43 protein-coding genes (2 of these 43 running past the window's edge) are annotated in these 57,671 nt (G+C 72.9%); 29 read left to right on the forward strand and 14 right to left on the reverse strand.

Annotated elements, in window-relative coordinates:
* A protein-coding gene (locus ABEA24_RS43570) for an Orn/Lys/Arg family decarboxylase (RefSeq protein WP_345439819.1) crosses the window boundary here: on the forward strand, nucleotides 1-1,383 show its 3' portion. It extends 876 nt beyond the left edge of the window; only the last 1,383 of its 2,259 coding nucleotides appear in the window; its start codon lies beyond the left edge, outside the window; the stop codon is at nucleotides 1,381-1,383.
* Nucleotides 1,384-1,669: 286 nt separating this feature from the next.
* Nucleotides 1,670-3,829 (forward strand): SpoIIE family protein phosphatase, encoded by a 2,160-nt coding sequence (locus tag ABEA24_RS43575; protein ID WP_345439821.1) that lies wholly within the window; start codon nucleotides 1,670-1,672, stop codon nucleotides 3,827-3,829.
* Here the strand turns inward: ABEA24_RS43575 and ABEA24_RS43580 are convergent.
* Nucleotides 3,807-5,381 carry a protein kinase domain-containing protein gene (locus ABEA24_RS43580; RefSeq protein ID WP_345439823.1) on the reverse strand — a complete coding sequence of 525 codons (1,575 nt, stop codon included), beginning with the start codon at nucleotides 5,379-5,381 and terminating at the stop codon, nucleotides 3,807-3,809. The two genes, ABEA24_RS43575 and ABEA24_RS43580, sit on opposite strands and share 23 nt — an antisense overlap.
* A 206-nt stretch (nucleotides 5,382-5,587) precedes the next feature.
* On the opposite strand from ABEA24_RS43580, the gene ABEA24_RS43585 reads away from it, so the two are divergent.
* From ABEA24_RS43585 to ABEA24_RS43615, 7 genes are all read left to right on the forward strand, one after another.
* Nucleotides 5,588-6,496 carry an aminoglycoside phosphotransferase family protein gene (locus ABEA24_RS43585; RefSeq protein ID WP_345439824.1) on the forward strand — a complete coding sequence of 303 codons (909 nt, stop codon included), beginning with the start codon at nucleotides 5,588-5,590 and terminating at the stop codon, nucleotides 6,494-6,496.
* A gap of 239 nt (nucleotides 6,497-6,735) precedes the next feature.
* Nucleotides 6,736-7,023, forward strand: a complete 288-nt coding sequence (locus ABEA24_RS43590) for a hypothetical protein (RefSeq protein ID WP_345439826.1) — start codon at nucleotides 6,736-6,738, stop codon at nucleotides 7,021-7,023.
* Nucleotides 7,024-7,104: 81 nt separating this feature from the next.
* A complete protein-coding gene (locus ABEA24_RS43595) occupies nucleotides 7,105-7,983 on the forward strand; it encodes a hypothetical protein (RefSeq protein ID WP_345439828.1) in 879 nt (292 codons plus the stop codon).
* A 146-nt stretch (nucleotides 7,984-8,129) separates the two neighbouring features.
* Nucleotides 8,130-10,469 (forward strand): choice-of-anchor Q domain-containing protein, encoded by a 2,340-nt coding sequence (locus tag ABEA24_RS43600; RefSeq protein WP_345439830.1) that lies wholly within the window; start codon nucleotides 8,130-8,132, stop codon nucleotides 10,467-10,469.
* 198 nt (nucleotides 10,470-10,667) lie between these two features.
* Nucleotides 10,668-11,516: an alpha/beta hydrolase family protein gene (locus ABEA24_RS43605; RefSeq protein WP_345439832.1), complete on the forward strand. Its 849-nt coding sequence runs from the start codon at nucleotides 10,668-10,670 to the stop codon at nucleotides 11,514-11,516.
* Between the two features lie 162 nt (nucleotides 11,517-11,678).
* Complete coding sequence (locus ABEA24_RS43610) at nucleotides 11,679-12,044, forward strand: helix-turn-helix transcriptional regulator (RefSeq protein ID WP_345439834.1); 366 nt, start codon at nucleotides 11,679-11,681, stop codon at nucleotides 12,042-12,044.
* Nucleotides 12,041-12,499 (forward strand): response regulator, encoded by a 459-nt coding sequence (locus ABEA24_RS43615; RefSeq protein WP_345439836.1) that lies wholly within the window; start codon nucleotides 12,041-12,043, stop codon nucleotides 12,497-12,499. Before ABEA24_RS43610 ends, ABEA24_RS43615 begins: the two co-directional genes overlap by 4 nt.
* Nucleotides 12,500-12,566: 67 nt before the next feature.
* On the opposite strand, the gene ABEA24_RS43620 is transcribed toward ABEA24_RS43615, so the two are convergent.
* Nucleotides 12,567-13,700 carry an FAD-dependent oxidoreductase gene (locus tag ABEA24_RS43620; RefSeq protein ID WP_345439838.1) on the reverse strand — a complete coding sequence of 378 codons (1,134 nt, stop codon included), beginning with the start codon at nucleotides 13,698-13,700 and terminating at the stop codon, nucleotides 12,567-12,569.
* A gap of 298 nt (nucleotides 13,701-13,998) precedes the next feature.
* On the opposite strand from ABEA24_RS43620, the gene ABEA24_RS43625 reads away from it, so the two are divergent.
* Both ABEA24_RS43625 and ABEA24_RS43630 read left to right on the forward strand, forming a co-directional pair.
* Nucleotides 13,999-14,130 (forward strand): hypothetical protein, encoded by a 132-nt coding sequence (locus ABEA24_RS43625; protein WP_345439840.1) that lies wholly within the window; start codon nucleotides 13,999-14,001, stop codon nucleotides 14,128-14,130.
* A gap of 40 nt (nucleotides 14,131-14,170) precedes the next feature.
* The gene (locus tag ABEA24_RS43630; RefSeq protein ID WP_345439842.1) at nucleotides 14,171-14,689 is read left to right on the forward strand and encodes an arsenate reductase family protein; all 519 of its coding nucleotides are present in this window, start codon (nucleotides 14,171-14,173) and stop codon (nucleotides 14,687-14,689) included.
* A gap of 49 nt (nucleotides 14,690-14,738) precedes the next feature.
* Here ABEA24_RS43630 and ABEA24_RS43635 read toward each other — a convergent pair whose 3' ends face one another.
* Entirely contained in the window at nucleotides 14,739-15,461 is a 723-nt protein-coding gene (locus tag ABEA24_RS43635; protein ID WP_345439844.1) for a CHAP domain-containing protein, read from the reverse strand.
* Nucleotides 15,462-15,614: 153 nt separating this feature from the next.
* A complete protein-coding gene (locus ABEA24_RS43640) occupies nucleotides 15,615-16,937 on the reverse strand; it encodes a serine hydroxymethyltransferase (protein WP_345439846.1) in 1,323 nt (440 codons plus the stop codon).
* A gap of 278 nt (nucleotides 16,938-17,215) precedes the next feature.
* Between ABEA24_RS43640 and ABEA24_RS43645 the strand changes: the two genes are divergently transcribed.
* A complete protein-coding gene (locus ABEA24_RS43645; protein WP_345439848.1) occupies nucleotides 17,216-18,421 on the forward strand; it encodes a PucR family transcriptional regulator in 1,206 nt (401 codons plus the stop codon).
* A 375-nt stretch (nucleotides 18,422-18,796) separates the two neighbouring features.
* Here the strand turns inward: ABEA24_RS43645 and ABEA24_RS43650 are convergent, their stop codons facing one another.
* Nucleotides 18,797-19,783 carry an AraC family transcriptional regulator gene (locus ABEA24_RS43650; protein WP_345439850.1) on the reverse strand — a complete coding sequence of 329 codons (987 nt, stop codon included), beginning with the start codon at nucleotides 19,781-19,783 and terminating at the stop codon, nucleotides 18,797-18,799.
* A gap of 80 nt (nucleotides 19,784-19,863) precedes the next feature.
* Here ABEA24_RS43650 and ABEA24_RS43655 point away from each other — a divergent pair, with 80 nt between their 5' ends.
* The 5 genes from ABEA24_RS43655 to ABEA24_RS43675 all read left to right on the forward strand — a co-directional run bounded on the left by ABEA24_RS43655 (nucleotide 19,864) and on the right by ABEA24_RS43675 (nucleotide 25,381).
* Nucleotides 19,864-20,712 carry a Rossmann-fold NAD(P)-binding domain-containing protein gene (locus ABEA24_RS43655; protein ID WP_345439852.1) on the forward strand — a complete coding sequence of 283 codons (849 nt, stop codon included), beginning with the start codon at nucleotides 19,864-19,866 and terminating at the stop codon, nucleotides 20,710-20,712.
* Nucleotides 20,709-21,356: an anthrone oxygenase family protein gene (locus ABEA24_RS43660; protein ID WP_345439854.1), complete on the forward strand. Its 648-nt coding sequence runs from the start codon at nucleotides 20,709-20,711 to the stop codon at nucleotides 21,354-21,356. Before ABEA24_RS43655 ends, ABEA24_RS43660 begins: the two co-directional genes overlap by 4 nt.
* A 312-nt stretch (nucleotides 21,357-21,668) precedes the next feature.
* Nucleotides 21,669-22,376: an RraA family protein gene (locus tag ABEA24_RS43665; RefSeq protein WP_345439856.1), complete on the forward strand. Its 708-nt coding sequence runs from the start codon at nucleotides 21,669-21,671 to the stop codon at nucleotides 22,374-22,376.
* 387 nt (nucleotides 22,377-22,763) lie between these two features.
* Complete coding sequence (locus ABEA24_RS43670; protein WP_345439858.1) at nucleotides 22,764-24,233, forward strand: hypothetical protein; 1,470 nt, start codon at nucleotides 22,764-22,766, stop codon at nucleotides 24,231-24,233.
* Nucleotides 24,230-25,381 (forward strand): ARPP-2 domain-containing protein, encoded by a 1,152-nt coding sequence (locus ABEA24_RS43675; RefSeq protein ID WP_345439860.1) that lies wholly within the window; start codon nucleotides 24,230-24,232, stop codon nucleotides 25,379-25,381. The genes ABEA24_RS43670 and ABEA24_RS43675 overlap by 4 nt, the downstream gene beginning before the upstream one ends.
* 9 nt (nucleotides 25,382-25,390) lie before the next feature.
* Here the strand turns inward: ABEA24_RS43675 and ABEA24_RS43680 are convergent, their stop codons facing one another.
* Genes ABEA24_RS43680 through ABEA24_RS43690 form a run of 3 tightly spaced genes read right to left on the reverse strand, consistent with a single transcriptional unit; the run spans nucleotide 25,391 to nucleotide 29,278 of the window.
* Nucleotides 25,391-27,340, reverse strand: a complete 1,950-nt coding sequence (locus ABEA24_RS43680; RefSeq protein ID WP_345439862.1) for a potassium transporter Kup — start codon at nucleotides 27,338-27,340, stop codon at nucleotides 25,391-25,393.
* A gap of 57 nt (nucleotides 27,341-27,397) precedes the next feature.
* A complete protein-coding gene (locus tag ABEA24_RS43685; protein ID WP_345439864.1) occupies nucleotides 27,398-28,855 on the reverse strand; it encodes an FGGY-family carbohydrate kinase in 1,458 nt (485 codons plus the stop codon).
* 57 nt (nucleotides 28,856-28,912) lie between these two features.
* Entirely contained in the window at nucleotides 28,913-29,278 is a 366-nt protein-coding gene (locus ABEA24_RS43690) for an HAD family hydrolase (protein WP_345439866.1), read from the reverse strand.
* 183 nt (nucleotides 29,279-29,461) lie between these two features.
* On the opposite strand from ABEA24_RS43690, the gene ABEA24_RS43695 reads away from it, so the two are divergent.
* Nucleotides 29,462-36,187 carry a tetratricopeptide repeat protein gene (locus tag ABEA24_RS43695; RefSeq protein ID WP_345439868.1) on the forward strand — a complete coding sequence of 2,242 codons (6,726 nt, stop codon included), beginning with the start codon at nucleotides 29,462-29,464 and terminating at the stop codon, nucleotides 36,185-36,187.
* Between the two features lie 235 nt (nucleotides 36,188-36,422).
* Here ABEA24_RS43695 and ABEA24_RS43700 read toward each other — a convergent pair whose 3' ends face one another.
* Nucleotides 36,423-37,364 (reverse strand): SDR family NAD(P)-dependent oxidoreductase, encoded by a 942-nt coding sequence (locus ABEA24_RS43700; protein ID WP_345439870.1) that lies wholly within the window; start codon nucleotides 37,362-37,364, stop codon nucleotides 36,423-36,425.
* Between the two features lie 160 nt (nucleotides 37,365-37,524).
* On the opposite strand from ABEA24_RS43700, the gene ABEA24_RS43705 reads away from it, so the two are divergent.
* On the forward strand, nucleotides 37,525-38,103 hold the full coding sequence (locus tag ABEA24_RS43705; RefSeq protein ID WP_345439872.1) for a TetR/AcrR family transcriptional regulator: 579 nt from the start codon (nucleotides 37,525-37,527) through the stop codon (nucleotides 38,101-38,103).
* Between the two features lie 216 nt (nucleotides 38,104-38,319).
* Here ABEA24_RS43705 and ABEA24_RS43710 read toward each other — a convergent pair whose 3' ends face one another.
* On the reverse strand, nucleotides 38,320-38,982 hold the full coding sequence (locus tag ABEA24_RS43710; protein ID WP_345439874.1) for a class I SAM-dependent methyltransferase: 663 nt from the start codon (nucleotides 38,980-38,982) through the stop codon (nucleotides 38,320-38,322).
* Nucleotides 38,983-39,254: 272 nt separating this feature from the next.
* On the opposite strand from ABEA24_RS43710, the gene ABEA24_RS43715 reads away from it, so the two are divergent.
* Both ABEA24_RS43715 and ABEA24_RS43720 read left to right on the forward strand, forming a co-directional pair.
* A complete protein-coding gene (locus ABEA24_RS43715; RefSeq protein ID WP_345439876.1) occupies nucleotides 39,255-40,058 on the forward strand; it encodes a hypothetical protein in 804 nt (267 codons plus the stop codon).
* Between the two features lie 401 nt (nucleotides 40,059-40,459).
* The gene (locus ABEA24_RS43720; RefSeq protein WP_345439878.1) at nucleotides 40,460-41,017 is read left to right on the forward strand and encodes a hypothetical protein; all 558 of its coding nucleotides are present in this window, start codon (nucleotides 40,460-40,462) and stop codon (nucleotides 41,015-41,017) included.
* Between the two features lie 612 nt (nucleotides 41,018-41,629).
* On the opposite strand, the gene ABEA24_RS43725 is transcribed toward ABEA24_RS43720, so the two are convergent.
* Nucleotides 41,630-42,268, reverse strand: a complete 639-nt coding sequence (locus ABEA24_RS43725; RefSeq protein ID WP_345439880.1) for a TetR/AcrR family transcriptional regulator — start codon at nucleotides 42,266-42,268, stop codon at nucleotides 41,630-41,632.
* Nucleotides 42,269-42,337: 69 nt separating this feature from the next.
* Here ABEA24_RS43725 and paaZ point away from each other — a divergent pair, with 69 nt between their 5' ends.
* Genes paaZ through paaE form a run of 6 tightly spaced genes read left to right on the forward strand, consistent with a single transcriptional unit; the run spans nucleotide 42,338 to nucleotide 48,045 of the window.
* On the forward strand, nucleotides 42,338-44,374 hold the full coding sequence (paaZ, locus tag ABEA24_RS43730) for a phenylacetic acid degradation bifunctional protein PaaZ (RefSeq protein ID WP_345439882.1): 2,037 nt from the start codon (nucleotides 42,338-42,340) through the stop codon (nucleotides 44,372-44,374).
* Complete coding sequence (gene paaA / locus ABEA24_RS43735; RefSeq protein ID WP_345439884.1) at nucleotides 44,371-45,309, forward strand: 1,2-phenylacetyl-CoA epoxidase subunit PaaA; 939 nt, start codon at nucleotides 44,371-44,373, stop codon at nucleotides 45,307-45,309. Before paaZ ends, paaA begins: the two co-directional genes overlap by 4 nt.
* Entirely contained in the window at nucleotides 45,306-45,581 is a 276-nt protein-coding gene (paaB, locus tag ABEA24_RS43740; protein WP_345439886.1) for a 1,2-phenylacetyl-CoA epoxidase subunit PaaB, read from the forward strand. Before paaA ends, paaB begins: the two co-directional genes overlap by 4 nt.
* Nucleotides 45,582-45,588: 7 nt before the next feature.
* On the forward strand, nucleotides 45,589-46,458 hold the full coding sequence (gene paaC, locus ABEA24_RS43745; RefSeq protein ID WP_345439888.1) for a 1,2-phenylacetyl-CoA epoxidase subunit PaaC: 870 nt from the start codon (nucleotides 45,589-45,591) through the stop codon (nucleotides 46,456-46,458).
* Nucleotides 46,452-46,955, forward strand: coding sequence for a 1,2-phenylacetyl-CoA epoxidase subunit PaaD (paaD, locus tag ABEA24_RS43750; RefSeq protein ID WP_345439890.1), 504 nt, complete (start codon nucleotides 46,452-46,454; stop codon nucleotides 46,953-46,955). The genes paaC and paaD overlap by 7 nt, the downstream gene beginning before the upstream one ends.
* Before the next feature lies 1 nt (nucleotide 46,956).
* On the forward strand, nucleotides 46,957-48,045 hold the full coding sequence (gene paaE / locus ABEA24_RS43755; RefSeq protein WP_345439891.1) for a 1,2-phenylacetyl-CoA epoxidase subunit PaaE: 1,089 nt from the start codon (nucleotides 46,957-46,959) through the stop codon (nucleotides 48,043-48,045).
* Here paaE and ABEA24_RS43760 read toward each other — a convergent pair.
* From ABEA24_RS43760 to ABEA24_RS43770, 3 genes are all read right to left on the reverse strand, one after another.
* Complete coding sequence (locus tag ABEA24_RS43760) at nucleotides 48,033-49,046, reverse strand: cation diffusion facilitator family transporter (protein ID WP_345439892.1); 1,014 nt, start codon at nucleotides 49,044-49,046, stop codon at nucleotides 48,033-48,035. The genes paaE and ABEA24_RS43760 overlap by 13 nt on opposite strands.
* Before the next feature lie 13 nt (nucleotides 49,047-49,059).
* Entirely contained in the window at nucleotides 49,060-50,175 is a 1,116-nt protein-coding gene (locus ABEA24_RS43765) for a PP2C family protein-serine/threonine phosphatase (protein ID WP_345439893.1), read from the reverse strand.
* Between the two features lie 89 nt (nucleotides 50,176-50,264).
* A complete protein-coding gene (locus tag ABEA24_RS43770; RefSeq protein WP_345439894.1) occupies nucleotides 50,265-51,542 on the reverse strand; it encodes an FAD-dependent oxidoreductase in 1,278 nt (425 codons plus the stop codon).
* A gap of 808 nt (nucleotides 51,543-52,350) precedes the next feature.
* Between ABEA24_RS43770 and ABEA24_RS43775 the strand changes: the two genes are divergently transcribed.
* Complete coding sequence (locus ABEA24_RS43775; protein WP_345439895.1) at nucleotides 52,351-54,981, forward strand: LuxR C-terminal-related transcriptional regulator; 2,631 nt, start codon at nucleotides 52,351-52,353, stop codon at nucleotides 54,979-54,981.
* Nucleotides 54,982-55,095: 114 nt separating this feature from the next.
* On the forward strand, nucleotides 55,096-57,671 hold the 5' portion of the coding sequence (locus ABEA24_RS43780; RefSeq protein ID WP_345439896.1) for a LuxR C-terminal-related transcriptional regulator. The gene runs 52 nt beyond the window's last position; the window shows 2,576 of its 2,628 coding nt (coding positions 1-2,576); the start codon lies at nucleotides 55,096-55,098; its stop codon lies off the right edge, out of view.

Consider the following 57,671-nt stretch of genomic DNA (forward strand, 5'->3'; position numbering starts at 1 on the left):
CGGCTGGCGGGCCATCCGATGACGGCGAGGGCGGCCGGCCCCGAGGCCACCTACGCGGTGATCACCAACTCGACGTACGACGGCCTGTGCTACGACGCGGTCCGGGTCGCGGAGCTGCTGGGCGCGTCGGTCCCGCGCGTGCACTTCGACGAGGCCTGGTTCGCCTACGCCCGGTTCAACCCGCTCTACGAGCACCGCTACGGCATGGCCGTCGACGAAGGGTCCCTGCCCGGCCCGGTACGCCCGACGGTGTTCGCCACGCAGTCCACGCACAAGCTGCTCGCGGCGCTGTCCCAGTCGTCGATGCTGCACGTACGCCCGTCGCCACGCGCGCCGCTGGACTACGACCGGCTCAACGAGACGTACCTGATGCACGCCAGCACGTCGCCGCTCTACCCGATGATCGCCTCCCTGGACGTCGCGGCGGCGATGATGGACGGGCCGTCGGGCTCCTTCCTGACCGGCGAGGCGATCATCGAGGCGATCCGCTTCCGGCAGGCGATGGTGCGGCTGGCCCACCGGATCCGGGAGGACGGCACCCGCCCGGACTGGTTCTTCGGCGTGTGGCAGCCTCCCCAGGTCACCGACCCGCGCACCGGCGCCACGGTGCCGTTCGAGGACGCCGCCCCGGAGCTGCTGGCCACCGAGCCCGGCTGCTGGACGCTGCGGCCCGGCGCCGCCTGGCACGGGTTCGACGGCCTGGACGACGGGCACTGCATGCTCGATCCGATCAAGGTGACGATCACCTGCCCCGGCGCCGAGGCGACCGGTGGCACCACGGAGTGGGGGATCCCCGCCCGGATCGTGGCCGCCTACCTGGAGCGGCGCGGCATCGTCGTGGAGAAGACCGGCGACCACACTCTGCTCGTGCTGTTCTCCATCGGCATCACCAAGGGCAAGTGGGGCACGCTGATCGACGCCCTCATCGACTTCAAGAACGCCTACGACGGCGGCCTCCCCCTCGCCGAGGTCCTGCCCGGGTTCGGCCCGGCCGGGGTGACGCTGCGGGCGCTCTGCGACCAGGCCCACGGCCGGCTCCGGGGTTCCAAGCTCGGCGTGCTGCTCGACCAGGTCTTCACCGACCTGCCCGAGCCCATCCTGACCCCGGCCGACTGCTACCAGGCCCTGATCCGGTCGAGGACCGAGCGGGTCCCGCTGAGCGAGCTGGCGGGCCGGACCTCCGCCGCGACCGTCGTGGTCACCCCGCCCGGCATCCCGATGCTGATGCCGGGCGAGTCCACCGGCCCTGACGACGGGCCGCTGATGGAGTACCTGCGCGCCCTGGAGGACTTCGACCGCGCCTTCCCCTTCATGACCACCGACATCCACGGCGCCCACCGCGACGACACCGGCCGCTACTGGATCGAGTGCGTCATCCCCTGAACGCCCCTGCGCCGACACCCCGCCGACGGGGCGTATTGTCCGGATATGGGCATTTGCCGTCGGCGGGGAGCCCGGCGACCGAACGCCCTTCACAGGGGCCGCCGGTACTGCTCCTCCGCGCGCCGACGCCCCGCCGAGCTCACGGACCTCCAAGCCCCACCGGCCACGCGGCAGGCCAGTCCGGTCGGGGCGATCCGGCCGACGATCGATGTGCCGGGCGGCGCCGGCGAGGACCTCTGCGGCCATGACGCCCGGCGGCGCACGGCGGGACCGCGAGGAGAGTTCAGTGGCCGCGCACGATGAACGGCCGGACGGCCTCGACCTCCTGGACAGGGAACTCGCCGCGACCGTCCTCCGTACGGGCGCCTCGGCGGGGAGAATCTACCTGCTCGACGAGGACGAGCCGGTGCTGAGGCTCGCGGTGGTGTGCGGCATACCACCCGAGCTCGTCACGCCATGGCTGCGCGTGCCGCTGTCCTGGCCGAGCCCGGCCGCGGACGCGCTGCGGGAGGAACGCCTGGTGTGGGTGGGCCGGCAAGAGGACATGGCGCGCGTGTATCCACGTGTCGCGGCCATGTGGCCCTACCATCTCGCGCTCGCGGCGGCGCCGCTGATCGGCGCGCGCCGCCCCTGGGGGGCGCTGATGCTCACGTGGCCCCCCAGCCACCCGGCGACCGCCAGTCGCCGCGAACGAAGCCACATCACCTCTCGCGCCCGGCGCATCGCCCGGCTGCTGGACGAGGCCGCCCGCCCCGCCGACATCCCCGGCCGGCCGCGCATCGTCCCGGTGCACGGCCGGCCGGCTGCGCGCTCGACGCGATTCGGCCTCGCGGCCGTCGGCTTCGCCGAACGCCTGCCCGAAGGCTGCGTCGCCCTGGACCTCGAGGGACGTATCACCTTCGTCACCACCACCGCCACCGAGCTCCTCGGTCTCAGCGCCCAACAGCTGCTCGGCACCCGGCCCTGGCAGTCGATGCCCTGGTTGGACGACCCGGTCAACGAAGACCACTACCGCACGGCGGTGATGAGCCGCGAGCCGGTCTCGTACGCCGTCCTGCGGCCGCCGGACCAATGGCTGGAGCTCCAGCTCTACCCTGACGTCAGTGGCATCAGCGTCCGCGTGACCCCGATCGACACGGGCGAGAAACGCCGGCCCACGCACTCGTCTCCTCCCGCCGACACGGTCGCCACGGCCGCTCGCCCCGTCCGCGTCGGACGGCTGTACCAGCTGGTGCACCTGGCGGCGGCGCTGACCGAGACGGTCGGCGTACGGGACGTCGTCGACCTGGTGGCCGCCCAGATCCTGCCCGCCTTCGGCGCCGATGGCATGGTGATATCCGCCACCGAGGCCGGACGGCTGAAGATCCTCGGTCACTGCGGTTACGACCCGGAGGTGATCGAGCGCTTGGACGGCCTGCCGCTGGACACCGACGTCTCTCCCGTCAGTCAGGTCCTCACCAACGGTGTGCCCCACTTCTTCGCCGATCCCGATGAGATGTCCGCCGCGTATCCCGAGCTTCCCTCGCTCAGCGGTAAGCAGGCGTGGGCGTTCCTTCCCCTGATCGTCTCCGGGCGGCCCGTCGGCGGCTGCACCCTCACCTACGACCGTCCGCATCACTTCACCGCCGACGAACGCGCCGTCCTCACCTCCCTTGCGGATCTGGTCGCCCAGGCGCTGGACCGCGCCCGCCTCTACGACGCGAAGCTGGACCTCGCCCACGGGCTGCAGCAGGCCCTCCTGCCCCACGCCCTCCCGGCCATGTCCGGACTCAACGTCGCCGCCCGATACCTTCCCGCCTCCCACGGCATGGACATCGGCGGCGACTTCTACGACCTGGTCCGTCTCAGCGACACCACCGCCGCCGCGGTCATCGGCGGCGTGCAGGGCCACAACGTCACCGCCGCGGCCCTCATGGGCCAGGTGCGCACCGCCGTCCACGCCCACGCCACCGCCGGGGCGTCCCCCGGCCAGGTGCTGGCCCGCACGAACCGCATCCTCGCCGACTTCCAGACCGACCTGTTCGTGTCCTGCCTGTACGCCGAGCTGGACCTCGCCGAGCACCGGATCGCCTTCGCCAACGCGGGACACCCGTCCCCGCTCATGGCCGCCCCCGGGTCCCGGGCGAGCGCCCGCATCCTCGACATAGAACCCGGTCCGCTGCTCGGCATCGGGATCGACGCCCCGTACCCGGTCACGACCCTGCCCCTGCCGCCCGGAGCGATCCTCGCCTTCTACACCGACGGCCTCGTGGAGATCCCCGGCGTCGACATGACGCAGAGCACCGCCGACCTCACGCGCCACCTCGCGGACGCGGCGAACCTCCCGCTGGACGAGCTCATCGACGAGATTCTCCACCGGACCCGCCCCGTCGCCGCGCGCACCGACGACATCGCCCTGCTCCTCCTGCAGGCCGGGCGCTGCCTCAGTGCGGCTGGAAGCTGCTGAAGATCGGGTCGAGGTAACGCTGGGCGTCCGGCCACTGGTCCGCCGGCATCCGGAAGTAGATGGCGAGGGCGTGGCCGTCGGCGCGGAAGAAACGGTCCTTGACGCGCTCGGTCCCGGTCGAGCGGTCGTAGGCGAAATCGAGGTCCGCCGCCGGGACACCACGGTAGGTGACGGGGGTGACCGTGGCCTCGCGGTAGCCGGGGAAGGTCCCGGCCAGGTGGTCGCCCACGCTCTGCGCCTGGCTCTGCGGGTCGCCGTCCCAGGACGTCGTGCTGATCTGCAGCAGGTAGCGGGTCGTGGCGTCCTGGTAGAAGAAGTTGTCCCCGTCGCTGCGCCGAGACCAGTCGGACGGCACCGACACCGAGAATCCGCTCTCGCTCCGCGTCGCCCAGTCGTGGGGGAAGGCCGCCGCCGGGGAGACGGAGGCCGACCGGCCGGTGTCCGGCGAAGAGCCCGACTTCTGGCCGGAGTTCGGACTGGAGCCCTGCCCAAAGTCCGGACCGGCGGCCTGCGAGGGCTCTCCCGAGCCGCCGGACCGGTTCGCGGCCGTGGAGGTGGTCGCGGCCGGAATGTTCGTACCCGAACGCCGCCCCAGCAGCCACACCGCGCCGAACGCCGCGACGACGAGGGCTCCGGCGAGCGCGCTCGCGAGCACCATCGCGGCGGGCCGCCGGGAGGGCGCCGGCGGCGGCTCAGGCGGCGGAGGCGGCGCGGCGACCGGGATCGTCCAGGCGACGACGTCGGGCTGGGTGCCCTCCGCCGCGGCGGCGAGCAGGCGCTCCGCCTCGGCCGCGGTCATCCGGTCCGCCGGTTCCCGGCGGAGCAGGCCGGCGAGGACCGACGTGAGAGGCCCGGCGTTCCGGGGCGGCGGGGCCTCCTCCGCCATGATCGCCGCGATGGTCGACACGGGCCCGGACCGTTCGAACGGCGACCGGCCCTCGACGGCGGCGTAGAGCGTGGCGCCCAGCGACCACAGGTCGGCGGCGGGCCCGGCATGCGCGCCGCGGGCCCGCTCGGGGGCGATGTAGGCCGGTGAGCCGATCAGCACGCCGGTGCCGGTGAGCGTCGCGTCGCCCTCGAGCGCCGCGATGCCGAAGTCGGTGATGACGGCCCGGTCGCCGTCGGCCACCAGGACGTTGCTGGGCTTGATGTCGCGATGCACGATTCCCGCGGCGTGCGCCGCCCGCAGCGCCGCGACCATCTGCCGCCCGAGCCCGGCGACCCGCTGGGGCTGCAGCGGCCCCTCGGCGTCGATCACGCTCTGCAGGGACGGAGCGGCGACCAGCTCCATGACGATCCACGGACGGCCCTGGTCCTCGATCACGTCGTGCACGGTGACGACGTTCGGGTGGCTGAGCCGTGCGGCCGACCGTGCCTCCCGGATCGTCCGCGCGTGGCGCTCCTGACGCTCGGTCTCGCTCAACTCCGGAGGGAACTGCACCTCCTTGACCGCCACATCACGGCCGAGGAGTTCGTCGTGCGCGTGCCAGACCGTTCCCATGCCGCCCTGACCGAGCTTGTTGAGCAGTTCGTACCTGTTGCCAACGCGCATGGCCCGATCGTCCCTCCGTACGGAAGAGTTCGCCAGATGTGAGACGGGTGCAAAGGGTGGCCGGTTCACCGCTCCCCGTGCACAAGTGGCGAAAATCCGCCCGTACGGCCGTCCGTGCCTGGGCTGCTCACCGGATCGCGGCACGGACCTCCGCCGGACGCGAAAACCCTTTGCGCGGCGCCGGGGGCGCCCCTGACACTCGTCGGGTGATCGACGGCCGATATCGGGACGGGCGCGCGGGGATCGACGCGGCGCTGGTGAGGCGCCTGGTCGCGGCGCAGTTCCCGCAGTGGAGCGGGCTTCCCGTGACACCGGTCGAGGTCGACGGGTGGGACAACCGCACGTACCGCCTCGGGGACGAGATGACGGTCCGCCTGCCGACCGAAGCGGGCTACGCGCCCGCGGTCGACAAGGAACATCGGTGGCTGCCGGTCCTCGCGCCCTCCCTGCCGGTGCCGGTCCCGACGCCGCTGGCGAAAGGCGCTCCCGGCGAGGGCTACCGCTTCAACTGGTCGATCCGCCGCTGGATCGACGGCCGGACCGCGGCCCCCGAGCGCATCGCCGATCTGCGCGAATTCGCGACCGACGTCGCCGGTTTCATCCGCGCCCTCCAGCGCGCCGACGCCACCGGCGGACCAGCGGCCGGCGCCCACTCCTTTTACCGAGGCGCGTCACTCGCCCACTATGACGATGAGACCCGCCGCTGCCTCGCCGCGCTCAACGGCCGCGTCGACACCGACCAGGCCAGGGCCGTGTGGGAGACCGCCCTCGAGGCGCGATGGGCCGGGCCGCCGGTGTGGTTCCACGGCGACATCGCCGCCGGCAACCTTCTCGTCGATGACGGCGGCCGGCTGTCCGCCGTCATCGACTTCGGCACCTCCGGCGTCGGCGACCCCGCCTGCGACCTGGTGATCGCCTGGGGGTTGTTCTCCGGCCGCAGCCGGCGGGCGTTCCGCACCGCCGTCGACCAGAGTCCCGCCACGTGGGCGCGGGCCCGCGGCTGGGCGCTGTGGAAGGCCCTCCTCTGCCTTGCCGACGGCATCGACGCTGAACGGACGGCGAACCATCGCCGCGTGGTCGACGAGGTCCTGGCCGACCACGCCCTCTTCGCCTGATCCCGACGCGGCGCGGTCCGGCGCCCGCGCAGGGTCCCGGCCGGGAGCGCGCGCACCAGTCGACAGCGATCTTCACCGCGCTCCGCTGAGCTGGGAGAACACTCCGCCGAACAACCCATCAAACCAACAATCTAAAGATCAATCCGGAACGCTGTTCCGGCCATCCTCCTCGACCCGACCATGTGGCTGTCCACCCCATCCGGCGGAGCGGTGTCCCCACTCCCGGAGAGGAGAAGCCCATGGCCGTTCCCATCCCGTACCCGGCCGTACGCTCACGATCGCCGCGCCGAACGCGCCGTACGACCGTCCCCGGCGCCCGCTTCGGACGCGTCAGCCGACCGCGCCGGGAGAGACGCCCTGACGCGGTCCCCGCGACCAAGGACCCGGCCAGGACCGCGGTCCTCCGGACGCTCGTCGCAGTGATCGCCTCCGCGATCGTCACGACCACGGTCATCGCCACCGGCGCCGTCTGGATGCCCTCGGCCCGAGCAGGCCACGTCCAGACCACCGGCCCGGCGCGCCGATAGCGCGCCACTCCCCCACGAAACCGACGCCCGATCCCTCACCCGTGGCCGGCATCGAACCGGCCGGTCGACCAAGGAGTTCCCATGTCCGAACAGTCTCGCCCGTCCCTCTGGAAGCAGGCGCCCCTGGCGGTGCTCGCCGTACTCGGCCTCGCCACCGGCGTCACGATCACGTCCGGCCCCGCCCACGCCGACACCGGGGTGACGGGGACCATCGCCCAAGGGCCCGTACCCACCTACGTCTCCACCAAGACGATCTACTCAGGACCGAGCAAGGCGTACCCGACCGCGGGGACCGCGCAGGCCGGCAAGTCGTACGCGGTGCTGTGCACGACCGCTCCCGGCGCGAGGAAGCCCGGCACGCAGGGTCCGGTGGCGTACTCGGACGCCCCCGAAGCCTGGGACCGGATCGCCGACCCGGCCAGTCCGGACCAGCCGGTCGGTTACCTTCTCGACTCCGACCTCGCTCTGACCAGCGGCGGGACCAAGACGGACTGGACCAGCCTCACCGCCTGCCCCGCCCCGCCTCCGCTCCCGGAGGGTGACCCCCAGCACCCGGTCCTGCGAGCGAAGACACCCGGCTCGGACGTTCCGCGGAACATCTGCAAGCGCGGGATCCTCGAGCCGGGCCTGAACACCATCGCGTTCGACTCCGAACAGACCATCGACATCGAGTTCTCCACGGCGAGCCTGGGCGTCACGGGGATCGACGTGACGGACACCAAGACCGGATACGAGAACTCGGGGAACGCGCTCCCGCAGATCCTCAGCACCAAGAACGGGCCGACCTCCTGGCACTTCACGGAGACCGCGAACGGCACCGGGGTGACGACCCACATCTTCAGCGTGACCGTCGGCGGTGCCGTCGGGGGCAAGAACCAGCCGGTCACCGACGGCAAGACCGACGGCGACACGGTCGAGGGCGACGTCGCCTGGGTCGCCCGATCCATCGCCTGCGGCTGATCTGCCCATCGGCCTGAACCCCACCCGGCGCGCCTCCGCGCCGGGTGGGCCCGTCCCAGGACCGCTCACCGGTCCAGAACCGACTCCCACTCGGCCGTTCCACGACGGCGGCCGGCCCACCGCCAGGCCCCATCAGGAGGCACCTCATGCCCGGACCGTCCCCCGGCGCGCCGCGCCGGCTCGGCGCCCGACTCACCCTCGCGCTCATGCTGCTGCTCGCCGCCGCCTTCACGGTGGCGGACCTCTCCGTCGCGCCGCCCGCCGCCCCGTCCACGGCTCCCGATCCGCTCTTCGGCGTGAACATGTCGTTCTTCGGCCCGAACGACGCGATGGTCGGCCGGCCGGCCACCCGAGAACTGTTCCGCTCCTGGGGCGTCCCGATCGTACGGGTGCCGCTGCGCGACCACTTCGAGGGCAGTACGGCCCCGGTCGGCGATGACCTGCTGCTCTCCGCCATGCACGCCGTACGCGACATCGGCGCGACACCGATGCTGATCATCCGTGGTCCCGGCTCCGGCCTGGCCGTCGACGACGTGAAGAAGACCGACCTGCACCTGCTCGACCTCATCCACCAGGTCTTCGGCGACGGCACCGCCTACCTGGAGTTCGGCAACGAACCGGACCTCCCGGGGACCGACGTGCCCGTCGCCGACTACACGGCGGCCTGGAACACGGTGGTGCCCGCCCTGAAGAGCCGCTACCCGAAGGCGGCCTATCGCTACGTCGGACCCGCGTCCTGGCGGGTCGACCACGACTATGTGAAGTACATCGGCGCCTTCGTCGCCGGGGCCACACCCGAGCCGGACTTCCTGTCCTGGCACGAGTACGTCTGCGGCGCGGCCACCGACTCGCGCTGGAAGGACACCTGCGACGGGCACCTCGACAACTGGCAGACCCATGTCACCGACGTCGAGATGACCGTCCAGGGAAAGATCGGCAAGCAGTTGCCGTACTTCATCTCGGAGTGGAACGCCGATTCCAGCGCGACGAGCCCCGTCTACAAGGACGGAAACACCGGCTACCTCGCCGCGTGGACGACCAAGGCGATCGACCACCTGCGCGCGCTGCGACCCGCGCCGTCCGGGGCGATGATCTACACCGCCACCGACCACGGAAACTTCGGCCTGGTCACCGGCGCCGATCAGGTCACCGCCCAGGGCCGGGCGTTCCAGCAGGCCATGGCGGGCTCGTCCGCGGTGACGCCACCGAAGGACACGTCATCGTCGCCGGAGAACACCCCGTCACCTGACGGCAATTCGTCACCGGGTTCCGCATCACCGCAGTCACCGGGCCCCGACTCGCCCCAGCCACCACAGTCACCGGGGCCCGACTCACCGCGGTCACCGGCCTCTGAGCCGCCGCAGGGCACCCCGACACCGTCCGGTACGGGTCCGTCGTCCGGGACGCCGGACGCGCCGCAGGCGACCGGGAACCAGTACTACGTCGCCACCGACGGCGATGACACGAGAGGAGACGGCACGCATGCCCATCCGTGGAAGACGATCCAGCACACCGCGCAGCGCCTGACGGTGGGGAGCAAAGGTGCCACCGTGCACGTCGCCGACGGCACCTACGCCGAGGCGGTGAGCAACACGAAGAGCGGGCGCGCCGGCGGCTACCTGACGTTCGAGGCAGAACACCCGGGCAGGGCGCACATCGCACCGAAGAACTCCGACGTCCCCTTCGAGAACCGGGGTGACTACGTACGTATCGTCGGATTCGACATCAGCGGGTCCGGAGGAGCCTGGAGCGGCATCCTCATCTGGGGCCGCCACAACGTCATCCAGGGCGATCACGTGCACGACGTGCTGACGCACATCGCGCCGAAGGACTGCGACGGCAGTCCCGGCGGGCAGGGTATCGGCGACGACGCGTCGGCCTCCGACAACGCCTTCCTCGGCAACCGGGTCGACCACATCGGCCCCTATCCGACCGAATGCGAGTACATCCACGGCATCTATCCGTCCGGCGGCGGGGACCTCATCCAGAACAACATCGTGTTCCGAACGTCGGGGAGCGGCATCCGGTTCAACCACAACGCGAAGGGCGCCACGATCGCTAACAACCTGTCGTTCGCCAACGCCGACCACGGGATCTACATCACGGGCGGCGACTCGACCGCCGACCACTTCGTGATCGACAACAACATCGTGCGGGACAACGCGATGTACGGGATCAACGTCCGCGATGACGCGAACGGCGCGCACAACCAGTACCGGAACAATCTGTTCTACAAAAACGGCAAGGGGAAGTACGGGCTGAACAACAGCGGGGAGTTCACGCCGCCGAACGCATCGGGAACGCTCAGCGCCGATCCACGGCTGGTGAACTACGCGGCGGACGGTACGGGCGACTATCACCTGACGGCGGCCAGCCCGTGCGTCGACGCCGGCACCTCCACCGGCGCGCCGGCCGACGACCTGGACGGCGTGACCCGCCCCAAGGGCCGCGCCGTCGACATCGGGCCGTACGAGTTCACCCGCTGACGCCGCCGTACGCGATACCCGCGGCCGGCAGGAGCACGCTCCGCCGGGGCGGTGGCCGCCGAAGGCGACTTCGGCGGCCACCGCCCTGCCGTACCGCACGGGATACCGGCTCGACCGCCGGGATGATCGTACCGATCGGTTCGATCTCCTGCTAATCTCCCGCCGTAACGATCCGTTCAACTGTTCGGGAGCGTCGCCGTGCCCCTCTTCGACCCCCTCGCGACCGATCCGGCGCCTGAGGTGGCGCCCGCCGCGAGCACTCCGGCGGTGACCTTCGACAGCGCGGGCGCCGCTCTGCTCGGCGTGCTCCACCTCCCCGCCGGCCCCGGACCGCACCCGGTCGTCGTGCTGCTGCACGGCTTTCCCGGCAACGAGCGCAACTTCGACCTCGCGCAGGCGCTGCGCCGGGCGGGGTACGCGTCGCTGGTCTTCCACTATCGCGGCTCATGGGGGGTCGATGGTTCCTGGTCGTGGGGCCACGTGCTGGAGGACGCCGCGCGGGTCGTGACCGCGGTACGGGAGCCGGAGTTCGCGACCACTCACCGGCTGGACGCGACACGGACGGCGGTGGTCGGGCACAGCCTCGGCGGCTTCGCCGCGCTGATGACCGCCGCGGCCGATCCGTCGATCACCGCCGTCGCCTCGGTGGCCGGATTCGACCTCGGACGGGTGGCCGCCGGGTTCCGGGCCGACCCCGCGCTGCGCACCTCGTACGTCGAGATCTTCGGCGGCGAGCTCGCGCCGCTGCGCGGCACCAGCGGCGAGGCGCTCGTCGCCGAGATGGAGGCGGCGGGTGAGGCGTGGAGCCTGGCCGCGCTGGCTCCGCGGCTCGCGGAGCGCCCGGTGCTGCTCATCGGCACCGGGCGCGACCCGGTCACCCCGGCGCCCGTACACCACGAGCCGGTCGTCGACGCGTACCTGGTCCACCCGGTTCGGCGTCTCGAACATCACGTGTTCCCCACGGACCACGCCCTGTCCGACCACCGCGTGCGGCTCGCGCGTACGCTGCTGGACTTCCTCGGCCGCCACCTGCCCCCGGCCCGGTGACGGGACGGTCCCCCGGCCTTCCCGGGCGGTGCCCTGGCCCGGCACACCCCCTGAGCCCGCGGCCGTACGCTACCGTCGTCGAGGTACAGGAAAAAATATTCGGTAAAACAACATCCGGAGTCGTCGGCTCAGCCGCGCCGCATCTCCGAGGGAGAAGGACCCGTGGGCCAAGCCGGCAGCAGCCCCGGCGACAAGACCTGGACGTTCCTGACCAACCACGCCCGCGTGCTGGTCGAGATCACCCGTAACCCGCGTTCGCGGCTCCGCGACATCGCCGCCACCGTGCGCATCACCGAACGCGCCGCCCAGACGATCGTCACCGACCTCGAAGAGGCCGGCTACATCACCCGCACCCGGGTCGGGCGCCGCAACCACTACAGCGTCGACCCGACTCGCCCGTTCCGGCACCCGGCCGACGCCGACCACCGCATCGAGGGACTCCTCACCGTGTTCGCCCGCCACGACGACGACCACACACCGGACGCGCCGGAGGCGCCCGGCACCGACGAGCGGGGAACGACGGAATGACGACTCCGCGGCGTCCGACCGCGATCCTGATCGTCGAGGACGATCCGGGTGATCAGATGCTGATCCGGGAGGCGTTCGCCGAGCCCGGCCTCGACTCGCCCCCGAAGCTGGCGGTGGTCGGCGACGGGGAGGAGGCCCTCGACTTCCTCCACCGGAGGGGCCCGTACACCGCCGCGTTCCGCCCCGACCTCGTGCTGCTGGACCTGAACCTGCCCAAGTACGACGGGCGCGCCGTTCTCAAGCAGATCAAGAATGACGCGGATCTGTGTTCGATCCCGGTGGTGATCTTCACGACCTCCGCCAACGCGGACGACGTCACCGGCACCTATCTGCTGCACGCCAACGCCTACGTCACGAAGCCCGTCGACTTCGACGACTTCACGACCGCCGTACGGGAGATCAACGGCTTCTTCACGAGGACCGCGCGCCTGCCCCGCCGTCCGGCGACCGTCTGATCGGCCTCGCCGATCCCGGGAACGGCCCCGGCTGCCCCTCGGAGCGGCCGGTTCGGTCGGTCCGGGGTCAGCCGGCGGCGGCGAACATGTCGACCAGGCTCTGCGGCGCGTCCTCGCGGAAACAGCGGACGAGACCGGCGGCGGACTCGGCGGCGGCGGTCGCACCGCGCGGGAACATCGCCTGCTCGTAGGCGGCGAGCGCGGCCTCGGTGTCGCCGGGGTTCGCGGCGATGGCCGCGCCGAGTCCGGCGGCGTCGGTCAGGGCGATGTTGGCACCCTCCCCGGCGAAGGGCGACATCAGGTGGGCGGCGTCGCCGAGCAGGGTGACGCCCGGGACGCGGTCCCAGCGGTGGCCGACCGGCAGGGCGTGGATCCCGCGCGGGACGAGCGGCCCGTCGGCGTCGGCGACCAGGGCCCGCAGGCGCGCGTCCCAGCCGGCGAAGTGCTCCAGCACGGCGGCCTTCGCGGAGCCGGTGTCGGCGAAGTCGATCCCGGCCGCCCAGTCCTCGGGCGTCGAGAGCGCGACGTTGACGTGGAGGCTGCCGTCGGGCTCGCGGTGGGCGAGGAAGCCCTTGCCCTCGCCGAGCGCGAAGAACATGCCGCCGCCAAGGAGGGCGGCGCCGCCGGGGTGACGGGTGTCGGCGTCCAACAGCGTGGCCTCGACGATGGTCACGCCGGTGTACTCCGGGACGGCGCCGGAGAGCAGCGGGCGGATCCTGGACCAGGCTCCGTCGGCGCCGATGAGCAGGTCGGTGGTGAGGGCGGAGCCGTCGGCGAGGATCACCTCGTGGCGCCCGTCGCCCAGCGAGCGGGCGCCGGTGACCCCGGAGCCCCAGCGGACGGTGCCCGGAGGCAGTGAGCCGAGCAGGAGGTCGCGGAGCCGGCCGCGCTCGACCTCGGGGCGGCCGCCCTCGCCGTCGTCCTCCTCCTTGAACCGGACGACCGCGTGCCTGTCGAGAACGCGAACGGTCTCTCCGCCGGGATGGATGATCGCGCGGAACTCGTCATGGAGGCCGGCGGCCCGCAGGGCGACCTGGCCGGAGTCCTCGTGGATGTCGAGCATGCCGCCCTGGGTGCGGACCTCTGGCGAGGCCTCGCGTTCGTACACCGCGGCCGGGATGCCGTTGACGTGCAGGACGCGGGCGAGGGCGAGGCCGCCGAGGCCCGCGCCGACGATGGCGATGGGGTCATGAGTGCTCATGCCTTCAATCTAACGAACATGTTCGCTACGAACAAGTTCGTCACGAACCCGTTCGACGCACGGCCGGGATCGGCCCGGACGCCGAGGTCGACGAAGGCGCGGCGGCTCAGCGACACCCCTGGCCTGGAGCGCGGATCACCCGCCTCGCCGCTCGCCGGCCGCAAGCTTTGCCCATCTGACGCGATATCTACTCAAAACAGAAAAACATCTCTTTCAGGGCGGGCAGGGCATTTGGTGCATACGGATCGGCACAGAGGGGGCGTGCCGGATGCTGATCACGGCATTGGTAACACCTGTGATGATCCCTATCGCCGCGCTGGTGCTGGTGCTGGCCCTCGCCAAGCTGGAGCGGGTGCTCCTCGACGGCGGTGACCGGCCGATGCCCGCCGGCGACGAACAGGGCGGGTCCGTGGAGGGCGCCCCGTCCTGACACGACCGATCGCCGAGCGGACGGGAACCGACCGCTCGGCGTGGCGTCCTCCGACGGCTCGCCGACCGCTTCGTGGACGTCGTCCGGGTCGTACGGCGTCACGCCGCCGCCCGCCGAGCGTCACGTCGTGCTCGCGCACGAGCTGTTCGACGTCCTCGTCCTGCTGACCGCCCTCGGGGTCGACGCGCGGGAGAATGAGCGCGTGGAGATCTGGATCAACCCTCGCTGTTCGAAATGCCGGTCCGCCCTGTCCCTGCTGGACGAAGAGGGCGCCGAGTACACCGTGCGGCGGTACCTGGACGACCCGCCCTCGCGGCAGGAGCTCGAGGAGGTCCTCGGGCGTCTCGGCCTCGAGCCCTGGGACATCGCCCGTACCGGCGAGGCCGTCGCCCGGGAGCTGGGCATGGCGTCCTGGGAGCGGGAGCCCGCGGCCCGCGACCGGTGGCTCGACGCCCTGGCCGAGCACCCGATCCTGATCCAGCGGCCGATCATCACGGCCGACGACGGTACCGCCGTGGTCGGCCGCTCCCCCGAGGCGGTCAGGTCCGTCCTGGAGTGAGCGGAACCGGGGTCCGTGCGCCCACCCGCACGGACCCCGGTCGACCGGCTCAGAAGTGGATGTAGTTGCCGACGCTGCTCGCGCTGATCGTGCGCGTGTCGTAGTTGTGGGCGCTGAGGTAGTTGTACTCCTCGACCAGGATCGTGCCGTCGCTGTTCACGCGGGCGACGTACGCGACGTGGCCGTAGGTCCCGGTGTTCCATTGGGCGACGGCGCCGACCTTGGCGGTGTGGTCGACCTTCACCCCGGCGGACGCCGCGGCGTTGTCCCAGTTGATGGCGTTGCCCCAGTGCACGCCCCGGTAGGAGTTGGTGAAGTCGACGCCGAGGCGCTGGCGGACCCGCCAGGCCGCGAACGAGACGCATTCCCGCTTGTAGAAGAGCCAGGGATCCGCTTCGCTCGACGAGTCGGACTTGTACGGGTAATCGTCGGTGACGGTCTGGACGCACGGGGGTGCGACGGTGCCGTCCGAACCGGTGTAGATGTAGGCGTCCGCGACATAGCCCACCGGACTGCTGATCTTGTCCCAGATGCCGCTGGTGCCGTACGTGCCGGTGACCGTCGTCCCGCGCGTCTGGCAGGTGATCGTGACGCTCGCTCCGTCCGCGACGGTCCCCACCGAGCTGTAGCCGGTGCCGGCGCCGGAGCGCACGGTCAGGGCCGTACCACTGGTGTTGACCGTTCCGGTCGCCGCGTTCGCCGTCGAGACGCCGAGCACGATCGCCACCGCGCTCGCCCCGATCGTCAGGCCGCTTCGTCTGATCCAGGCCACATCAGACCCCTTTCTGGCGGAGGATCCGAACCCGACGGTAAGTGAATAACTAACAAGCCAGTAGCGGGGAATGTGACAAAGCAACGAGGCAGGGTTGGTAAACCGAATGCTCGCTGTAAACGTTTGCGTCCCGTCCGTACGGCGCCGGCGCGGTCACCCGGCGGTGAAGTGAACGCCGGAGAACCCGGTCCGCCACTCGGTGACCTCGGCGGCGACGGTCTCCGGCTCGGTGTCCGGGTCGAGGCCGCGCGCGATGAACGAGGCCAGCACCGGCATGTCGGCCTCGGTCATCCCGAGCCGCACGATCTCCGGGGTGCCGACGCGGAGGCCGCCCACATCGCCGTCGACCGCGGGCGTCGGAAGGCCGATGCCGCAGGCGAGGAGGTTCGCCCGGCGAAGGCGGCGCGCTGCCCGCTGCCCGCCGTCGGGCGTGCGGATCGCGAACTGGTGCGACCGGGTCGCGCCGCGCTCGGCGGCGAAGAGCGGGACGCCCAGCGCCGTGAGCTCCGCGGCCAGCCGGCGCGCGGTCGCGACCATGGTCTCGGCGTACGCCCGCCCGGCGACCTTCCAGTCGAGCATGGTCACGGCCAGCGCGGCGGTGCGCCCCGCGTCGAAGTTGGCGGTCAGGCCGGGGTAGGCGATCGCGTCGATGCGTTCGGTCAACTCGGCGTCGTCGGTGACGATGAGCCCGCCCGCGGGGCCGCCCAGGCTCTTGTAGGTGCTCATGGTGATCAGGTGCGCCCCTTCGGCGAGGGGCTGCGGCCACACCCGCCCGGCGATCATGCCGCACAGGTGGGCGGCGTCGAAGAGCACGCGCGCGCCGACCGAGTCCGCGATCTCCCGGATGGCGGCGATCGGGTGGTGGAACAGGTTGAGACTGCCACCGATGGTGATCAAGGCCGGACGCGTCTCCTCGGCCAGTGCGCGCAGGGCGCCGACGTCGACCGTGTAGCCGTCCGCCGCGACGGGCGCCGGCACCGTGGTGAGCCCGTACAGCCCGGCGGCGCCCGGGCCGTGGTGGGTGACGTGCCCGCCGATGCTCGGCGGCGGCGCGATGATCGTGTCGCCGGGCCGGCAGGTCGCCATGAACGCGTACAGGTTGGCCAGCGCACCCGACCCGACCCGGACCTCGGCGTAGCGGGCCCCGAAGACCTCCGCCGCGAGCTCGGCGGCGACGACCTCGATCTGTTCGATCGCCTCCAGCCCCGTCTCGTACTTGTCCCCCGGGTAGCCCAGCGATGGCCGGGAGCCGAGCCCGGCCGACAGCAGCGCCTCGGCCCGCGGGTTCATGACGTTGGTCGCCGGGTTGAGGTTGATCGACTCGACGTCGTGGATGCGGTGGTTCTCGGCGACGAGCCGCTCGATCTCAGCCAGCACGGCGGGAGCCGACCGGTCGGCGACCGACTCCGACACCGCCCGGACCCGCTCTTCGCTCGGTGCCGGAACCCAGGGACGAAACGCGAGGGAACGAGCCATCGGGCGATCTCCTGACCGTACGAGGTGGCCGCCGGCGTTCGCCGGCCGTACGCCGCGACGGTAGATCGCGATCGCCGCCCGGCGCATCGGACGCACGCCCTGACCTGCGCCCCGCCGTTCCTACACTTGTCGGAACGCCGAGGCTCCGCCCGTACGGGGTCGTGACGGCCGGCCGTCACCGCGGCGGGGGCCGCCGTCCGTTCGGTGACGCTGTCGGCCATCGCCACGCAGGTGGGCAGGGCGCCGTGAGCCGCGGCACGTCGTGACGGGAGGTGGCGGTGGAGCCGAACGGTGGAGTCCAGGCGGAGCTCGACGCGCTCGCCGCCCGCATCGGGCACGGCGTGTCCGTCGACGACCCCGAGGGCCGGCTCGTCGCCTACAGCGCGCAGGACACCGGCGCCGACGCCGCGCGCGTCGCGTCGATCCTGTCCCGGCAGGTCGCTCCGGCGATCCAGGACTGGCAGAACCGGCACGGCATCGCCGAGGCCACCGGGCCGGTCCGGGTCCCCGCCAACCCGGACCTGGGCATGGCGCCGCGCGTCTGCGTACCGATCCGCAAGGATCACCGGTGCCTCGGCTACCTCTGGGTGCTGGAGCCCGACCATCCGCTGGACGACGCCGCGATCACCGCGGCCCTGCGCTGCGCTCACGACCTCGCCGACGTCCTCGCGCGGCGGCCCGGTCCCCCGCCCGACTGGGACGTGGACGGCCTGGTCCGGCGTCTCCTCGGCGAGGACGGCGGCACCGACGTCCGCGACCGGCTGGCCGCCGCGGTCCCGGCGCTCGTGGGCGCCACGATCCAGGTCTGCGCCGCCGTGCCGTACCGGCCGGGCCAGGAGCGGGTCGCGGCGCTCACCTCCGCCGACTTCCAGCGCCTCACCGCGTCGATGTCCCCGGCGCTCCGCCGGTACCCCGCGTACGTCGGCTCCTTCGTCGGCGCGACCCACGCGGTGGCGCTGTTCCGCCACCCCGGTGGTGCGGACCCGGGCGGCGGGGCGCTGCGCGCGGTCGGCGAGGTGACCGACGACGCGACCGCGCCGACCGGGATGCGGTTCGCCGTGGGCGCCGGCGAGCCCGCGCCGTACGCCGCCGGAACGGCCCGCACCGCGTACGCGCAGGCGCTCGCGGCGGCCGAACTCGCCGTACTGGATCCCGCGCTCCCGAAGCCGCTGTCCTGGTCCGGGCTCGGCCCCTACCGCTCCCTGCTGCACGCCTCACCGCCGCCCGCCGACGACGTGCTCGCCCCGCTCGACCGAGCGGGAGGCTCGGGCGACATGCTGACGCGGACCCTGGAGACCTACCTCGACCTGGGCGGCGACGCGCAGCGTACGGCCGCCCGGCTGCGGCTGCACCGCACGAGCCTGTACTACCGGCTGAACCGCGCCGCCGACCTGCTCGCCGCCGACCTCGCCGACGGCCTCGTCCGCTTGGAGCTGCACCTGGCTCTGAAGAGCCGCCGCCTCGCCCGCCGCACTCTCACCTGACCACCGGGCCCTCACCTGACCGCCGCGCCGCCGCACCTTCTCTGACCACCGCGCCTTCGCCTGACTGCCGGGCTCCCAGCTGACCGCCTCGCGCACCGACCGGCTCACCCGGCCGCCGCTCACGTCGTCGCGTCGCCGGCCGCTTCCTCAGGCCGGCGTGCGTTCGCCGAGCGCCTCGCCGCGGACGGCCGCCCGGTCAGGCCGCCGCACCCTCACCTGGCTGCCGCGCCTTCGCCTGACCGCCGGGCTCCCAGCTGACCGCCTCGCGCACCGACCGGCTCACCCGGCCGCGACTCACGTCGTCGCATCGCCGGCCGCCTCCTCGGGTCGGCGTGCGTTCGCCGCAGCGCGGCCGCCGGGCCGGGGCGGCGCCGGTCAGGCGAGGCGGCGTTGCCACGGGGTGGTGGCCGCGAGCGGCTGCGGGGTGCGGGCGATCTCGGCGCGGTGTTCGCGGGGGCTGACGCCCCGGACCCGCTTGAACGCGGTGCTGAGCGCGAACGAGCTGCCGTAGCCGACCCGCTCGGCGACCTGGCCGATGGTGAGCTCCGGGTCGCGCAACAGGTCGGCGGCGAGCGCGAGACGCCAGGCGGTGAGGTAGGCCATCGGCGGCTCGCCGACCAGCTCGGTGAACCGGCGCGCCAGGGCCGCGCGGGAGACGTTGGTCTCGGCGGCCAGCTTGGCGACGGTCCACGGGCGCTCCGGGGCGTCGTGCAGGAGACGCAGGGCGGCACCGACGACCGGGTCGCTCTGCGCGCGGTACCAGGGCGGCGGGTCGGCCTCGGGCCGGGAGAACCAGGTGCGCAGGGCCGCGATCAGCAGCAGGTCGAGGACCCGGTCGAGGACTGCGTCCTGACCCGGTTCGTCCTTGACGACCTCCGCCGCCAGCAGGGGGACGAGCGGGCTGTCCCAGGCGTCGTACCGGAGCACGACGAGCGGGGGCAGCGCGTCCAGCAGCGGGCGGCAGATCTCGCTGAGCACCTGGTAGGTGCCGGTGATCAGGATCGTCGCGCCGTCGTCGGCGTTGCCCCAGGTGCGGATGCCCAGGTCCGTCAGGTCCAACAGCTCTCCGCCGTCGGGGGCGGTGCAGCGCTGGCCGGGGTGGATGACCGCCTGCGGCGCCGTGGCCGGGTCGTCGGCGAAGGTGTACGGGTCGGGTCCGCGCAGGATCGCGACGTCGCCGGGGTGCAGCTCCGTGGCCGCGCCGCCCTCGGGGATCACCCACGCCGTGCCGCGGACCACGGCCACGAGGGTCAGCGGCGCCTCGTCCTGAATGCGCAGCGACCAGGGCGGTATGAGCGACGAACGGAGCAGGAACGCCCCCTGCGCGCGGGGGCCGTTGAGCAGACCGGCGACGACGTCCACGCCCCGACTGTAGACGATTGAACATGAATTAAATAGCTTCAGCCATGTTCGGTCTCACTCTCGCGTTTTTGAATTGAGCCATGACACAGATCACGCGAGATGGCAAGACGATCCTGGTCCTGGGTGGCACGGGCAAGACGGGCCGCCGGGTCGCCGAGCGGCTCAAGGCGCGCGGACTGCCCGTACGCGTCGGTTCCCGCTCGGGCTCACCTCCGTTCGACTGGACCGACCCGGGCACCTGGGCGCCCGCCCTCGACGGCGCCGCGGCGGCATACCTCGCCTACCAGCCGGACCTGGCCGTGCCGGGCGCGGTCGACGCGATCCGCGGGCTCACCGAGACCGCGCTGGCCGGTGGGACACGGCGGCTCGTGCTGCTGTCTGGCCGGGGCGAGGAGGAGGCACGGGCCTGCGAGAAGGTCCTGGCCGACGCGGGCGCCGAGTGGACGGTCCTGCGATGCGCCTGGTTCGCCCAGAACTTCAGCGAGGGCGCGCTGACGGACCCGGTCCGGGAGGGAGAGGTCGTGCTCCCGCCCGGCGACGTGGGCGAGCCGTTCGTCGACGTCGACGACATCGCGGACGTCGCGTTCGCGGCGCTCACCGAGGACGGGCACACCGGTGAGCTCTACGAGCTGACCGGCCCACGGCTGCTGACGTTCGCCGACGCCGTGGCCGGGATCGCCGAGGCGACCGGGCGCGACATCCGGTACGCCTCGGTCGCCCCCGACGCCTTCGCGGCCGGCCTGCGGGCCCAAGGCGTGCCGGCCGAGGCCGTCGACCTCCTGACCTACCTGTTCACCACGCTGTTCGACGGCCGCAACGCCCACCTGGGCGACGGCGTCCAGCGCGCCCTGGGCCGCCCGCCCGCGGACTTCCGCGACTTCGCCCGCCGTACCGCCGCCACCGGCATCTGGAACGGAGCCGAGCAATGAGAATCCTGCAGACCACCCTGCTGTTGGCGGGGACCGTCACGACCGGGCTCATGGCCGGGCTGTTCGCCGCCTTCGCGTACGCGGTCATGCCCGCCCTGCATCGCGGCGGTGACCGCACTTTCGTCGAGACGATGCAGAACATCAACCGGGTCATCCTGAACGGCTGGTTCATGTCCTGCTTCCTCGGCTCGCTGGTGTTCCTCATCGGCGCGGCCGTGCTGGCCTGGCGCGGTCACGGGCGGCCGGCGCTGCCCTGGATCGTCGCCGCCCTGGTCCTCTACCTGGTGATGTTCTTCGTCACGAGCGGGATCAACGTCCCCCTCAACAACCAGCTCGACAAGGCCGGGGATCCGCGCCACATCGCCGACCTGGCCGCCGTGCGCCATCAGTTCGAGGGCCGCTGGGTCGCCTGGAACATCGTGCGCGCGGTCAGCAACCTCGCCGCGTTCGCCTGCCTCGCCTGGGCTCTGGTCCTGTACGGCGCGCACCGCGACGACCCGCGCCCCGCCGGCCGTCCCACGGGATCGGCGGCTCCGATGCACCACCGGACCGCCCCCTACGCCGCCCGGCCGGGCGGCGGCCCGTACGACGCCGGACCGCCGCCCGCTCCGTACGGCCCCGGGCCAGGACTCGCCCCACGTTGACGGCGTCATCGCCGAGGCCCGCCTGTGAGACCGAGCGGATCCGTGACACCGAGCGGGCCCAGGCCGATCGGATCCGCGCGGGCGTCTCGCTGCGCGAGCAGGTGGGCTTCCCCGCCTACCTCGCCGCGCGCCGTCGGGCGCGTACTGGGGACGCGCCCGACGGTTCCGGCGTACGGCGGCGCGGGCCTGTGCGGCCTGGTCGTGCGGGTCCTCGTGCACCGACGGCGAAGCCAGCCCGTGAGACGCTGTGTCGCGGCACGCGGGCGGGTCCGTGCCCGCCGCGCGGTCCGTACGAGCAGGGAGGAACCACGGATGGACCAGCAGGATCTCCGGAAGCGGTTCGTGACGCTGACCACCGCGCATCTGGCGGACGCGTGCATCCGCGCCGGCCTCCCCGTGCGCTGCGCCCCGGCGTCGATGAGCGCCGTCGAACCCGGCGACCGCCTGCTGGGGCGTGCCTGTCCCGCCCGTCATCTCGGCAGCGTCGACATCTTCCTCGAGGCGTTCGAGGCGGCGGAGCCGGGTGACGTGCTGGTGGTCGACAACGGCGGGCGTCTCGACGAGGCGTGCGTCGGCGACCTGGTGGTCCTGGAGGCCGAGGCGGCGGGCCTGACGGGCATCGTGATCTGGGGCCTGCACCGCGACACCGCCGACATCCGGGCGATCGGGCTGCCGGTGTTCAGCCTGGGCGCGATCTCGACCGGTCCGCTCAGCCTCCGCGACCGGCCCGCCGGCGCCCTGGAGTCCGCGACGGTGGGCGACCACGTCGTGAGCCGCGCGGACCTGGTCCTGGGCGACGACGACGGGGTGCTGTTCGTGCCGGCCGCCGAGGCCGAGAACCTCTTCACGATCGCCGAGCGGATCCGCGACACCGAGCGGGCCCAGGCCGATCGGATCCGCGCGGGCGTCTCGCTGCGCGAGCAGGTGGGCTTCGCCGCCTACCTGGCCGCGCGCCACGAGAACCCGTCACTGACCTTCCGCGAGCATCTGCGCTCCGTGGGCGGCGCCATCGAAGAGTGACGGCACCCGACACGTCCTCGAGGAGCGACGGTCCACGACGCGCACCTCAAAGAGTGACAAAACCTGGCTACGCACCTCGAAGCGCGACGGCACCTGACGCACACCTTCGCCCGACGCGCACGTCGAGAAGCGACGGCACCCGACGCGCACTTCGCGGAGTGACGGCACTCGGCAACGCGCCTCCGGAGCGATGACGCCCGACACGGCGTCCGGCACACCGGTCGCGGTGCCGGAAATCGGGGTGAAGCGGGCGCGACGGCGGTGTTACCGTTCCGGGGCCGGCCGCGGGACTCCGGTGCGACTTCCGGAACCCGCCTATGAAGCGACGATTCGCAGCTCGTGCCCCCATTCCCCGGCCGGCATCCCCCGACCGGAAAGGCTCCGACCGTGACGCGCGACGAGACCGGCGCGGACCTGATCGCCGCCGAGGACGTCCTGCTGTTCGTCAACGCGGCGATCACGGCGACCGGTCAGCGCGAGTTCCACTCCGGCGCGGACGAGCAGGGCCTCTCGCTGGACTTCCTGCACCAGTACCTGCTGGGCAACTACCGCGACCTGTACGCCGCGACGCTCGCCCTCGACGTCAACGACCACAACGCGGTGCTCATCGCGCGGAACCTCCTGGTCACCGCTTCGGAGGCGACGCCGGCGCAGCGCCGGGGCGAGGGCCGGCTGATCGCCCGGCGGCTCGACCTGCTGCCGCCGCAGCGGGTGTACGGGCTGTTCCGCGACCTGCGGCGCGCCCGGGTCAACAACCGGCGCACGCGCGCGATCATCCGGGACTGGATGGCGGCCCGGCCGGACCCGGCGTTCGACGCGGTGAAGTACCGCTCCGCGGTCAAGGACGCGGTCCGGCACGCCCACCTGGCGCCGGGCGGGGAGCTGGGCCCCTTCCTGTTCGCCTGGGGCCGACCCGCCGCCTACACGACGCCGATCCTGGAGACCTGGCGGCGCGCCCACTACGAGAAGGCCGCGCTGTACGACCTGCCGTACACGGTGGCGGAGGGGTTCGCCGCCCGGCACGGGGTGCCGCGCGGGGCGTTCCTGGAGCGCATCGCGCCCCGGCTCACCCGGCTGGAGCGGCTGCGCCTGCAGGAGTCCGCGCGTGAGCATGGGGCGGAGGCGGTCAGGGCCGACCTGACGACGATGCCGCTGACCCGGCTCGCGTCGTACGTGCTCGCCCTGCCCCTGGAGGACCGGGAGCGTCGCCGCGCCGAGCTGACCGAGGCGCTGCGCGCGGCTGCCCGCCGTACGGCCGGCGAGCAGGCCGGGCGCTGGGGCACGGTGGCGGCGGTGCTCGACGACAGCTTCTCGGCGTACGGCTCGGGGCAGAAGCGCCGCCGGCCGCTCGCCGTCGCCCTGGCCTGCCACTTCCTGATGGAGGCGCTGGCCGCCGACTACACGCCGCTGTGGCTGTCGGGCCGCGCCGACGCGCTGACGGTCCGGCCGTACGGGCCGACGCCGCTCGGCGAACGGATCCTCGACGGCCTCGAGCTCGCTCCGGATCGGCTCGTCATCGTCTCCGACGGGTGGGACAACGCGCCGCCGGGGCTGGCGGGCGAGGTGCTGCGGATCTGGCGCACCCGGCTCGACCCGGCCCGCGCCTGCGACGTCGTCCACCTCAACCCCGTGTACGACGCCGCCGACTTCGACGTGCGACGGCTGGCCCCGACCGTCCCCACCGCCGGCATCCGGGACGCGGAGAACCTGGTCGCGCTGGTGGAGCTGGCGCAGTTCGCGGAGGGCCGTACGGGCCTGCCGGAGCTGCGCGCCCACCTCGCGCGCCGCGTCGCGGACTTCCTCCGGGAGGGCCCCGTGACCGAGGTGGTCACACCGCCGACGAGGGAGGCCTCATGACGGATCTGTCGCTGAACGGCCTCGCCACCCGCCCGGCGCAGGTGTGGGGCGGGATACGCCTCGTGCCGCTGGTCCGCGACGAGCCGATCGAGGACCTGCGGCTCGCGTCGCGCCTCTACGACGCGGGCACCGGCGTCGTCGCGGTGGACCGGCGGACCGTCTACTGGTCCTACATCCCGCACGGCTTCGTGGCGACCTGGACCGACGACGGCACGCCCGCCGCCGCGTACGGCACCCAGCTGCGGGACGCGGCGGACGACCGCGCGCCGGCCGGGATGCCGCTGCGGTTCCACCGCCGGATGGCGCGCCGGGTCGACAAGAACCGGCTGCGGTTCCTGCCCCTGCACCTGGCGCTCGAGGGGTACCTCGCGCTGCACTTCGGCGGGCCGGCGATCGCCTGGGCGGAGTGGTCGGAGCGCGCGCTCCGTCAGGGGCTGTCGCCGCGCGTGGAGGAGGCCTACACGGGGGCCGCCGTCCGGGGCCTGGCCGACGCCCTGCGGGTCTTCGAGATCCATCCGGGGCAGTGCGGCGTCCTCGTCTACGCGTCGGACGCGCTCGCCGCCGCGTTCGTCGTGCCGCACCCGGACGACTACCGGGCGCTGCACACCACTCTGGTCCACGACCTGTACGGCGAGCTGATCCACCACTACGCGATGTACGGCCGGCCGGTGCCGGAGTTCCGCGCCCGCGTCGAGGCCGCGGCGGTGCGCTCGCTCGCCGACCTGCGCGCCGCGGCCCGCGCGCAGCAGGACGAGTGGGCGGCGTTCCACGACGAGGTGATGGCGGGCGGGCTGCTCGGTGGCGACTACACGTACGAGTTCGTCCACGAGCTGGGGCCGTACCGCCTGTCGCGGCTGATGCCCTCCTTCGAACGGCAGCGGGACGAGCACATCGGCGAGCTCATCGACGACGAGACGGGGCGGCTGGCGTACCTCAAGACGTTCCGGCTGTCGGAGAACCAGGTCCGGCGCGGCCACCTGCTGACCCGGCTCGCCGCGAACGACTGGCGGCTGTCCACCACGGCCGCCGCGCTCGGCGTGGCCGAGACGGAGCTGGTCCGGCGGATCGAGGCGGCCGGCTTCGGGTACCTGCTCCGCCAGGACGTCCGCGACCACTACCGCGCCCGGCTGCGGCGCGGCGGAGCGTGAGGCGAGGGTTCAGAGGTCGACCTGGGTGCCCATGACGACGGTGCGGGCCTCGGGCAGGCAGAAGTACTCCGCCGGGCTGGCGGCGTTGTGCGCCAGCGCGAGGAACAGCTTCTTGCGCCACCGCTGCATGCCGGGCTCGTCGGTGAGCCGCAGCGTCCCCCGGGACAGGAAGTACGACGCGTTGTCCGGGTCGATGTCGAGGAGCTCGGAGCGCGGCCGCTCGGACCGGGACGCCGCCATCCGCAGGGCGGCGGGGATGTCCTGCTCGTCCTGGAAGCCGTACCGCACGGTGAGGTGGACGACGCCGTCGTCCTGGTAGCCGAGGTCGTCGACGGTGATCAGCTCCGCGACCGGGACGTGCGGCACGTTCTCCGAGCTCACCGAGACGATCACGACGTGCTCGTGCACGACGTGGTTGTGGTCGAGGTTGGCCCGCAGGGCGAGCGGGGTGGTCTGCTTGCCCGGGTGGGGGAAGACCGCCGTGCCCGGCACCTTCGTCACCTTCTTCTCCCGGAGTTTCTCGATGAACTCGGGCAGCGGGCCTTCCTTCGCGTTGCGGCGGGCCGTGACGATCTCCCGGCCGCGCTCCCACGTCTTCATGACCGTGAAGACCGAGATCGCGATCAGCAGCGGCAGCCAGCCACCGTGCGTGACCTTCGTCAGGTTCGCGGCGAAGTAGGTGACCTCGGCGCCTCCGATCACGACCGCGAAGACCACGAGCCGCCACATGGGCCAGTTCCAGTGCGCCCGCGCGACCACCAGGAACAGCGCGGTGGTGATGATGAGGGTCCCGGTGACCGCGACGCCGTACGCCGTCGCCAGGTGCTCGGAGGATTCGAAGCCGAACATCAGCGCCAGCACGCCGGCGAACAGGATCCAGTTGACGGCGGGGACGTACACCTGCCCGATCTCTTGCGGCGAGGTGTGGCGGATCCGCAGGTACGGCAGGAAGCCGAGCCGCACGGCCTGCCGGGACACCGAGAACGCCCCGGTGATCACGGCCTGGGAGGCGATGACCGTGGCCGCCGTCGCGAGGATCACCATCGGCAGCCGCGCCCAGCCGGGCATGAGCAGGAAGAACGGGCTCGTCACGCTCTTGGGATCCCGGAGGATCAGCGCGCCCTGGCCGAGGTAGTTCAGCGTCAGCGCCGGGAAGACCACGGCGAACCAGGCGCGCCGGATCGGGCTGCGGCCGAAGTGGCCCATGTCGGCGTACAGCGCCTCGGCGCCGGTGATCGTCAGCACCACGGCGCCCATCGCGATGAACGCGATATAGGGATGGTCCAGCACGAACGCGCCGGCGTACGTCGGTGACAGCCCGAGCAGGATGCCCGGTTTCCGGAGCACCTCGCCGAGACCCGCCACGCCGATCGCCAGGAACCAGACCACCATGACCGGCCCGAACATGGCGCCGACGCGGTGCGTCCCCCACCGTTGCGCCACGAACAGCAGCGCGACGATCGTCGCCGCGATCGGCAGGACCAGGTGGGAGATGCCGGGCGTGGACACCTTCAGGCCCTCGACCGCCGACAGCACCGAGATGGCCGGCGTGATCACGCTGTCGCCGTAGAACAGCGACGCGCCGAACACGCCGAGCGCCATCGCCACCGCCGCCTTGCCGCGGACGTCGCCGAGGACCCGCCGGACCAGGGCGGCGAGCGCCATCACGCCGCCCTCACCGTCGTTGTCGGCGCGCAGGATGAACGTCACGTACTTCACCGAGACGACCAGCGTGACCGACCAGAACACCATCGAGATCACGCCGTAGACGTCACCGCTCGTCGGGCGCACCGCACCGTTGTCGATGGAGAACACGGTCTGGAGGGCGTACAGCGGGCTGGTGCCGATGTCGCCGTACACGACGCCCAGGGCACCGAGCATCAGCGCCCAGAGCCCGGAGCGGTGCCCGGACGCCGGCTCGGATTCGGACGGGGCGTCCCGCAGCGCAGAATCGGTCATGAAGCCATAAGTACCCGACGGCACCGACGCCGACCTTCGGCGGGGTCTTCGTTCGCGCTACACGCCTTCGGCCAGGGTGTGGCCGATCTCCCGGGTCGCCGGATAAAGCCGCAGGTAGAGGCCGTAAAGATCGTCGTATCGCGACCGTACGCGCGCGTCCGGCGCGATGCGCTCGCGCACCGGGTTCCACGCGTCGATCGACGGGCCGGCGACCGCGCTCGCCGCGAGGAACGCCGCGCCGTAGCACGCTCCGATCGTGACGGCCCGGATCTCCTGTTCCAGCCCGGTGACGTCGGAGACGACGCGGGTCCACAGGCCGCCGCGCGTGCCGCCGCCGACCGCGACGATCCGGCGGACGTCACCGCCCGCCGCGCGCATCGCCTCCACGTTGTGACGGACGCCGAACGCCGTCGCCTCCAGGGCGGCGCGGTACAGGTCGCCCCGCGTGTGCTCGACGGTCAGTCCCGCGATCACGCCGCGCGCGTGCGGGTCGGCGATCGGGGTCCGTTCGCCGGCGAAGTACGGCAGCATGAGCAGGCCGCGCGCGCCGGGGCCGGACGCCTCGGCCTCGGCCAGCAGGGTGGCGTGGTCCGGGGAGCCGAACAGGTCGCGCAGCCACTCGGTGATCATCCCGGAGGTCGCCATCCCGCCGGCGAGGTTGCGGGTGCCCGGCAGCGCGCCGACGGTGCTCCACAGCTCGGGGACGAGCAGCCGCTCGGGCACGGTGTTGATGAGGAACATCGTGCTGCCGTACATCAGCATGAGGTCGCCGACGCCCTGCGCGCCCACGCTGAGAGCCTCCGACCACGCGTCGATCGTGCCGGTGATCACCGGGATTCCGGCCGGCAGGCCGGTGGCGGCGGCCGCGTCGGCGGTGACGTGCCCGGCGACGTCGCCGGGCCAGCGCAGCGGCGGCAGGTCGATCCCGGGCGCGACGCGCTCGGCCCACGGCCGATACCACTCCTGCGCGACGGAGTCGTACAGCGGCACGGACTGGCTCGCCGAATGGTGGTCGAGGACGTACGCGCCGGTGAGCCGGTTCGCCAGGTGCGACGCGGGCATGTACAGCCGCCGCGCTCGCGCCGCGACCTCCGGCTCGTGCTCGGCGACCCAGGCGATCTTCGGGCCGACCGCCTGCGTGGACAGCAGGGAGCCGCAGCGCCGCAGGACGTCCTCGCGGCCCAGTTCGGCGTCGAGGCGGGCGATCTGCTCGGTGGCGCGGGTGTCGACGCCGTACAGGATCGCCGGGCGCAGCGGCGTGTCCGCCTCGTCGGCCAGGAGCACGCACGGGCCCATGCCGCTGACGCCGACGGCCGTGACCGGGTCGCCGACACCGGCCAGCTCGCGGGCGATCGAGACGAACTCCTCCCACCAGATCCGGGCGTCCATCTCGACGTGCCCCGGGCGTGGACGCTCGACCGCATGCGGGCGTACGGCGGTGGCGAGCACCGTCCCGTCCTCCCCGACCAGCACCCCCTTTGAAGCGGAGGTGCCGACATCAACCCCGAGATACATACGCGTCCCTGGTCTGCCGAGGGTCGTCGTGGTTCCGGCACCGGAAAGCCTCGGCGATCACTGTTGGTCCACCAACGCCGGCAGCTCGCGCAGCGAGGCGATCTCGTACCCGGGAGCCGGGTCGTCGGCGCCACGCGCCGCACCGGCCCGGTTGAGCCAGACACCGGCACCCAACCGTGCGTTCCGGGCGCCGGCGACATCGGTGGTGAGGTTGTCCCCGACATGCCAGACGGAGCCCGGCTCGACGCCCAGCCGGCGGATCGTGAGGTCGAAGATCGCCTTGTCCGGCTTGGCGACGCCGACCTCGGCGGATATGACGACCAGGTCGAAGTGCCGGTCGAGCCCCGTCGCCGCCCAGGCGGCGCGGTCGTAGTCGACGAGCGTCGCGTCGAGATCGAAGAGGACCGCCCGCACCGACCGCATTCCGGCATCGTACCGGCCGCGGCACTCGAAGATCGGATTCGTTGGCCGCGGCCGCCCGCGGCGTCACGCCTGGTACACGACCGGCGAACCATGCGAAAACCCCAAAATCGAGTTCCCGATCGTGTACGTTCCGTGATCAACGTCTAATGATCATCATCGGGGTTTCGACAACAGGGGTCAGGCATGTCTTCGTCGGCCGACGGATTCCACAGGGCGATCGACAAATGGCAGGAAGGCGACCTGGACGGTGCCACGATGCTGCTACGGGAGGTCGTGGCCGCCGGCGACGACGCCGTCGTCCCCGAGGCATCGCACGTGCTCGGCAACATCCTGCAGCAGCGAGGTGACCTCGACGGGGCACGGGCGGCTCACCGGTCGGTGATCGCCACCGGACATCCGGTGTTCGCGCAACGGTCCGCGCTCGCGCTCGGCATGATGCTGACCGACGGGGAGCAGTGGGCGTTGGCCCACCGGCCGCTGCGGACCGCCTCCTCCGGCGCCGACACCGAGATCGCGGTGATGGCCGACATCCTCCTGGTCCGCGCCCTGCGCATGCTGGGCGACCTGGACGGGTCGGCGGAGACGCTCGAACGGATCAGGCGCGGTGAGGGCCCGGACGTCGCCGAGCTCACGGAGGGGCTCGAGGCCGTGCGGTGGCCGGAGGACGGCGGCGAACGCGAGCGCGAGGCCTGGTCGGCGTACGAGGCGATCACCGCTCTCCTGGACGAGGGCGGCGCCGACGACGAGATCATCGTGACCGGGCTGAACGCGATGCTGTCCCACGGCATCCCCGAGCTGTGCTCCCGTGCCGCCTTCCGGCTGTACACGATCTACGCGGACCGGCGCGAGTTCGAGGACTGCGTTCGCGTCGTGGAGCACGCGATCGCGGTCGGGGATCCGGCCGAGCGCGGCATGGCCGAGAAGCTGCTCGGCGCGGCACTGTTCGACCTCGGAGAGTACGGGGAGGCCCGGGACGCCTACCGGCGCGCCGCCGAGGACCATCGCCCGGAGGTCCGGCTCGACGCGCTCATCCAGGAGTCGAAGTTCACCCGGGAACTCGGTGACGAGGAGGGGGCCCGGGCCATCCTGTGGCGCGTGGTCGAGTCCGGCCATCCGCGGTTCTCCCTCGAGGCGCGGGCCTGCCTCGGACAGGTGTACGCCGAGGCGGGCGAGGTCGATCAGGCCATCGCCTGCTGGCGGGTGGTCCTCGCGGCCGACTCCGACTTCCACCTGGGCGCCGTCCACTTCCTCGGAACGCTGCTGCCCGGACTGCCGGACGACGACCCCCGGCGGGAAGAGATCCTCACGCTGCTGCGCCAGGCGGGCGACCTCGACGACCCGGACGTGGCCTTCCAGGCCCGGCTGATCGTGACGCAGGCCGAAGCGGCCACCCGGGGGCCGGACGAGGAGCTCGAGCAGGCCGTCGACGACTGCGACGCCGCACTCGAACGGCTCCGCGACGGCGACCCGCACGCGGCCCGTGCTCTGCTGCGGCGGGTGGTGGACGCGGAGATCGCGGGCCCGTCCGAGCGCGCCTCCCGCATGCTGGCCCTGCTCGAGGTGGGGGAAGGCGACCCCGAGCAGGCCGACGAGCTGCTCGAGTACGTCGCCGACAGCGAGGCCTTCGCGGACGGCTTCGCCGCCGCCGTCGACCGGCACCTGATCGCCACCGGCGGAGACGCCGGCGCGGAGCATCCGGTGCTCACCGCCATCGTCGACTACCAGCGGCTCGGCCGCGAGGCCGGCGTCGCGCGCCACCAGGAGTGCGCCGGGCACGCCGATCGGGCCGTGGCCGCGCTGGGCAAGAGCATGCTGGCGCAGGTGTACGTGTCGTTCGGGGTCCCCCGCTCCCAGTGCGCCGAACTGCTCGAGGAGGCCGCGGCGGCCGGCGATCCGTTCGCGCTCTCCCACGCCGCCGTCCTCTCCTGGATCGTCCGCGCCGACGACGAGACCGACGAGGCGATCGAGCTGCTGCGCCGCGCCCGCGCCGCGGGGCACCCCGCGCTGGCGCCGTGGGTGTGCCAGGCGCTCGGCACGGCGCTCGAAGGACGCGACCGGCCAGGTGACGTCGAGGACGCGCTGAGCGCCTACGAGAGGGTCGCCGATTCGGGACACCCGGGCCTGCGCCCCGACGCCGAGGCGAACATGCTCCGGATACTGGAGGGGCAGGGCGACCTGGCCGGCGCGGCCGCGGTGCACGAATGGATCGCGGCCCGCGACGACCGGCTCCAGGCGCCGCGCAGCGCATGGCTGCTCGGCTTCACCCGGGTACGCCTGGACGAGTTCGACGCCGCGCGCGCCGCCTTCGCGCGCGTCCCCGCGGACCATCCGGAGCTCGCCGCGGACGGTGAGTTCGCGCGGCGGCTGCTCGACCGCGACTTCCCGGGTGCCGCGGCCGCGCTGGCCACCGTACGCGAGCGCGGCGATGACCACCGCACGTTCATGACCACCGCGCTCATGCTGGAGTCCGCGCACGCCTGGCAGCGGGCCGGGAACGTCGCGGCCGCCGACGGCGCTCTGTCGATCGCGGTCGCGAACGGTCATCCCGGCGGCGTCCAGGAGGCCGCCCTCTTCCTCGGCCTGCTGCGCAACGACGCGGGAGATCGCGCGGGTGCCGCCGAAGCCTGGGCCCACGCTGCGGCAGGCGACGACGAGCGCCAGGCCGGGCGCGCCGCCGCGTGGCTGGCCGACGCACTGCACGAGCTCGGCGACCTCGACGGCGCCGCCGCGGCCTACCGGCGGGCGCTCGACGTGAGGGCCTCCGACGACGAGGAACGCCCTGGACTCCTCAGATCGCTGACCCAGGTGCTGGTCGCAGCGGGCCGGGTGGCCGAGGCCCGCGCGCTGCAGGTGGAGGAGACCGGCGGCGGCCCGCACGTGGACCTGGTGATCGGTACGACGCTCGACGCCCACGGCGACCGCGACGCCGCCGCCGCGCACTACCAGGCGGCGATCGGCGACGACGCGGATCCGCACGTCGCCGCCACCGCGGGTGTCATGCTCGCCCGGCTGCTCGCGGGCAAGGGCGAGGCCGCGCGGGCGGCCGAGGTCGCCCGCGGCTCCATCGCCGCGTTCGAACGGCTGGCCGAGGCAGGCCTGGACGCCGAGGAGAACGTCGCGGCCGTCGCGTACGAGCTCGGCGGCTACCTGACCGAGATCGGCGACGCCGAAGGCGCGCGTGCGGCGTACGAGCGGGCCGCCACCTCGGCCGACGCGAGCGTCCGGATCCCGGCCAAGGAGCGCCTCGGCACGGCGAGCGTCCGCGAACGCGCGATGCTGCGGATGCGGGAGAACGACCGTGCGGGCGCCCTGGAGCTGTTCGCCGAGGAGTACGGCACGCCACTGCTCGCCGAACTGCACATCGCGCTGGTCGAAGGTGCGACCGCGACGGCGCGGTCGCTGGTCGAGCGGGTGGCGGGCACCGAGCACGCCGAGCGGGCGACCGGCCTCGTCGTCACCTCCGTTCTGGACCGGCTGCGCGGCGGGCCGGACGCCGCCGCCGAACTCGCCGGGCTGGTGCTGGAGTTCGGCGGCCCCGAGCAGGTGGCCGTCGTCTGCGACAACCTCGGCCACGCGTACGACCTCGCCGGTGACATCGACACCGCGGTGGACGTGCTGCGGCGAGGCGCGGACGCCGACCACCCGGCCGCGCTCGCCTGCCTGCGCCGGCTGCTCGGCCTGCTGGTCCTGCAGGAGGAGCACGGTGCGGCCGAGGCCGCCGCGCGGCGCGCGGTGGACAGCGGCGATCCGGAGACGGTCACCATCGGTGTCTGGACGCTCGGCGACCTGGCCAAGGCCCGCGGCGACCTGACGGAGGCGGCGGCACGGTACCGCGCGACGATCGAGACCGCCGCGCCGGACGCCGTCCCGTACATCCAGGTGGAGCTCGCCAAGGTGCTGCGGGAACTCGGCGAGACGGCGGCCGCGTACCGGGCGGTGGAGACGGTTCTGTCCTGTGACGATCCGCGCCAGGTGCTGATCGCCGGCAATCACCTCGGCGCCTGGCTGGCCGAGGACGGGCGGCTCGCGGGCGCCGCCGAGGCCCTGGGCGCCGCCGCGGCGGCGGGCCACCGTCATCCGGCCCCGGACGAGCAGGATCACGAGTACCACCAGATGACGCTGAACAACCTGGCGATCGTCGCCGCCGACGCCGACGAGGCCGGCGATCACGCGGTGGCCGTCCGAGCACTGCACCTGGCCGCGGCGGGCGGGGCACCGGCCGACGCGGTACGCATCGCCCGGGAGTACGCGGTCAGCGCCGCGGAACGCGGCGACCTGGACGCCGCGCGCGCGTACTACAAGGGCGCCGCCGTGTTCCCGCCGGACGGCGACCCCCGCCTGCTGGTGGAGCTCGCCGAACTACTCGCCGAGCACGACGTCCCCGCCGAGGCCCGGGCGATCCTGGAGCCGCTCGCCGCCTCCGAGGATCCGCGCGTCCGTCTCGCGGCCACGATGCGGCTGGTCTCGCTGCTCAACGCAGCGGGCGAGAACGACCGGGCTATGGAGATCGCGGCACGCGCCGTCGGGCAGGAGCCGCCCAGTTCCCCGGGCGACAACACCGATTCGGAGATCTCCCGGCCGGCCGACACGGCCGAACGAGACACCGAACCCGTCGCGGAACCGGCCGACACGGCCGAACGAGAGACCGGACCCGCCGTGGAACCCGCCGACACGGCCGAACGGGACACCGATCCCGTCGCGGAACCGTCCGATGAGCCGGAACGGGCCGGGTTTGTGACGCCCCCCGCCGGGGAACCGGCCGGCGAACCGAGACGGCTCGGGTTCGCGGCGCCGCCCGTCGGGGAACCGGCCGGCGAACCGGGACGGGTCGGGTTCGCGGCGCCGCCCGTCGGGGAACCGGAACAGGCCGACACCGCGACACCCCCCGCCGGGGAACCGGCCGGCGGGCCCGAACAGGCCGGTCACGCGGCGCCGGCCGCGGACACGGACGAAGGCCTCGAACGCCTACGTGCCGGGCTGTTCGCGCTCGCGGAGGAGTACGGCGGATCCGACGGGCCGGACGAGATCGACTCGATCCGCTGGCTGATGAGCAACCGGAGCGGCACCCCGGCCGCGGGCGCCGCGGGGCGACAGGCCATCCGCGCCGCCCGCCAGGTGATGGACACCGACCCCACCCAGGCCCGCGCGATGCTCGAGCTGGTCGTCGAGTACGGCGACCCCGCGGAGGTGGCCGCAGCCTACGACGACATCGGCGATGTCCACCGCTACTTCGAGGAGGACCTGGACGCGGCCCTCGCGGCCTACCGGAAGGGCTCCGAGGTCGATCACCCCGCCGCGCTGGTCCCGCTGCGCAGCCTGATCCTGGCGCAGTCCGAGGCCGAAGACCATGACGGGGTCGTGGAGACCGCCCAGCGTGCGGTGACCAGCGGCGACCCGGAGACGGTGGCGGTCGGTTACTGGCTGTGGGGCGACTCTCGGCTGGAGCGCGGCGACGCCGACGCGGCGATGCGGCTGTACCGGCGGGGCATCGACGCCGGCCACGAGGACGTCACCCCGCGCATACGCATCAGCCTGGCCCGTACGCTGCACGACCGAGGCGAGGGTCCGCAGGCCCGGGCCGAGATGCAGCGCGCGGCGGACGCCTCCGACCCGGGGGTGCGCGCCCGGGCCGGGAGCATCCTCGGCGCCTGGGCGTTCGAGGACGGTGACCTCGATGTCTCGGCCGAGGCCTTCGGCCTCGTGGCCGCCATCGAGGTGGAGGCGGACGACGGCGACCTGCCGGCCGAGCTGGCCGAGGCGGCGGTCGGCAACCTCTTCGTCGTCGCCAACAAGGCCTTCGCCGAGAAGACACACGCCGTGGCCGTACGGGCGCTGACCCTGGCCGCCCAGGCGGGCGACGTGCGCGAGGCGCTGGAGGTGGTGCGCCGGCGCGCCACCGAGTGCGCCGAGGCCGGTGACCGCGTGAGCGCCGCCATGTACGTGTACGGCGCCGCCGAGTTCGTGCCCGACCTCGAGCCCCGGCTGCGGATCGAGGTGGCCGACCTGTTCGTCTCCGCAGGCGAGCCGGCGAGGGCGCGAGCCGTGTACGAGCGGTACGCCGACCACCCCGACGCCGAGGTGCGGCTGGTCGCGGCCGGCCGGCTGGTCCCGCTCCTGCGCCGGGAGGACGACACGGACGGCCTGGAGAACGTCGCCCGGCGGATCGCCGACGACTCGGCCGAGACCGGTCTGGAGCCGGAGTCGCGGGCCCTGCTCAGCAGCATGCTCGGAGTGATCCAGGGCGAGCACGGGGACGGGGAGGGTGCGCTCCGCACGCTCCGCGCCGCCGCGGGGAGCGGTGAGCCGATCGCCCTGTTCAGCCTCGGGGACGCGCTGGTCGACGCGGGTGAGTTCGCCGAGGCCCGGGAGGTGCTGGCACGCGTACCGGAGACGGAGAGCGGGATCGGCGGCCATGCCCTCGTCCTGATCGGCCGGACGTACCAGAAGGAGGATCCGGGCCGGTCGCGCGAGTTCTTCCTGCGCGCGCTCCAGGTCCCCGGCGGACCGAGCGAGATCGCCTCGGTGCTGGCCAAGATGTACCTGGGCGGGCTGGCCAAGGACGAACGCGACTGGCCCGAGGCCCTGCGCTGGTACCAGCAGGTGATCGACTCCGGCGGCCGGACCGGGAACGTCAGCCAGGCGCCCATGGCGGCCGCGCACCTGGGCGAGCTCGCGTACTGGCTGAACGACCGCGACTCCGCCGTGCGGTTCTACGAGCTCACGCTGGCCACCGGCACCAAGAACCCCGAACTGGTCGGCGAGGCCGCGTACCGCCTCGGCGAGATCCGGCACCGGGACGGCGACCGCGGACCGGCGCTGCTCTCCCTCCGGCGGGCGATCGAGTCCGGCGACGCGGCGTTCGCCGAGAAGGCACGGGCGCTCCTCGCCGAGCTCGGTGAGGAGGTCTGACACCGCCGGCACCGACCACGGCTGCGGGCGTACGTGCTCCGCACCGAGTCTCCACCGCGAACCGAGCGACCCGGGGTGCCGCGGTCGCACTGAGGACCGAACGCCCCGGGGTGCCGCGGTCCCGCTGAGGACCGAACGCTGCAGAGTGCCGCGGCCCCACTGAGAACCGAGCGGCCAGGGATGCCGCGGCCCCGCTGAGGGGGAAGCGGCCGACCGCGGGCCGGCCGCGTCTCCGTCAGGCCAGGGTCTCGACCGAGACCTGCCAGAGCCGCTCGGCAGCCTCGGGGTCGAGGGCGTACGGCGCGACGCCCGTGCGGGTGCCCGGCTGGTTCGGGCCGGCCTCCTGGCAGTCCTCGAAGTAGCGGCCACCGACGCCGTCGAGCAGCGGCGACGTCGCGACCAGGACGGAGGTGGCGGCCCCCTGCTCAGGCGTCTTCCAGACGACGCCGCCGCCACCGGACTGGGCCCGCAGCCGCTCCAGCTCCTCATCGGTGACGTACCGCTGCAGGTTGGTACGGATCCCGCCGGGCATCAGGGCGTTGACGGTGATGCCGTCGTCGGCCCAGCGCTTCGTCGCCTCGACGGCGAACAGCACGTTGGCCGTCTTCGACTGCCCGTACGCGGCCCACGGCTCGTACGGGCGCTCCCGGAAGTGGATGTCCTCGAAGACGACCGGCGAACGCAGGTGCGCGGCGGAGCTGACCGACACGACCCGGCCCCCGTCCGCCCCGGCGAGCGCCCCGTGCAGCCCGGTCGCCAGCGCGAAGTGGCCGAGGTGGTTGGTCGCGAACTGCAGCTCCCAGCCCTCCGGCGTACGCGTCTCGGGCGACGCCATCACGCCCGCGTTGTTGATCAGGATGTGCAGCGGGCCGTCCCAGGCGGCGACGAACGAGGCGACGGAGGCCTGGTCGGCCAGGTCCAGCGGCGCGACGAGGACCTGCTTGTTGCCGGTGGTCTCGATGATGTCCTCGGCGGTGCGCCGCCCCGCCTCTTCGTTCCGTACGGCCAGGGTCACCTCCGCGCCGACGCCGGCGAGGGCCCGGGCGGTCTCCACGCCGATGCCCGAGGCGCCGCCGGTCACGATGACGCGGCGGCCGGTGAGGTCGATGCCGGCCACGACCTCGGCGGCCGTGGACTGGGCGGTGAACGGCGTGGTGACGCGGGTGCTGGTGCTCATGGTGGTCCTGTCTCCCCTCGGTGATTCGGAGGGCACTCCGGATAGAATTGAAACCGGAGGACCCTCCGATAAATCGAGACTATGCGGAGCCTCCTCCGGTTTGCAAATCGCCCGCCGAACCCGGACAGTCGGCTGGTCACCCGAGCGATGAGGAGGAGCCGTGCCGGACACCGGTCCCCGCCCGCTTCGCGCCGACGCGCGGCGCAACCGCGAACGTCTGCTCGAGGCCGCCGTACGCGCGTTCGCCGAAGAGGGAGCGGACGCCACGCTCGACGCGATCGCCAAGAACGCGGGCGTCGGCATCGGCACCCTGTATCGCCACTTCCCGACGCGTGAAGCACTGGTCGAGGCGGCGTACCGCAACGAGCTCGCACGCCTCTGCGACGCCGCACCGGATCTGCTCCGCGACTTGCCGCCGGACGAGGCGATGCGCGCCTGGATGGACCGCTTCATCGACTACATGGCGACCAAACGCCACATGAGCGACACACTGCACGCCATCGTCGCCTCGGGCGGGAACCCGTTCTCCGAGAGCCGCACGCGCATGATCACGACGATCGAAACGCTCCTCAAGGCCGGCGCCGACGCCGGGACCCTGCGCCCGGACGTCGACCCGATGGCCGTTCTCACCAGCCTCAGCGGAGTGTCCCTCGCCACCCGCGAGCCGGACCGGCACGACCGCGCCCGCAGCGCCCTCGACCTCCTGATGGACGGCCTCCGCTACCGCCCTTCCAGCTGAGCGCCCGCGTCACTCCCCGGGGCCCATTGCGCATTGAATCGGTCCGCCAGCCGGTTGCCGACACCATCGGACGCCATTCCGCCGAGGGTTTTCGGGGCTCCGCCCCCGAAAACCCTCGGCGGATCATTACATGATCTTGCACCGATCGGGCCGTGTCCGCACCGTCGGGCTAAGCGCCTGGCGTGAGCCGCCGTCCGTACGACCGCGAGTGCACAGTCAGCGTCTAGCGAGGATGAAGATGAATCGATCGTCGAATTCCAGCACCCGTTCGGGATGACCAGCGTCGACCTCTACGACACCAGCCGCCAACTCTTGGTCGTCGAATTTGGAGAGTAGGGACATATACCGGTCCCGGATCATCGTGAGCCATCTCTGCTTCTCAACCGCCACCCGAAAGGTCTCGACCGTCACCTCCGTTTTCAGCCCGATCTCGGCCAGTACGGCTGCGGCTTCTGCCGGGTCGATCGGGTGATGCTCGTAGCGACGTAAGGCGGCAACGAACAACGGATGATCGATGGTCGGCGGCATGAGGATGATGAGCAGGCGGCCGTGCGGTGAAAGCAAGCGGGCCACGCCCTCCAGCACTTCGGACCGATTGGGACGCGGTACGTGGTGCAGCATCTCTTTGGCCAAGATCGCATCGAAGTGCTCTCGCCCGAGCGTTACGGCGCCGTCGGTGATCTCCTCGGCGGTCGCCTGCACCTTGAACAGGCTTGCATCTGCGGAGAGTTGGTCGAGCATCTTCCTCGACGGATCGGCGCAGAAGGTGTAGCCGGCTCGGTCCACCAGACAGCGGGAGTACAGGCCGGTGCCGCACCCCAGATCTAGGGCGCATTCGCCGGGACGTGGCGTCAGCCGGTCGATGATGCGCGCGGACATCCAGTCGACGAACCGCGGAGTGTGTGCCCAGTGCTCGTTGAATCGATCCGCTAGTCCCGTTGATGCGCAGCCATCAGCACGCCAACTCTCGACCGTCTCAAGGGCCGAGCCTCTGCAGACGCCCACTCCGACCCGAGCTGTGCAACCTGGCAGCCCGACTGCCCAAACCGCCTGTAACGGAGGGCCAAGTGCCGACACGATAGGGATGACCGCATCCCAATCGTCAAGGAGACAAGAATGTCCCCCTGCCCCGCGTGTCAATGGAGCCGCTGATGGATGACCGCAAGGTCGGCTTCGACATCACCGCGCTGCCGCCCGACCCGCCCGCCCGCCCGGATCGAGCACGCGGGCGCGCGGCCCGTCGGCCGGTGATCACGGGTGCCGTGGTGGCTACCACGATCGCCGCTGCGGGTGTCGCCGGCACCATCACGCTGACGGGTTCCGGGAACCCCGTAGGGCTCGCGGCGGCGGTACAGATCACGCGCAAGCCGACCTACTACGAGGCCCGGATCGTCGATCCCCAGGCCGCCCGGAAAAGGTTTAAGGCGGCTTTCGCCAGGTACGGGCTGCACATCGACGTTTGGCTGCAGCCGGTCTCCCCGCACATCGTCGGCACCATCGTTTTCGAGGACCAGGACGAGAGGGCGCAACAGTCGGAGAGTGAGGGCGCGGGGATCAAGATGATCTACGACCGCGCCTGCCGCACCGCGAGTGGCGCCGACTGCTCGATCGGCCTGCGTGTTCCGCTGAACTTCAAAGGTCATGCCATTGTCCAGATCGGCCGCAAGGCGAAACCCGGTGAGCCGTACACCACCACGTCCCCGAAGGACGCCGTCCAAGATCTCAACGACCTGACGGTGGCCCAGGCGGAAGCCGCGCTCGCCAGGAAGGGTCTGCGCGTGGGGCTGTACAACGTGTACTGGCCAAGGTGGGGCACTTCCCTGCCGCGTACGCGGATCCCCTCGCAATGGAAAGTCAGTGGCGCCGGCCCCTACTCTCCTGGAACCGTGCGGTTGGCGATCGATGCCCAAGGGCCGATGCCGCCCGACGTGGCGGCGCAGATGAAACGCCGCTGAAGGGGCCGATGACGTCCCAGCTTGAACAGGCAAGCACGATGAGCGCATGATCGCTTCCTCCGCCGGCATGTACAACGGGAGGCACCGCCGTATTTCGAGGGCAACCCCGACCCGTACCGCAGGGCCGTTCACAGCCCTAGGAGGAACCGCACGAACATGCTCCTCTAATGAGCCGATCGCCCCGACCCCGTGGATCGCGCAACCACCCACTGCGATCCCCACGGCCTTAACCGTCGCCCCTATTCCTCTCGCGTTCTCCTCGTAGCCGCCATCCCCTCCAGCCGAGGCCGGTGGGGATGGCTCGGCCTGTCGACCGCGTAGCGGCCGGCCTTGACGCGCCGATCGTCAGCGGCTGCGAAATCGCGAAGGACGTTGCGTGCTGGTGCCTCAGAATCGCTGGCATGAGTGTTGAGGGCGGCCTGCTGCTCGTGGGCTACCGGGTTGTGCCACCGTGGGCCGTGCCCGAGTCGATGGCTGATCCTCTCCTACCGCTTCAGATTCCGACGATGAGTGATCATCTGGTCGACCCCGTGCCTGACGACGACACCTGGTTCTCGTCGGCTGAGACGACTCGCGTATTCACTCGGTCCACGGTCACGACCAGGCTGCAGGTGTTGGCGATGGGTGTCCATGAGCGCGACGCCGAGGATGTGATCAAACGCCGGCTGACGCTTGACACCGATCAACTCTGCCTCAACGAGCACGTGCGAATGCCCTGGCCTGCGCGACTCCCGCTGCTCGGCTACGAACTCATCGGCATCGAAGCCTGCGGTTTCCACAGCTGGCTGTGCTACCAGGGGACCCCCTCCTGGGCACATCGCATGCTCGGAATACGGCTCAACTCCCATGGCTTGGTCGACAAGCCGGCCGACGCGAGACGCCTCAGTGAAGCCGCGGAAGAGCCGGGTTCCGGACTGCCACCGATCCCGTGGGTGGCTGCCGCCATCGCACTCGCATAGTCGTCTCCTTGGATATGAGCAGTTACGCCGCCTTCACAGTGAGTTGTCCGGATACGGACAACGCGTAGTCCCGTATGACGACCTCCGCGTCAACGCTTCGCCGGGGATACGGCCGATCGCACCGGCTGCGAAGGGGACGCCATGCACAGGACTGTCATCACCCTCACACTCCTGGGCTCGCTTAGCGTGGCCGGCTGTTCCACCGACAGCCAACCCACCGCCCAACCCGCCACCCCACCGATCGCGTCACCGACTCAGGCCGCAGCGGTCGCACAAGGCTCCCCTACCCCGTCGCCCCAGCAATCGCGCCGGGCCGTGAGGCCGACCCATCCCACGGCGCGGCGAGCCCCCCGGCCCACCCACACGGCGGCTCCCACATGCGGCGCACCGCCCAACCCGGACCGCCTCAACTTCTGCGGACGAGGCAGCAAGGTCTACAACCCGCCGGCCGACGTCCGTAGCTACTTCGAGTGCATTCCCAACTTCTCGAATGGCCGCGGCTACATGGTGCAATGCAACGACGGTGCGTACAGCATGTCCGGTGGACGCCCTGGCACCTGCTCCCATCACAGCGGCGAGGGAAAGCCCGTACTCCAGGGCTGACGACTCGGCTCAGGTGGTGCGGAGGCCGTCGAAGGCGACCGTCGCCACCGCGTCGGCGAGGTCGGGGCCGCCGATGTGGCCGTGGGGGCGGTACCACTCGATCAGCGAGTTGACCATGCCGAACAGCAGGCGGGCCGTTGTGGCCGGGTCGACGTCGCCGCGCAGGTCGCCGTCGGCGACGGCCTCGGCGACGAGACCCGCCACGATGCGGTCGAACTCCCGTCGCCGTTCGAGGGCGTCCCGCTCGACGGGCGTGTTGCCGCGTACCCGCAGCAGCAGCGTGACGTAGGGCAGCCGGTCGACGAGGACCGTCACACTGCCGCGGACGAGGTGCTCGAGACGGTCGACCGCGCGGCCGGGAACGGTGTCGAGCTCGTCGACGAGGGCGAACAGCCCGTCGAGGGCGCGGTCGACCGCGAGCCGCAGCAGCTCCTGCTTGCCGGAGACGTGGTGGTAGATCGCGGCCTTCGTGACGCCCAGCTCGCGGGCGAGGTCGTCCATGCTCGTGCCGTCGAAGCCGCGCTCGTTGAACAGGCCGACGGCGATTCGCAGCAGGGACTCCCGGTCGTGGCCGGGTCGGCCGCGCCGGGACCGCCCGGCGCCGGCCGTCGCCGTACGGTCACCCTGTCGTCCCCTTCCCTCCGCCATGGCTGCACGGTAACATTAATTACCTACCATTCGGTCAGTAAATGTCCGACTCACCGGGAGGCCGGCTCGATGACCGCACTGCACAGCTACGTCGGCGGCCGCTGGCAGACGCCGACAGGCGAGGGCATTCCTCTCCACGACGCGGCGACCGGCGAGGAGATCGCCCGCGTCTCCACGGCGGGGATCGACCTGGCCGCCGCCCTGGAGTACGGCCGCCGGGTCGGCGGGCCGGCGCTGCGCGAGCTGACCTTCCACCAGCGCGCTGCCCTGCTGAAGGCCCTCGCCTCCCACCTGCGCGAGCACCGCGAGGAGCTGTACGCGCTGTCGGCCCGGACGGGCGCCACCCTCGGCGACTCGCGCTTCGACGTCGACGGCGGCATCGGCGTGCTGTTCGCGTACTCGAGCCGGGGCCGCCGCGAGCTGCCCAACGACACCGTCTACGTCGACGGTCCGGTCGAGCCGCTCGGCAAGGGCGGCACGTTCGTCGGCCAACACGTGTGCACCCCGCTGCGCGGCGTCGCGATCCAGATCAACGCCTTCAACTTCCCGGTGTGGGGGCCGCTGGAGAAGCTCGCGCCCGCGTTCCTCGCCGGGATGCCGAGCCTGATCAAGCCCGCCGAGCAGACCGCGTACCTCACCGAGCGCCTGGTCCGGTTGATCGTCGACTCCGGCCTGCTGCCGGAGGGCACGGTCCAGCTCGTCTGCGGCCCGCCCGGTGACCTGCTCGACTATGTGACCGGCCAGGACCTGGTCGCCTTCACCGGCTCGGCCGCCACCGCGCGCAAGCTCCGTTCCCACCCGGTGATCGTCCGGGAGGCGGTGCGGTTCACCGCCGAGGCCGACTCGCTGAACTGCTCGATCCTCGGGCCGGACGCCCGGCCGGGCACGCCGGAGTTCGACCTGTACGTCAAGCAGCTCGTCGCCGAGATGACGGTGAAGGCCGGGCAGAAGTGCACCGCGATCCGGCGAGCACTCGTCCCGGCCGAGCTGATGGACGACGTCGCCGCGGCGGTGCGCGACCGGCTGGCGAAGGTCACCGTCGGAGACCCGGCCCGCGAGGACGTGCGGATGGGGGCACTCGCCAGCCTCGACCAGCGCGAGGAGGTCCGCCGCGCGGTCAAGGCGCTGCGCGGCGCCGCCACGCTGATCTTCGGCGACCCCGACCACGTCGAGCTCGTGGGCGCGGACGCCGATCGCGGCGCGTTCGTCTCCCCGATGCTGCTGCGCTGCGACGACCCCGACCGCACCGAGCCGCACGAGGTCGAGGCGTTCGGGCCGGTGTCCACGCTGATGCCGTTCACCTCGACCGAGCAGGCCATCGAGCTCGCCGCGCGCGGGCGGGGCAGCCTCGCCGGGTCCGTCGTCACCGCCGACACCGAATTCGCCCGGGAGGTCGTGCTCGGCCTCGCGCCCTGGCACGGCCGGCTGCTCGTCCTCGACCGCGACGACGCCAAGGAGTCGACCGGGCACGGCTCACCGCTGCCGAACCTCGTGCACGGCGGACCCGGGCGCGCGGGCGGCGGCGAGGAGATGGGCGGCCTGCGCGGCGTCCTGCACCACATGCAGCGCACCGCCGTGCAAGCCGATCCCAAGACGCTCAGCGCGGTGACCGGCCGCTGGGTCGCGGGCGCTCCGCGGCGGACGGAGGGCGTGCATCCGTTCCGCAAGTCCCTGGCCGAGCTGCGGGTCGGCGACGCGGTGACCGCCGGCCCCCGTACGGTGACGCTGGAGGACATCGACCACTTCGCCGAGTTCACCGGCGACACGTTCTACGCCCACACCGACGAGGAGGCCGCCAAGGCCAACCCGCTGTTCGGCGGGATCGTCGCTCACGGCTACCTCGTGGTGTCGCTGGCCGCCGGGCTGTTCGTGGCGCCGGAGCCGGGGCCCGTCCTGGCCAACTACGGCCTGGAGAACCTCCGGTTCCTCACCCCGGTCAAGCCGGGTGACGAGCTGACCGTGACGCTGACCGCCAAGCAGATCACGCCGCGCGCGAACGCCGACTACGGCGAGGTCCGCTGGGACGCCGACGTGACCAACCAGACCGGGGAGTCGGTGGCCAAGTACGACGTGCTCACCCTCGTCGCGAAGGAGCAGACGTCATGACGGCCGTCGCCGAGGAGAGCCTGGAGCGGCACTTCGAGCACACCATCGAGCGGGACCAGCGGATCGAGCCCCGCGACTGGATGCCGGACGCCTACCGGGCCACGATGGTCCGCCAGATCGCGCAGCACGCCCACTCGGAGATCATCGGCATGCAGCCGGAGGGCGACTGGATCACCCGCGCGCCGTCGCTGCGGCGCAAGGCGATCCTGCTGGCCAAGGTGCAGGACGAGGCGGGCCACGGCCTGTACCTCTACTCGGCCACCGAGACCCTGGGCGTCGACCGGGCCGACCTCACCACCCGGCTGATCGAGCGACGGCAGAAGTACTCCTCGATCTTCAACTACCCGACGCTCTCGTACGCCGACGTCGGGGTGATCGGATGGCTCGTCGACGGCGCCGCGATCTGCAACCAGGTGCCGCTGTGCCGCAGCTCGTACGGCCCGTACGCGCGGGCGATGATCCGCATCTGCAAGGAGGAGTCGTTCCACCAGCGGCAGGGCTACGAGCTGCTGCTGACGATGATGCGCGGCACCGACGCCCAGCGCGCGATGGTGCAGGACGCGGTGGACCGCTGGTGGTGGCCGAGCCTGATGATGTTCGGCCCGCCCGACGCCGACTCGCCCAACACGGCGCAGTCGATGGCGTGGAAGATCAAGCGGCACACCAACGACGAGCTGCGCCAGCGGTTCGTCGACATGACGGTGCCGCAGGCCGAGGCGCTCGGCGTCACGCTCCCCGACCCGGACCTGCGGTGGAACCCCGACCGCGGCCACTACGACTTCGGCCCGATCGACTGGGACGAGTTCAAGCGGGTGCTGCGCGGCGACGGCCCGTGCAACGCCGAGCGCGTCGCCCGGCGCCGCCGCGCCCACGAGGAGGGCGCGTGGGTCCGCGAGGCCGCCGCCGCCCACGCCGCGAAGCGGAGGGACTCATGAGCGATCTCTACGAGGTGTTCGTGCGCGGGAAGCGCGGGCTCAACCACGTGCACGTCGGGTCGCTGCACGCGCCCGACGACGAGATGGCGCTGCGCAACGCGCGTGACCTGTACACCCGCCGCAACGAGGGCGTGAGCATCTGGGTCGTGAAGGCGTCGCACATCGCGGCGTCCAGCCCGGACGAGAAGGACCCGTTCTTCGCCCCCTCGGCGGACAAGGTCTACCGGCACCCGACCTTCTACGACATTCCCGACGACGTCCCGCACATGTGAGGCCACGGTGTCCTTCGACAACGTCTACGAGGCCCTGACCGGGGACGGCGACGCGCGCTGGGCGTTCGGCACCGGCTTCGCCGACCCCCTGAACGGCGTCGACACCACGGTGCCGCCGGACGTCGACGGCGCCGACCTGGCCGCCTACTGCCTCATGCTCGGCGACGACGCGCTGATCATGTCCCACCGGCTGCAGGAGTGGTGCACGAACGCGCCCGAGCTGGAGGAGGAGGTGGCGCTGGCCAACATCGGGCTGGACCTCCTCGGCCAGACCCGGCTGCTGTACGCCCGGGCGGGCCACGCCGACGGCACCGGCCGGGGCGAGGACCACTACGCGTTCTTCCGCGGCGAGGAGGAGTTCGCCAACGTACGGCTCGCGGAGACGCCGCGCGGCGACTTCGGCGACCTCATCGCCACGCTCCTGGTCTTCGCCACCTGGCGGCTCGCCCTGCTGCAGCGGCTGATCCCCTCCCGCGACCCCGTGCTCGCGGCCATCGCCGCGAAAGGCGTCAAGGAGGTCGCCTACCACCGCGACCACGCCGCGCAGTGGACCGTACGCCTCGGCGACGGCACCGACGAGTCGCACCGGCGGATGCAGGCCGGGCTCGACCGTATCTGGCCGCTGGTCGGCGAGCTGTTCACCGCGCACGAGGTCGAGACGCGCCTGGCCCGGTCCGGCGTGGCGGTGGACCCGGCCGGCCTGCGCGCGGAGTTCGACGCCGTCCTGGAGCAGGTGCTCACGGCGGCGACGCTCCGCCGTCCCGCCGACGTACCGCCGGACCCGGGCGGGCGGCGCGGCTTGCACACCGACGCTCTCGGGCCGCTGCTCGCCGAGCTGCAGAGCGTGGCCCGCGCGCACCCGGAGGCGACATGGTGACCGTGACGACGGACGCGCGGGCGGTGGCCGAGACGGTCACCGACCCGGAGCTGCCCATGCTCACGCTCGCCGACCTCGGCGTGCTGCGCGACGTGTCCGAGGAGGACGGCCGCGTCGTCGTGACCATCACGCCTACGTACTCCGGGTGCCCCGCGATGGACGCCATGCGCGCCGACCTGGTCCATGCGCTGCGCGCGGCCGGGTACGACGAGGTCGACGTGCGTACCGCGCTGCACCCGCCGTGGACCACCGACTGGATCAGCGTGGAGGGCCGCCGCAGGCTCGCCGAGGCGGGCATCGCCCCTCCCGGCGCCGCGCCACGGCGTGCGGAGGGACCGATCCCGCTCACCCTCGGCCCGACCGTGCGCGCGGTCCGGTGCCCGCGCTGCGGCTCCGCCGACACCGAGGAGACCTCGGCGTTCGGCGCGACCGCCTGCCGGGCGCTGCGCCGGTGCCGGTCCTGCCGCGAACCCTTCGAACATGTGAAGGAGATCTGACGTGACCGTGAGCACACCGGCGCCGGCCCGGGCACGCGGCGGCTTCCACCGCCTGACGGTCGCCTCGGTCGAGCGGCTCTGCGCCGACGCGGTCGCGGTGACGTTCGACGTCCCGCCGGAGCTCGCGGGCGTCTACGCCTTCCGTGCGGGCCAGTCGCTGACGCTGCGCCGTACGGTCGGCGGTCGCGAGGAGCGCCGGTCGTACTCCATCTGCGCGCCGGAGGGCGCCGCCCCCCGCGTCGGCGTACGGGAGGTGCCCGACGGGCTGTTCTCCCCCTGGCTCGTACGGGACGTGCGCCCCGGCGACGAGATCGAGGTCGGCCCGCCCACCGGCGGGTTCACCCCCGGCGACGACACGGCGGGACACCACGTGTTCGTCGCGGCCGGGTCCGGGATCACGCCGATCCTGTCGATCGCCGCCACCGTCCTGCGCGACCCGGCGGCCACGGTCACCCTGCTGTACGCCAACCGGCGCGCCGACACCGTGATGTTCGCCGACGAGCTCGCGGACCTGAAGGACCGGTACCTCGACCGCCTCGAGCTCTTCCACGTCCTGTCCCGCGAGCCCCTGGAGACCGAGCTGTTCACCGGGCGACTGGACGCCGCGAAGTTCACGGCGCTGTTCGCGCTGCTCCCGCCCGCTCGGGACGTGGCGCACTGGTGGCTCTGCGGGCCGTACGCGATGGTCGAGAGCCTGCGGTCCGTGCTCGACCGGGCGGGTGTCCCGGCGGAGCGGGCGCACCGGGAGCTGTTCTTCGTCGACGACGTCCCGCCCGCCCCGGTCCGCCATGAGGACGCGCCGGTCGACGGCGCGACCAGCGAGGTGACGCTGCTCCTCGACGGCCGCTCGACCACGGCCGCCGTGCCGCGCGACACGCCGCTGCTGGACGCGATGCAGCGGGTCCGGCCCGACCTGCCGTTCGCCTGCAAGGGCGGCGTCTGCGGCACCTGCCGGGCCAGGGTGACCGACGGCAAGGTCCACATGCGGCGCAACTTCGCGCTGGAGGAGTCCGAGGTCGACGCCGGCTTCGTGCTCACCTGCCAGTCCACGCCGCTGTCCGAGCGCGTCGGCCTCGACTACGACGCCTGATCTCCGGTCGGCCGGGACCGGTGGACGGGGCCGTGGGACTCCTCGCAGTGCTCGTCCGGCCGTGAGCCGATCGACAGCAGCGGGTCGGGGTTGTGGTCGACCTGGAGCGTCGTGTGGGTGATCTGGTACGACTCTGCCAGCACCGCCTCGAGGTCGGCGCGTACGGCGTGGCAGTCCTCCCCCGGCGCGACCAGGATGTGTGCGGACGCCGCGGGCATGCCGGAGGTGATCTGCCAGATGTGCAGGTCGTGCACCTCGGTAACGCAGGGGCGGGCGGCCAGCGCCTTGCCCACCTGTTCCGGGGAGACGCCCGCGGGGGCCGCCTCGAGGAAGATCCGCCCGGAGTCGCGGACCAGCCCGGCCCCGGCCTTGACCATCAGGGCCACCACGACGAGGGAGGCGATCGCGTCCGCGCGGGCGAATCCGGTGAGCGTCATGACCAGGCCGGCGACGGCCGTGGCGATGAAGGCGTACAGGTCGGTGAGGATGTGCCGGAACGCGCCTTCGACGTTGAGACTGATGCGGTTGGCCTTAGAGATCATCCAGGCGGCGGCGACGTTGACGACGATGCCGACGAGCGCGGTGGCCAGCACCAGCCCGCCCGTCACCTGCGGCGGGCTGACCAGCCGGCGGACCGCCTCGAACGCGAGCCAGGCGGACAGCAGCAGCAGCGAGAGCCCGTTGGCCTGGGCGGACAGGATCTCGGCGCGCTTAAGACCGTAGGTGTACCCGCCCGTGGGCGGTTTGGCGGCCAGCCGCATGGCCACCAGCGCCAGCACGATCGAGACGGCGTCGGTGAGCATGTGCGCCGCGTCGGAGATCAGCGCCAGGGAGTGCGCCAGCACACCGACGACCACCTCGCCCGCCATGTAGGCGACGATCACGCCGAGCGCCCCGCTCAGCCAGCGTGAGTCGACGTCCTCGCTGACGCCGTGGCTGTGCCCCTCGTGACCGTGAGCGGCGTGCTCGGGACGGTCGGTGTGCGCGTCGTGGGCCCTCATGTGACGTCTCCCTCTAGCCGGCCACCCGCTTGATGGCGATCACCGCGACGTCGTCGTCCAGGCGTCCCTCGGCGTACGCGTGCAGGTCCTCGTGCAGGCGTTCGACGAGGCGCGCGGGGTCGTCCTCCGCCCAGGCGTGCAGACGCTGGCCGAGGGGGTAGAACGCGCCGGCGGCGTCGCGGGCCTCGATCACTCCGTCGGTGTAGAGGAGCAGGAGGTCATCGGGCTGGAAGGGAAAGGTGTCCACTTGAGCGTCGGCCGGGTACAGGTCCCCCAGGCCGAGCGGCGGCGCGGGCCGGGTCGCCCGCAGTTCCGTGACGCCCCCGCCCGTCAGCAACAGGGGCGGCGGGTGCCCCCGGTTGAGGATGCGCACGTGCGGCTCCTCATCGGGGATGTCCACCACGGCGGCCGTGACGAAGCCCTCCCCCGGGTCCGGCCCGCCCTCGACCAGCGGCCGGGTGGCCGCCATCCCGACGGCGCCGTCCAGAAAGGACAGCAGGTCGGGGAGCGGGGACCGCTGGTGCGCGGCCGCCTGGAACGCCCCGACCACCAGCGCCGACGCGTCGATGGCGGCCAGTCCCTTCCCCCGGACGTCACCGATGATCACCCGCGTTCCCCCGGCGATGCGCACCGCGCCGTACAGGTCACCGCCGATCTTCGCCTCCTGCTCGGCGGTCAGGTAGAGCGACGCGATGCGCAGCGGCCCGACCTGTTCGGGGAGGGGGCGCATCAGCGCCCGCTGCGCCGTCTCGGCGACCGAGCGGGCCGCCTTCAGCTCACGCCGGTGCCGCTGCCGTACGGCGGAAAAGGACACGATCAGGGCCGAGATCACGACCAGCGAGGAGAGTTGCGCCTCGTACTCCGTGACCCCGCGCCATCCGTCGGACGCGCCGATGAGCACCTCGGCGGCGACGGCCAGCGCGCCGATCAGCGCGACCTCCGACGGGCCGGCGAAGGACGCCGTGATCGCCGGTGCCACGATGAGCAGCGGTCCCAGGTGGATCCTGGGCCCGTTGAGGATGTCGATCAACGCGATCAGCACGATCAGCGCCAGTGGGAGCGCCACCAGCGCGCGGCCCTGCGGCCGCAGTTGTGACCGGACCGAACGGTCCCTTCCGAACCGCCGCACGATTGCTGCGTACCCGCTGGTCAGCCGCCATCACTCAGGGACCGGGCGGAGGCGCCACGCAATAGGGCGGCGGGGCTTTGAGACAGGCCCTACGTACGGGCGGCGGCGCGGGTCTCGGTCTCGCGCCGCTCCGGGGTGCGGACGTGCTCGGGCAGCAGGCCGAAGACCATGATCCGGGCCATGGTCTGCGACAGCAGCCGCCGGCCGGTCCGGGTGTCGAGGACCCGGGGCAGGCGCAGCTCGGCGTTCGCCAGCGCCCGGTCGACGACGTGACGCTGGATGACCTGCTGCACCGTCTGGGTGCCGATCGTCGGGACGGCCCGGCGCCGCTGGACGCGGCGCACCAGATCCGGATTGAGCGTACGGTCGAACCTCGCGGGGTCGGACTGGGCGCGGTAGAGCGGCTCGGCCAGCAGGTTGGCCGTTGCCACGGCGTCCTGCACGGCCAGGTTGATGCCGACGCCGCCGATCGGCGACATCGTGTGGGCGGCGTCCCCGATGGCGAGCAGGCCCGGCCGGTCCCAGCGGTGGAGCCGGTTCAGGCCGACCTCGAGGAAGGCGACCTTGTCCCAGTCTTCGATCTCCCCGACCCTGTCGGCCAGGGTGGGCATCAGGCCGGCGAGCCGGTCCCGCAGATCCGCGAGCCCCCGGGCCCGGACCTGCTCGTACGAGCCTTTGGGGATGAGGAAGGCGATCTGCCAGTAGTCGCCGCGGTCGATCATCGCCGCCATCTCGCCCTGGCCGACGACGCCGCCGAGACCGCGCCCGTCGCCGGGCCGGCGGGAGATCCGCAGCCACAGGACGTCCATCGGCGCGCCGAGTTCGGTCGGGACCATGCCGGCGGCCCGGCGCAGATCGGACCGGCGGCCGTCCGCGGCGACCGTGAGCACGGCCCGCAGGTCGTGCTCGCCGGAGGCGTCGCGGTACCGCAGTCCCCGCACCGCGCCGTCCTCGTCGATCGGGCCGATGACCTCGGCCTCCATCAGCAGCCGGAACGCCGGAAAGCGGCGTGCGTGGTCGGCCAGCAGGGTCAGGAAGTCCCACTGCGGGATCATCGCGATGTGGCGGTACTTCCAGCGGGTGAACCGCGTGAGGTCGGCGTCGACCATCGGCCGGTCCCGCGTCCCGATCCGCAGGGTCGTCAGGTTCTGGTGCGGCAGACGCTCGAGCTCGTCGACCAGGCCGAGTTCGTCCATCAGCCGCAGCGTGGACGGGTGGACGGTGTCGCCCCGGAAGTCGCGCAGGAAGTCCCCGTGCTTCTCCAGAACCGTCGTCCGCACCCCGGCGCGCGCGAGCAGGAGGCCCAGCATCATCCCGGCGGGGCCGCCGCCCGCGATCGCGCAGGTCGTGTTCTGAACGTCCGGCATCGCGGCCTCCTGTGCTAGGGGAAGCGCCCCTGTGCCCATACCCGCAGGCCACGGCGGGCAACCGGCCACCGCCGCGCCCGCCGAGCACCTGACCCATCCCCCGCCTGGCGTGCCCGCGCTTGCCGCACCCGGTCTGGCCCGCGATCGGCCCAACCCGCGTTCGTCCTGGCCCGCGCCTGCCCCGACCCGGCCGGGCCCGCGATCGCCCCAACCCGCGCTCGTCCTGCCCGCACCCGGCCTGGCCCGCGCTCGGTCCGCGCTCGGCCGGTGCTCGCCCCAACCCGCGCTCGCCCCAACCCGCGCTCGTCCTGGCCCGCACCCGCCCCAACCCGCACTCGTCCTGGCCCGCGCCTGCCCCGACCCGGCCGGGCCCGCGATCGCCCCAACCCGCGCTCGCCCTAGCCCGCACCCGGCCTGGCCCGCGCTCGGTCGCGCTCGGTCCGACCCTCACCCGGCCTGGCCCTCACCCGGCCTGGCCCGCGATCGGCCCGCGATCGCCCCAACCCGCGTTCGTCCTGGCCCGCGCCTGCCCCGACCCGGCCGGGCCCGCGATCGCCCCAACCCGCGCTCGCCCTAGCCCGCACCCGGCCTGGCCCGCGCTCGGTCGCGCTCGGTCCGACCCTCACCCGGCCTGGCCCTCACCCGGCCTGGCCCGCGATCGGCCCGCGATCGCCCCAACCCGCGTTCGTCCTGGCCCGCGCCTGCCCCGGCCCGGCCCGCGCTCGTCCGGCCCGCCGCTCGTCCAGGCGGGTGGCCGGATACGGACATGTGCTGTCACGCGCTGAGACGGGATCCGTACGATGCGTTCATGTGGTCCCCCTCGCCGTTGGTCGGCCGTGGGGCGCAGCTCGGCAGGGTGCGATCGCTGCTGACCGGCGCATCGGCCCGCGGGGTCGTCGTCGCCGGCGCGCCCGGGGTGGGAAAGACACGGCTGGCCGCGGAGGTGATCGCCGCGCTCGACCCGGCGCGGTTCACGGTGGCGCGGGCGCAGGCGACGCTGGCCGCCTCGGCGCTTCCCTACGGATCGTTCGCGCACCTGCTGCCCGCCGGTCCCGTCTCCGGGGGCCGTGCCGACGGTCCGGGCTGGGCGGCCGACGCGCTGCTCGCCCGGCAGGGCCGGGGCACGCTGGTCCTGGCCGTCGACGACGCGCACTGGCTGGACCCGGCGTCCGCGGCGCTCGTCCGCGACGTCGTCGCCCGGGGCGGTGCCCGGCTCCTCGCCACCATCCGTACCGGCGAGGAGGTCCCCGCCCATGTGCGGCGGTTCTGGCAGGACGGCCTCGTGCCGCGGCTGGAGCTCGGGCCGCTGTCGGAGGCGGATACGGCGCGGATGCTGGCGGACTCGGTCCGCGGCCAGGTGGAGGCGGCGACCGCGCGGCGCCTGTGGCGGATCACCGAGGGCAACCCGCTGTTCCTGCGCGAGCTGATCCTCGCGGGCGCCCTGACCGAGAGCCGCGGGGTATGGCGGCAGACCGGCGACCTGCCCGCCGTGCCGCGGCTGTACGAGCTGATCGGCGGCCGGATCGGCGAGGTCGACGAGGAGGAGCGGGAGGCCCTCGAGTTCGTGGCGTTCGGCGAGCCGATCGGCGTCGATCTCGTCGCCGGCCTGACGTCGCCGGACGCGGTACGGCGCGTGGTCGACCGGCAGATCGTGACGGTGATCGTCGACCGCCGCCGGCGGCTGGCGCGGCCGGCGCACCCGCTGTACGGCGAGGTGATCCGCGGGATGACCGGGGGGTTACGCGCTCGGAGCCGGTTGCGGCGGCTGGCGGAGGCCACCGACGCCACCGGGCTGCGCCGGCGTGACGACGTGCTGCGCGTCGCGGTCTGGCGGCTGCGCAGTGACAGCGTCACCGACCCCGCGCCCATGGTCGCGGCCTGCCGGCTGGCCTGGGCGGCGCACGACGTGGACCTGGCCGTACGGCTGGGGCGGGCGGCGCTGGAGGCCGGCGGCGGCGTGGACGCGGCGGTCGCCCTGGGCTCCGTCCTGCATGTCGCCGACCGGCCCGCCGAGTACGAGGCGGCGCTGCGCCGGGCGGCCGGCGCGGCGAGCACCGACCGCGAGCGCGCGCTCGTCGCGGCGGCCCGCGCCCGTACCCTCCACTGGGGCCTCGGACGCGCCGCGGAGGCGCACCGCGTCCTGGACGCCGCCGAGGCGGCGATCGGGGATCCGCGGTGGCGCCAGGAGGTCCTGACGGTCAAGGCGTCCTGTCACGTCCTCGCCGCGCGGATCGACGAGTCCCTGGCCCAGGCGGACCGGGTCCGCGCGATCGGCCCGACGGCCGCCGGCGTGGCGGCTCAACTGGCCGCCGTCGAGGGCCAGGCGTTCGCCTTCACGGGGCGTACGGAGCGCGCGACAGCCGTCGCGGACGCGGCGTTCGCGACGGTCCGGGGCTGGCGGGACGAGGTTCCCGGCGCCTTCGCCGAGCTCGGTCTGGCCCGCCTCATGGCCCGCGTCTTCGCCGGCGACCTCGCCGGGGCCGAGACACTGGCCGACGCCGCGTACCGCGAGCTCGGCGAGCCCGGCACCTGGGACATGGGCGTCATCGTCCTCGCCGCCCTCCGCGGGCAGATCCGCCGCATGCGCGGCGACGTCGGCGCGGCGGCCCGCTGGTGCCGCGACGCCGTCGCCCGGTTCGGCGACGCGCCGGCCGGGTTCGCCGGGCTGTGCTTCGGCGAGCTCGCCCACGCCACGGCCCTGATGGGCGACGTCCCCGCCGCCGAGGAGGCCCTGGCCGAGGCGGAGCGGCGCGCCCTGCCGACGTACCTCGCGCCGGACTTCCCGGCGGTGCTGGCCCGCCCCTGGATCCCGGCCGCCCGGGGCGACGTCGGCCGGGCCGTCGAGGTGGCGCTGGCCGGTGCGGACCGGGCACGGTCCCTCGGTCTGGCGGCGTTCGAGATGTTCGCGCTGCACGACGTCGTACGCCTGGGCGCGGCCGATCGCGCCGCCGGCCGGCTCTCCGCCCTGGCCCGGCAGGTGGACGGGGCCCTCGCGCCGCTCTTCGCACGCCACGCCGCCCTGGCGGGCGACGGCGCCGGCCTGGACGCCGTGTCGGCGGAGTACGAGCGCCTCGGCATGGCCTTGTACGCCGCGGAGGCGGCGGCCCAGGCCGCGGCGGCGCACGAGTCCGCCGGACGAGTCCGGGCCGCCCGCACGGCGAGCGCCCGGGCGTGGACCACGGCCCGCCGGTGTCACGGCGCCCGCACCCCCGCCCTGGCCACGATGGCCACGCCCGAGCTCACGCCCCGGCAGCGGCAGGTCATCCATCTCGTCGTCGCCGGATCGAGCAACCGCGAGATCGCCGAGCGCCTCGGGCTCTCGGTGCGCACGGTCGAGAACCACCTGCTCCACGCGTACGAACGCCTCGGCGTCGGCGACCGCGCCGAGCTCGCCGACCTGTTCGGACCGTCCGCTCGCCCGCCGGCCGTGAAGGCGTGACCGGATGACACGGCCGGGGGTTCGTTACGAAGCGGGCACGCCGCCGCGCCGGCCGTTCCTCCGCCGTGAAGGCGTGACCGGATGACACGGCCGGGCGTTCCCTACGATGCGGGAGTGCCGTCCCGCTGGCCGTTCGTCGGCCGTACGGCACAGCTCGGCGCGGTGCGCTCCATCCTCGGCGACGGGACCCATGGCGGTGTCGTGGTGGCCGGTCCCGCCGGAGCGGGCAAGAGCAGGCTGGCCGCCCAGGCCGTCTCCGGGCTGGAGGGCTTCACGGTGGCGCCCGTCCGTGGCACGGTGGCGGCCGCCGACATCCCCTTCGGCGCGTTCGCCCACCTGCTTCCGGAGCGGTTCCCGGCCGTCGCCGGCGTCAACCCGCTCCGCTGGGCGGCCGAGGCGCTGCGTCCGCCGGCCGGCGACGCCCTCCTCCTGACGGTCGACGACGCGCACCTGCTCGACGCCACCTCGGCGGCGCTCATCCACCAGATGGTGCTGCACCGCAGCGCCCGCCTGCTGGCGACCGTCCGCGGCGGCGAGCCCGCGCCCGATCCCATCGTCGCGCTGTGGAAGGACGGCCTGGTCCGGCGCCTCGAACTCGAGCCGTTGCCGGTCGAGGAGACCGGCCGTCTCCTGGCCCAGGTGCTCGGCGGGCAGGTCGAGTCGGCGACCCTGCGGCGGCTGTGGCGGGTCACCCAGGGCAACCTGCTGTACCTGCGGGAGATGGTGATGGCCGGCCGTACGGCCGGGGCCCTCGAGGAGACCGGCGGGCTGTGGCGCTGGCACGGCGACCTGTCCCTGACCCCGCGGCTCCGCGACCTCGTCGAGGCCCGCATCGGCGACATCGACGCGGACGAACGCCGGGCCCTGGAGTTCGCCGCGTTCGGCGAGCCCCTGGGCGCGGACATCCTCATCCGGCTCACCGGAGCGGTGGCCGTCGAGCGGTGCGAGGAACGGCAGCTGATCACGACGTTCCGCGACGGGCATCGGCTCCAGGTGCGCCCGGCGCATCCGCTGTACGGGGAGGTCGTCCGCGCCCACGCGGACTCCGGCCGGGTCCGCGAGATGCTCGCCCGGCTCGCCGACGCCGTGGAGGCGACCGGGTCACGACGGCGGGAGGACGCCCTCAGGGTGGCGGTCTGGCGGCTGGACAGCGGCACCGCCAGGCAGCCCCTCCCGCTCATCGCGGCGTCCCGCCTGGCGATGTCGGTCTTCGACATCGCGCTCGCGCAGCGGCTCGGCCGGGCCGCGGTCGACGCGGGCGGCGGGCCGGCCGCCGCCCTGTCGCTGGCCTACACCCTCTTCTTCGACGACCGGCCGGAGGAGGCCGAGGAGATCCTGCGCCGCTCCATGGGAACGCCGGCCACCGACCAGGAGCGCTCCGTCTACGCGCGGACCCGCGTTCTCGGACTCGCGTGGAGCGTCGGCGACGACGCCGACGCGCAGCGGGTGGTCGACGAGGCCGCCGCCGCCGTCACCGACCCGGTGATCCACCAGGATCTCCTCGTGCTCAGCGCCTTCGTCCACTTCTTCGCCGGGCAGCCGCTCGCCTCCGACCGCCAGCTGGCGCAGGCGCGCCGGCTCGGCGACACGATGACCCCCGCGAGCACCGCCCAGGCCGCGGTCGTCGAGGGTCTCCGGCTCGCGCACGGCGGGCACCCCGGGCGCGCGCGGGCGCTCGCCGACGCGACGTTGCGGGAGGTCGAGCGCTGGCGCGACGACGCGCCCGACGCGTTCTGGAGCCTGCAGTGCGTCCGCCTGCTCTCCCACCTGTTCGAGGGCGATCTCGCTGCGGCCGACGAGGTCACGAACCTGACCCGGCGGCTCATGCGGGAAGAGGCGCCCTGGCGACTCGGTATGGCCGGCTTCGACGGCCACCGCGCCCAGATCCACGTCATCGCGGGCCGGCCCGCCGACGCCGTCCGTTCCTGCCGCGACGGCATCGCCCAGCTCGGCGAGCACCGCACCGGGTTCGCCGGGCTGTGCTTCGGCGAACTCGCGCACGCCTCCGCACTGCTCGGCGACGTCGCGACCGCCCGTACCGCCCTCGCCGCCGCTGAGGGGCGATCGCTCAGGACGTTCGTGCCGATCGACTTCCCCGGCGTGCTCGCGCGCGCCTGGGTGCACGCCGCCGGCGGCGACCTCGGCGCGGCCGTGTCCGCCGCCCTGGCCGCAGCCGACGCCGCCGAGACCCACGGGCTGCGCTGCTACCGGATGTTCGCGCTGCACGACGCCGTACGCCTCGGCGCGGCTCCTCTCGTCGCCGAGGACCTGGCCCGGCTGTGCGCGACCATCGACGGCCCGCTCGCCGCCGTGTGCGCCCGGCACGCGGCCGCCGCCGTCGCCGCGAACGCCGCGGAACTCGACGCCGTCTCCCGCGCCTTCGAGCGAATGGGCATGCCCCTGCACGCCGCCGAGGCCGCCGCCCAGGCCGCCGCCGCGTACGCCCCGGGCGACCGGGCCGGCGTCTTCGCCGCCTCCCGGGCCTGGGCCCTCGCCCGGAGCTGTCAGGGGGCCCGCACCCCCGCGCTGGGCGACCTGACGGCGCCTCGGCTCACCGCGCGGCAATGGGAGATCGCCCGGCTCGCGGCCACCGGACTGAGCAACCGGGAGATCGCCGACCGTCTCGTGCTCTCGACCCGCACGGTCGCGAACCACCTGGTCGGCGTCTACGGCCGGCTCGGCGTCGGCGA

It is taken from the genome of Actinoallomurus vinaceus (assembly GCF_039542055.1).
GTDB classification, from domain to species: domain Bacteria; phylum Actinomycetota; class Actinomycetes; order Streptosporangiales; family Streptosporangiaceae; genus Actinoallomurus; species Actinoallomurus vinaceus.

Excerpts from the sequence above, each read along its gene's own strand:
- ABEA24_RS43660 (WP_345439854.1), top strand. The coding sequence starts at position 20,709 with ATGAGAATCCTGCAGACCACCCTGCTGTTGGCGGGGACCGTCACGACC.
- ABEA24_RS43620 (WP_345439838.1), bottom strand. The coding sequence starts at position 13,700 with ATGAGCACTCATGACCCCATCGCCATCGTCGGCGCGGGCCTCGGCGGC.
- ABEA24_RS43600 (WP_345439830.1), top strand. The coding sequence starts at position 8,130 with ATGCCCGGACCGTCCCCCGGCGCGCCGCGCCGGCTCGGCGCCCGACTC.
- ABEA24_RS43615 (WP_345439836.1), top strand. The coding sequence starts at position 12,041 with ATGACGACTCCGCGGCGTCCGACCGCGATCCTGATCGTCGAGGACGAT.
- ABEA24_RS43695 (WP_345439868.1), top strand. The coding sequence starts at position 29,462 with ATGTCTTCGTCGGCCGACGGATTCCACAGGGCGATCGACAAATGGCAG.
- ABEA24_RS43675 (WP_345439860.1), top strand. The coding sequence starts at position 24,230 with ATGACGGATCTGTCGCTGAACGGCCTCGCCACCCGCCCGGCGCAGGTG.
- ABEA24_RS43760 (WP_345439892.1), bottom strand. The coding sequence starts at position 49,046 with ATGAGGGCCCACGACGCGCACACCGACCGTCCCGAGCACGCCGCTCAC.
- ABEA24_RS43725 (WP_345439880.1), bottom strand. The coding sequence starts at position 42,268 with ATGGCGGAGGGAAGGGGACGACAGGGTGACCGTACGGCGACGGCCGGC.
- ABEA24_RS43680 (WP_345439862.1), bottom strand. The coding sequence starts at position 27,340 with ATGACCGATTCTGCGCTGCGGGACGCCCCGTCCGAATCCGAGCCGGCG.
- ABEA24_RS43700 (WP_345439870.1), bottom strand. The coding sequence starts at position 37,364 with ATGAGCACCAGCACCCGCGTCACCACGCCGTTCACCGCCCAGTCCACG.
- ABEA24_RS43770 (WP_345439894.1), bottom strand. The coding sequence starts at position 51,542 with ATGCCGGACGTTCAGAACACGACCTGCGCGATCGCGGGCGGCGGCCCC.
- ABEA24_RS43720 (WP_345439878.1), top strand. The coding sequence starts at position 40,460 with ATGAGTGTTGAGGGCGGCCTGCTGCTCGTGGGCTACCGGGTTGTGCCA.
- ABEA24_RS43625 (WP_345439840.1), top strand. The coding sequence starts at position 13,999 with ATGATCCCTATCGCCGCGCTGGTGCTGGTGCTGGCCCTCGCCAAGCTG.
- paaD (WP_345439890.1), top strand. The coding sequence starts at position 46,452 with ATGGTGACCGTGACGACGGACGCGCGGGCGGTGGCCGAGACGGTCACC.
- paaZ (WP_345439882.1), top strand. The coding sequence starts at position 42,338 with ATGACCGCACTGCACAGCTACGTCGGCGGCCGCTGGCAGACGCCGACA.
- ABEA24_RS43710 (WP_345439874.1), bottom strand. The coding sequence starts at position 38,982 with ATGTCCGCGCGCATCATCGACCGGCTGACGCCACGTCCCGGCGAATGC.
- ABEA24_RS43640 (WP_345439846.1), bottom strand. The coding sequence starts at position 16,937 with ATGGCTCGTTCCCTCGCGTTTCGTCCCTGGGTTCCGGCACCGAGCGAA.
- paaA (WP_345439884.1), top strand. The coding sequence starts at position 44,371 with ATGACGGCCGTCGCCGAGGAGAGCCTGGAGCGGCACTTCGAGCACACC.
- ABEA24_RS43665 (WP_345439856.1), top strand. The coding sequence starts at position 21,669 with ATGGACCAGCAGGATCTCCGGAAGCGGTTCGTGACGCTGACCACCGCG.
- ABEA24_RS43655 (WP_345439852.1), top strand. The coding sequence starts at position 19,864 with ATGACACAGATCACGCGAGATGGCAAGACGATCCTGGTCCTGGGTGGC.
- paaB (WP_345439886.1), top strand. The coding sequence starts at position 45,306 with ATGAGCGATCTCTACGAGGTGTTCGTGCGCGGGAAGCGCGGGCTCAAC.
- ABEA24_RS43595 (WP_345439828.1), top strand. The coding sequence starts at position 7,105 with ATGTCCGAACAGTCTCGCCCGTCCCTCTGGAAGCAGGCGCCCCTGGCG.
- ABEA24_RS43715 (WP_345439876.1), top strand. The coding sequence starts at position 39,255 with ATGGATGACCGCAAGGTCGGCTTCGACATCACCGCGCTGCCGCCCGAC.
- ABEA24_RS43580 (WP_345439823.1), bottom strand. The coding sequence starts at position 5,381 with ATGCGCGTTGGCAACAGGTACGAACTGCTCAACAAGCTCGGTCAGGGC.
- ABEA24_RS43590 (WP_345439826.1), top strand. The coding sequence starts at position 6,736 with ATGGCCGTTCCCATCCCGTACCCGGCCGTACGCTCACGATCGCCGCGC.
- ABEA24_RS43690 (WP_345439866.1), bottom strand. The coding sequence starts at position 29,278 with ATGCGGTCGGTGCGGGCGGTCCTCTTCGATCTCGACGCGACGCTCGTC.
- ABEA24_RS43775 (WP_345439895.1), top strand. The coding sequence starts at position 52,351 with ATGTGGTCCCCCTCGCCGTTGGTCGGCCGTGGGGCGCAGCTCGGCAGG.
- ABEA24_RS43685 (WP_345439864.1), bottom strand. The coding sequence starts at position 28,855 with ATGTATCTCGGGGTTGATGTCGGCACCTCCGCTTCAAAGGGGGTGCTG.